The 57671-nt window shown below is 61.1% G+C and carries 49 protein-coding genes (2 of these 49 running past the window's edge); 33 read left to right on the forward strand and 16 right to left on the reverse strand.

The features are described from left to right. The 5 genes in view from mrdA to KUIN1_RS22935 are tightly spaced (at most 60 nt apart) and all read right to left on the reverse strand, a layout consistent with a single transcriptional unit that may run on beyond the window. Positions 1 to 1253, reverse strand: partial view of a penicillin-binding protein 2 gene (mrdA, locus tag KUIN1_RS22915; protein ID WP_003399770.1) — the 5' portion only. Its footprint begins 643 nt before the window's first position; the window shows 1253 of its 1896 coding nt (coding positions 1–1253); it begins with the start codon at positions 1251 to 1253; its stop codon lies off the left edge, out of view. Positions 1254 to 1281: 28 nt separating this feature from the next. Beyond that, on the reverse strand, positions 1282 to 1749 hold the full coding sequence (gene rlmH / locus KUIN1_RS22920; protein WP_002555336.1) for a 23S rRNA (pseudouridine(1915)-N(3))-methyltransferase RlmH: 468 nt from the start codon (positions 1747 to 1749) through the stop codon (positions 1282 to 1284). Positions 1750 to 1758: 9 nt separating this feature from the next. Further along, positions 1759 to 2145, reverse strand: coding sequence for a ribosome silencing factor (rsfS, locus tag KUIN1_RS22925; RefSeq protein ID WP_002555337.1), 387 nt, complete (start codon positions 2143 to 2145; stop codon positions 1759 to 1761). A gap of 60 nt (positions 2146 to 2205) precedes the next feature. Beyond that, positions 2206 to 2865 carry a nicotinate-nucleotide adenylyltransferase gene (gene nadD / locus KUIN1_RS22930; protein WP_161420682.1) on the reverse strand — a complete coding sequence of 220 codons (660 nt, stop codon included), beginning with the start codon at positions 2863 to 2865 and terminating at the stop codon, positions 2206 to 2208. 22 nt (positions 2866 to 2887) lie between these two features. Continuing rightward, positions 2888 to 4153, reverse strand: a complete 1266-nt coding sequence (locus KUIN1_RS22935; RefSeq protein ID WP_024651248.1) for a glutamate-5-semialdehyde dehydrogenase — start codon at positions 4151 to 4153, stop codon at positions 2888 to 2890. A 285-nt stretch (positions 4154 to 4438) separates the two neighbouring features. Here KUIN1_RS22935 and KUIN1_RS22940 point away from each other — a divergent pair, with 285 nt between their 5' ends. From KUIN1_RS22940 to KUIN1_RS22950, 3 genes are all read left to right on the forward strand, one after another. After that, positions 4439 to 5110 (forward strand): DNA-3-methyladenine glycosylase, encoded by a 672-nt coding sequence (locus tag KUIN1_RS22940; protein WP_058822763.1) that lies wholly within the window; start codon positions 4439 to 4441, stop codon positions 5108 to 5110. 3 nt (positions 5111 to 5113) lie between these two features. Next, complete coding sequence (locus KUIN1_RS22945; RefSeq protein ID WP_011268990.1) at positions 5114 to 6430, forward strand: bifunctional DedA family/phosphatase PAP2 family protein; 1317 nt, start codon at positions 5114 to 5116, stop codon at positions 6428 to 6430. 137 nt (positions 6431 to 6567) lie between these two features. Then, a complete protein-coding gene (locus KUIN1_RS22950; RefSeq protein WP_152092311.1) occupies positions 6568 to 8601 on the forward strand; it encodes a TadG family pilus assembly protein in 2034 nt (677 codons plus the stop codon). Here KUIN1_RS22950 and KUIN1_RS22955 read toward each other — a convergent pair. Together KUIN1_RS22955 and KUIN1_RS22960 are read right to left on the reverse strand one after the other, a co-directional pair. Beyond that, complete coding sequence (locus KUIN1_RS22955) at positions 8598 to 11378, reverse strand: PAS domain-containing sensor histidine kinase (RefSeq protein ID WP_172980074.1); 2781 nt, start codon at positions 11376 to 11378, stop codon at positions 8598 to 8600. The genes KUIN1_RS22950 and KUIN1_RS22955 overlap by 4 nt on opposite strands. Continuing rightward, complete coding sequence (locus KUIN1_RS22960) at positions 11368 to 11823, reverse strand: TadE/TadG family type IV pilus assembly protein (protein WP_011268993.1); 456 nt, start codon at positions 11821 to 11823, stop codon at positions 11368 to 11370. Before KUIN1_RS22960 ends, KUIN1_RS22955 begins: the two co-directional genes overlap by 11 nt. 74 nt (positions 11824 to 11897) lie before the next feature. Between KUIN1_RS22960 and KUIN1_RS22965 the strand changes: the two genes are divergently transcribed. Both KUIN1_RS22965 and KUIN1_RS22970 read left to right on the forward strand, forming a co-directional pair. Beyond that, positions 11898 to 12368: an A24 family peptidase gene (locus KUIN1_RS22965; RefSeq protein ID WP_024641016.1), complete on the forward strand. Its 471-nt coding sequence runs from the start codon at positions 11898 to 11900 to the stop codon at positions 12366 to 12368. Positions 12369 to 12534: 166 nt separating this feature from the next. Next, positions 12535 to 13344, forward strand: coding sequence for a response regulator transcription factor (locus KUIN1_RS22970; protein WP_161633366.1), 810 nt, complete (start codon positions 12535 to 12537; stop codon positions 13342 to 13344). Between the two features lie 7 nt (positions 13345 to 13351). On the opposite strand, the gene KUIN1_RS22975 is transcribed toward KUIN1_RS22970, so the two are convergent. Continuing rightward, positions 13352 to 15007, reverse strand: coding sequence for a response regulator (locus KUIN1_RS22975; RefSeq protein WP_152092312.1), 1656 nt, complete (start codon positions 15005 to 15007; stop codon positions 13352 to 13354). 264 nt (positions 15008 to 15271) lie between these two features. On the opposite strand from KUIN1_RS22975, the gene KUIN1_RS22980 reads away from it, so the two are divergent. The 6 genes from KUIN1_RS22980 (at position 15272) to KUIN1_RS23005 (ending at position 21806) form a co-directional block, all read left to right on the forward strand. Beyond that, a complete protein-coding gene (locus KUIN1_RS22980; RefSeq protein ID WP_011268997.1) occupies positions 15272 to 16351 on the forward strand; it encodes a DUF2333 family protein in 1080 nt (359 codons plus the stop codon). Continuing rightward, on the forward strand, positions 16351 to 16896 hold the full coding sequence (locus KUIN1_RS22985; RefSeq protein ID WP_003399749.1) for an NUDIX hydrolase: 546 nt from the start codon (positions 16351 to 16353) through the stop codon (positions 16894 to 16896). The genes KUIN1_RS22980 and KUIN1_RS22985 overlap by 1 nt, the downstream gene beginning before the upstream one ends. Positions 16897 to 17084: 188 nt before the next feature. Then, positions 17085 to 17456, forward strand: coding sequence for a translation initiation factor Sui1 (locus KUIN1_RS22990; RefSeq protein WP_003313912.1), 372 nt, complete (start codon positions 17085 to 17087; stop codon positions 17454 to 17456). Positions 17457 to 17544: 88 nt separating this feature from the next. After that, positions 17545 to 19458, forward strand: coding sequence for an arginine decarboxylase (speA, locus tag KUIN1_RS22995; RefSeq protein WP_003399746.1), 1914 nt, complete (start codon positions 17545 to 17547; stop codon positions 19456 to 19458). Between the two features lie 255 nt (positions 19459 to 19713). After that, complete coding sequence (locus tag KUIN1_RS23000; protein WP_032654240.1) at positions 19714 to 20823, forward strand: contractile injection system protein, VgrG/Pvc8 family; 1110 nt, start codon at positions 19714 to 19716, stop codon at positions 20821 to 20823. Between the two features lie 80 nt (positions 20824 to 20903). After that, positions 20904 to 21806 (forward strand): alpha/beta hydrolase, encoded by a 903-nt coding sequence (locus tag KUIN1_RS23005; RefSeq protein WP_032654243.1) that lies wholly within the window; start codon positions 20904 to 20906, stop codon positions 21804 to 21806. Here the strand turns inward: KUIN1_RS23005 and KUIN1_RS23010 are convergent. Then, positions 21800 to 23140, reverse strand: a complete 1341-nt coding sequence (locus KUIN1_RS23010; RefSeq protein ID WP_024639768.1) for an MATE family efflux transporter — start codon at positions 23138 to 23140, stop codon at positions 21800 to 21802. The genes KUIN1_RS23005 and KUIN1_RS23010 overlap by 7 nt on opposite strands. A 296-nt stretch (positions 23141 to 23436) precedes the next feature. On the opposite strand from KUIN1_RS23010, the gene KUIN1_RS23015 reads away from it, so the two are divergent. Continuing rightward, entirely contained in the window at positions 23437 to 28383 is a 4947-nt protein-coding gene (locus KUIN1_RS23015; protein ID WP_152092313.1) for an alpha-2-macroglobulin family protein, read from the forward strand. A 330-nt stretch (positions 28384 to 28713) separates the two neighbouring features. On the opposite strand, the gene KUIN1_RS23025 is transcribed toward KUIN1_RS23015, so the two are convergent. Continuing rightward, positions 28714 to 29007, reverse strand: a complete 294-nt coding sequence (locus KUIN1_RS23025; protein ID WP_003307908.1) for a hypothetical protein — start codon at positions 29005 to 29007, stop codon at positions 28714 to 28716. A gap of 95 nt (positions 29008 to 29102) precedes the next feature. Here KUIN1_RS23025 and pbpC point away from each other — a divergent pair, with 95 nt between their 5' ends. After that, positions 29103 to 31451, forward strand: a complete 2349-nt coding sequence (pbpC, locus tag KUIN1_RS23030) for a peptidoglycan glycosyltransferase PbpC (RefSeq protein WP_103713574.1) — start codon at positions 29103 to 29105, stop codon at positions 31449 to 31451. 124 nt (positions 31452 to 31575) lie between these two features. Here the strand turns inward: pbpC and KUIN1_RS23040 are convergent, their stop codons facing one another. Both KUIN1_RS23040 and KUIN1_RS23045 read right to left on the reverse strand, forming a co-directional pair. Continuing rightward, positions 31576 to 31983 (reverse strand): response regulator, encoded by a 408-nt coding sequence (locus KUIN1_RS23040; protein WP_010427292.1) that lies wholly within the window; start codon positions 31981 to 31983, stop codon positions 31576 to 31578. Positions 31984 to 32025: 42 nt separating this feature from the next. Beyond that, positions 32026 to 32232 carry a Flp family type IVb pilin gene (locus KUIN1_RS23045; RefSeq protein WP_057456739.1) on the reverse strand — a complete coding sequence of 69 codons (207 nt, stop codon included), beginning with the start codon at positions 32230 to 32232 and terminating at the stop codon, positions 32026 to 32028. A gap of 331 nt (positions 32233 to 32563) precedes the next feature. On the opposite strand from KUIN1_RS23045, the gene cpaB reads away from it, so the two are divergent. The 20 genes from cpaB (at position 32564) to KUIN1_RS23145 (ending at position 55152) form a co-directional block, all read left to right on the forward strand. Beyond that, a complete protein-coding gene (gene cpaB, locus KUIN1_RS23050; RefSeq protein ID WP_024642373.1) occupies positions 32564 to 33523 on the forward strand; it encodes a Flp pilus assembly protein CpaB in 960 nt (319 codons plus the stop codon). 20 nt (positions 33524 to 33543) lie between these two features. After that, a complete protein-coding gene (locus KUIN1_RS23055; protein ID WP_032654254.1) occupies positions 33544 to 34794 on the forward strand; it encodes a type II and III secretion system protein family protein in 1251 nt (416 codons plus the stop codon). After that, a complete protein-coding gene (locus tag KUIN1_RS23060; RefSeq protein ID WP_024639763.1) occupies positions 34791 to 35981 on the forward strand; it encodes an AAA family ATPase in 1191 nt (396 codons plus the stop codon). The genes KUIN1_RS23055 and KUIN1_RS23060 overlap by 4 nt, the downstream gene beginning before the upstream one ends. Then, positions 35981 to 37237 (forward strand): CpaF family protein, encoded by a 1257-nt coding sequence (locus tag KUIN1_RS23065; protein ID WP_003399726.1) that lies wholly within the window; start codon positions 35981 to 35983, stop codon positions 37235 to 37237. Before KUIN1_RS23060 ends, KUIN1_RS23065 begins: the two co-directional genes overlap by 1 nt. A gap of 18 nt (positions 37238 to 37255) precedes the next feature. Next, positions 37256 to 38140: a type II secretion system F family protein gene (locus KUIN1_RS23070; RefSeq protein WP_024642375.1), complete on the forward strand. Its 885-nt coding sequence runs from the start codon at positions 37256 to 37258 to the stop codon at positions 38138 to 38140. Between the two features lies 1 nt (position 38141). Then, positions 38142 to 39026 (forward strand): type II secretion system F family protein, encoded by an 885-nt coding sequence (locus KUIN1_RS23075; protein WP_057456743.1) that lies wholly within the window; start codon positions 38142 to 38144, stop codon positions 39024 to 39026. Between the two features lie 35 nt (positions 39027 to 39061). Further along, the gene (locus KUIN1_RS23080) at positions 39062 to 39799 is read left to right on the forward strand and encodes a hypothetical protein (RefSeq protein ID WP_103359821.1); all 738 of its coding nucleotides are present in this window, start codon (positions 39062 to 39064) and stop codon (positions 39797 to 39799) included. Further along, positions 39796 to 40068, forward strand: a complete 273-nt coding sequence (locus KUIN1_RS23085) for a DUF3613 domain-containing protein (protein ID WP_003399719.1) — start codon at positions 39796 to 39798, stop codon at positions 40066 to 40068. Before KUIN1_RS23080 ends, KUIN1_RS23085 begins: the two co-directional genes overlap by 4 nt. Positions 40069 to 40174: 106 nt before the next feature. Further along, positions 40175 to 41965 carry a protein-disulfide reductase DsbD gene (locus tag KUIN1_RS23090; RefSeq protein WP_258041219.1) on the forward strand — a complete coding sequence of 597 codons (1791 nt, stop codon included), beginning with the start codon at positions 40175 to 40177 and terminating at the stop codon, positions 41963 to 41965. Positions 41966 to 42094: 129 nt separating this feature from the next. Continuing rightward, on the forward strand, positions 42095 to 42547 hold the full coding sequence (gene aroQ, locus KUIN1_RS23095; RefSeq protein ID WP_002555369.1) for a type II 3-dehydroquinate dehydratase: 453 nt from the start codon (positions 42095 to 42097) through the stop codon (positions 42545 to 42547). A gap of 76 nt (positions 42548 to 42623) precedes the next feature. Continuing rightward, positions 42624 to 43085 carry an acetyl-CoA carboxylase biotin carboxyl carrier protein gene (gene accB, locus KUIN1_RS23100; protein WP_011269006.1) on the forward strand — a complete coding sequence of 154 codons (462 nt, stop codon included), beginning with the start codon at positions 42624 to 42626 and terminating at the stop codon, positions 43083 to 43085. 17 nt (positions 43086 to 43102) lie between these two features. After that, complete coding sequence (accC, locus tag KUIN1_RS23105) at positions 43103 to 44446, forward strand: acetyl-CoA carboxylase biotin carboxylase subunit (RefSeq protein WP_003399697.1); 1344 nt, start codon at positions 43103 to 43105, stop codon at positions 44444 to 44446. A gap of 137 nt (positions 44447 to 44583) precedes the next feature. Next, positions 44584 to 45462, forward strand: a complete 879-nt coding sequence (gene prmA, locus KUIN1_RS23110) for a 50S ribosomal protein L11 methyltransferase (RefSeq protein WP_003399696.1) — start codon at positions 44584 to 44586, stop codon at positions 45460 to 45462. A 24-nt stretch (positions 45463 to 45486) separates the two neighbouring features. Beyond that, positions 45487 to 46809 (forward strand): DUF3426 domain-containing protein, encoded by a 1323-nt coding sequence (locus tag KUIN1_RS23115; RefSeq protein WP_011269007.1) that lies wholly within the window; start codon positions 45487 to 45489, stop codon positions 46807 to 46809. A 316-nt stretch (positions 46810 to 47125) separates the two neighbouring features. Next, positions 47126 to 48139, forward strand: coding sequence for a tRNA dihydrouridine synthase DusB (dusB, locus tag KUIN1_RS23120; RefSeq protein ID WP_003399694.1), 1014 nt, complete (start codon positions 47126 to 47128; stop codon positions 48137 to 48139). Next, on the forward strand, positions 48136 to 48456 hold the full coding sequence (gene fis / locus KUIN1_RS23125; protein WP_002555375.1) for a DNA-binding transcriptional regulator Fis: 321 nt from the start codon (positions 48136 to 48138) through the stop codon (positions 48454 to 48456). The genes dusB and fis overlap by 4 nt, the downstream gene beginning before the upstream one ends. Positions 48457 to 48536: 80 nt before the next feature. Continuing rightward, positions 48537 to 50141 carry a bifunctional phosphoribosylaminoimidazolecarboxamide formyltransferase/IMP cyclohydrolase gene (gene purH, locus KUIN1_RS23130; RefSeq protein WP_003399693.1) on the forward strand — a complete coding sequence of 535 codons (1605 nt, stop codon included), beginning with the start codon at positions 48537 to 48539 and terminating at the stop codon, positions 50139 to 50141. 168 nt (positions 50142 to 50309) lie between these two features. Further along, positions 50310 to 51605: a phosphoribosylamine--glycine ligase gene (gene purD / locus KUIN1_RS23135; RefSeq protein WP_003399692.1), complete on the forward strand. Its 1296-nt coding sequence runs from the start codon at positions 50310 to 50312 to the stop codon at positions 51603 to 51605. A gap of 91 nt (positions 51606 to 51696) precedes the next feature. After that, a complete protein-coding gene (gene retS, locus KUIN1_RS23140) occupies positions 51697 to 54486 on the forward strand; it encodes a hybrid sensor histidine kinase/response regulator RetS (protein WP_003399691.1) in 2790 nt (929 codons plus the stop codon). A gap of 69 nt (positions 54487 to 54555) precedes the next feature. Continuing rightward, positions 54556 to 55152, forward strand: coding sequence for a MarC family protein (locus KUIN1_RS23145; RefSeq protein WP_003313945.1), 597 nt, complete (start codon positions 54556 to 54558; stop codon positions 55150 to 55152). A gap of 6 nt (positions 55153 to 55158) precedes the next feature. Here the strand turns inward: KUIN1_RS23145 and KUIN1_RS23150 are convergent, their stop codons facing one another. The 4 genes in view from KUIN1_RS23150 to KUIN1_RS23165 are tightly spaced (at most 58 nt apart) and all read right to left on the reverse strand, a layout consistent with a single transcriptional unit that may run on beyond the window. Next, on the reverse strand, positions 55159 to 55794 hold the full coding sequence (locus KUIN1_RS23150; RefSeq protein WP_024652315.1) for a hypothetical protein: 636 nt from the start codon (positions 55792 to 55794) through the stop codon (positions 55159 to 55161). Between the two features lie 35 nt (positions 55795 to 55829). Continuing rightward, positions 55830 to 56465: a hypothetical protein gene (locus KUIN1_RS23155; protein ID WP_103713572.1), complete on the reverse strand. Its 636-nt coding sequence runs from the start codon at positions 56463 to 56465 to the stop codon at positions 55830 to 55832. Beyond that, positions 56458 to 57156 (reverse strand): hypothetical protein, encoded by a 699-nt coding sequence (locus KUIN1_RS23160; protein WP_011269012.1) that lies wholly within the window; start codon positions 57154 to 57156, stop codon positions 56458 to 56460. Before KUIN1_RS23160 ends, KUIN1_RS23155 begins: the two co-directional genes overlap by 8 nt. 58 nt (positions 57157 to 57214) lie before the next feature. Continuing rightward, positions 57215 to 57671: the 3' portion of a hypothetical protein gene (locus tag KUIN1_RS23165; protein ID WP_011269013.1), read on the reverse strand. Its footprint extends 359 nt past the window's final position; only the last 457 of its 816 coding nucleotides appear in the window; its start codon lies off the right edge, out of view; its stop codon occupies positions 57215 to 57217.

Raw genomic sequence — 57671 nt, forward strand, 5'->3', positions numbered from 1 at the left:
ATGTCCAGCGAGACCTTCTGCCCGATACCGAACTTGTTCATGTAGGTAGCCAGTCGATCAATGCCCACCTTGTGTGCCAGATCGTAGAAGTACGTGTCATTTGAACGCATGATCGCCGTATCCAGATCGACCCAGCCATCGCCGGTGCGGTTCCAGTTGCGGTACTTGTGATCATAATTGGGCAGTTGGTAATAGCCCGGATCGAATACCCGCGAGCCAGGCGTCACCGCACCGGTATCCAGCCCGGCAATCGCCACTGCAGGCTTGATGGTCGAGCCCGGCGGGTACAGCCCTCGCAGGATGCGGTTGAACAGCGGCCGGTCGATGGAATCGCGCAGCTCGGCATAGGCCTTGAAGCTGATGCCGGTGACAAACAGATTCGGATCGAAGCTCGGCGCACTGACCATCGCCAGCACTTCCCCGGTGGCCGGGTCCAGCGCGACGACCGCACCACGACGACCGCCCAGTGCCGCTTCGGCGGCTTCCTGAAGCTTGATGTCCAGGCTCAGGACGATGTCCTTGCCGGGGATCGGGTCGGTGCGCTTGAGCACACGCAATACGCGACCACGGGCGTTGGTCTCGACCTCTTCGTAGCCGACCTGACCATGCAGCTCGGGCTCGTAAAAGCGCTCGATGCCGGTCTTGCCGATATGGTGCGTGCCGCTGTAATTGATCGGGTCGAGGCTCTTGAGCTCTTTCTCGTTGATGCGCCCCATGTAGCCGACCGAGTGGGCAAAGTGCGGCCCTTGCGGGTAATGCCTGACCAGTTGCGCAACCACTTCGACGCCCGGCAGGCGGAACTGGTTGACGGCGATCAGGGCGATCTGTTCCTCGCTCAGCTCGAACAGGATGGGCACCGGCTCGAATGGCCGACGCCCCTGCTTCATGCGCTTTTCGAAGATGATGCGGTCGTCGGGGGTGAGCTGCAGGATCTCGACAATGGTGTCGAGCACGCTGGACCACTCGCCGGCGCGCTCACGGGTCATGCTGAGACTGAAACTGGGCCGGTTATCGGCGACCACAACGCCGTTACGGTCGTAGATCAACCCGCGGCTGGGCGGAATCGGCTGAACGTGAACGCGGTTATTTTCCGAAAGCGTGGAGTGATACTCGTACTGGATGACCTGCAGGTAATACAACCGGGCAATCAGCACGCACACCAGCAACACCACCGCCACAGCACCGAACACGACCCTGCCGCGCACCAGGCGTGCGTCCTTTTCGTGGTCTTTGAGGCGGATCGGTTGAGACATTTAGGCCGTATTCACAGTAAAGACGATGCTACTTGTGATAAGGGTGCCCGGACAGGACCGTCCAGGCGCGATACATCTGCTCGCCGATCAGGATGCGCACCAGCGGGTGCGGCAGGGTCAGCGGCGACAGAGACCAGCGTTGTTCACTGCGGGCACAGACTTCAGGCGCCAGCCCCTCGGGGCCGCCGACCATCAGGTTGACCGTGCGCGCATCGAGACGCCAGCGATCGAGCTCGACCGCCAACTGTTCGGTGCTCCACGGTTTGCCATGCACTTCCAGCGTGACAATCCGCTCGCCCGGCTGCACTTTCGCCAGCATCGCCTCGCCTTCCTGACGGATAAAGCGCGCGACGTCGGCGTTTTTGCCTCGGGTATTGAGCGGGATTTCCACCAGTTCAAGCGCAAGCTCGGAGGGCATCCGCTTGGCATATTCGTGCCAACCTTCTTCCACCCACTTGGGCATGCGCGAACCCACAGCGATCAGACGCAGACGCACATCAAGACCTTATTCGTTGCCCGGTGTGTGGTGCGCAGCGCTGGCAGCACGGCTTTGTTCAGCCCCCTGCCACAAGCGCTCGAGGTCATAGAACTGGCGTGCCGCAGCGGTCATCACATGGACGATCACATCACCCAGGTCCAGCAGGACCCAGTCGCTGTCGCCCTTGCCTTCTTCGCTCAGGGACTTCAGGCCGGCAGCCTTGACCTTGTCACGGACGTTATCGACCAGTGCGTTCAACTGACGGTTGGACGTACCGGTGCAGATCAGCATGTAGTCAGCGATGCTGGTCTTGTCGCGCACGTCGATGGTCAGGATGTCGGCACCCTTGACCTCTTCGAGGGCTGCAATCGCAACATTGATGACTTCTTCACTGCTCATTTTTTGCTTGGTCATATAAAACTCATTCAGCTCGTATGTGTGGGACCGTCCAGACGCTTGTCGATCAAAGCAGTTTCAGGACGACCCATCAGTGTTCGGCGCGCGGTAAAGTCCGCGCGCATCGATATAGGCCAGTACCGCGTCTGGCACCAGAAAACGTACCGACTTACCGCTGGCCAGCAGTTGACGGATCTGGGTGGCAGATACCGATAAAGGCGTCTGCCAGACGAATGTAATCTGTCCACCCGGCCCTTTCAGGGCCTTGGGATCGCTGACTGCGCGGGCCGCCAGCAGATTGCGCATGGCATCCGGCGACTCGCTGTCCGCGTCCGGGCGTTGCAGCACCACGATATGGCAGTGCTCCAGCAGTTCTTCCCATCTATGCCAGGTCGGCAGCCCGCAAAAGGCATCCCAACCCAGCAACAGGAACAACTGGTCGCGAGGCGCCAGTTCGGCGCGCATCGATTCCAGTGTGTCGAGGGTGTACGACGGTTTGTCACGTTTCAGTTCACGGTCATCCACCGTCAGGGGCGACACACCCGCGACGGCGCTCTGAACCATCGCCAGACGATCCTCGGCGGTGACGCTCGGCATGTCACGATGCGGAGGCCTGGCGCTGGGCGTCAGGCGCAACTCATCGAGTTCCAGCAGTTCGGCCACTTCGAGCGCACCGCGCAAATGACCGATATGAACCGGGTCGAACGTGCCCCCAAGCATGCCGATACGTCTGGGCAGCGCGGTCATGGGGCTATTCAAGTCAGGCTTGTCCGCGCAATTGGCCGTCACCGATCACGATGTACTTCTCGCAGGTCAGCCCTTCAAGACCGACAGGACCGCGGGCGTGCAGCTTATCAGTAGAAATGCCGATCTCGGCACCCAGGCCGTATTCGAACCCGTCAGCGAAGCAGGTCGGCGCGTTGACCATGACTGAACTGGAATCGACCTCGGCCATGAACCGGCGCACCTGACTCTGGTGGTCCGAAACGATGGCATCGCTGTGATGCGAGCCGTAATGGTTGATGTGCTCGATGGCTTCATCCAGCCCGGACACGACGCGAATAGACAGAATCGCGTCCAGGTACTCGGTATGCCAGTCGTCCTCGGTGGCCGGGATCACGTCGATCAGCTCACGGGTACGCTCGCAACCGCGCAACTCGACGCCCTTCTCGCGAAACTGTGCGGCCATCGACGGCAAAAAGTCGGCGGCAATGGTCTGATCGACCAGCAGGGTTTCCATCGCGCCGCAGATCCCGTAACGGTAGGTCTTGGCGTTGAAGGCGATCTTCTGCGCCTTGGCCAGATCGGCGTGGGCACTGACATACACATGGCAGATGCCGTCCAGATGCTTGATGACCGGCACCCGCGCATCGCGGCTGACGCGCTCGATCAGGCCCTTGCCGCCACGCGGAACGATGACGTCCACGTACTCGGGCATGCTGATCAGCGCGCCAACCGCTGCACGGTCGGTGGTTTCAACCACTTGCACGACAGCAGCGGGCAGCCCGGCCTCGGCCAGACCGCGTTCAATGCAGGCCGCGATGGCGCGATTGGAATGAATGGCTTCGGAACCACCGCGCAGGATGGTTGCGTTTCCGGACTTCAGACACAGACTGGCCGCATCGATGGTCACGTTCGGACGTGACTCGTAGATGATTCCGACAACCCCCAGCGGCACGCGCATCTTGCCGACCTGAATACCCGACGGCCGATAGCTCATGTCGCGGATCGCACCGACCGGGTCTGCCAGCGCTGCAACCTGACGCAACCCGACGATCATGCCGTCGATCCGTGCGGGGGTCAGGGCCAGACGCTCGAGCATGGCCGGCTCAAGCCCGTTCGCCTGACCATTGGCCAGGTCAAGCGCATTGGCGGCAGACAGCTCGGCGCGGGCTTCGTCCAGAGCGGCGGCAGTGGCCTGCAGGGCGCGGTTCTTCTGCGCAGTGCTGGCACGGCCGATCACTCGCGAAGCTTCGCGGGCGGCGCGACCCAGGCGGGTCATGTAGTCAAGAACGGACTCAGTCATTGGTCTCAGAGGTCTTGGCAAAGAGGAAAGCGGCTGATTATAGCTGTCGTGCCGCCCGAACGACAGCGCAGACAGGCGGATGGTCGATATCAGTGCGCAGATTTTTCGTCACCGTGGCAGGCGTTGCCAGCGGCCATGCACAGGCAGGCATCACGCATGGGCTTAACGGCCTGTCATCATTCGGTCATGTTCAGAAACAACAAAGCGCCTAATCCGGACACATTCAGCTGCAATTAAACTTGCGCTTGTTATTATCGGGCTCTTTCTCAATGTACCCGTCCGATTATGCCCACAGCCCTCCCCGACCACTTCTTTCATCGCGATGCCCAGGTGCTGGCGCGCGACCTGCTGGGCAAAGTCATTCGCCACAAGTCAGGCGACCTGTGGCTGGCCGCGCGGATCATCGAAACCGAAGCGTACTACTGCGCCGAAAAGGGCAGCCATGCCTCGCTGGGCTACACCGAGAAACGCAAGGCGCTGTTTCTCGACGGCGGCCACATCTATATGTACTACGCGCGTGGCGGCGATTCGTTGAATTTCAGCGCCGAGGGGCCGGGCAATGCCGTGCTGATCAAATCGGCATTTCCCTGGACCGACGCGACCAGCGACGAAAACGCGCTGGCGCAGATGCAACTGAACAACCCCGACGCCAGCGGCGCAATGCGCCCGGCGCAACGGCTTTGCGCTGGCCAGACGCTGCTGTGCAAGGCGCTTGGCCTGAAAGTCCCGGTGTGGGACGCCAAGCGCTTCGACCCGCAGAAATTGCTGGTCGAGGACGTCGGCCAGACACCCGAACGTATTATCCAGACCACCCGACTGGGTATCCCTGCCGGGCGCGATGAGCACCTGATGTACCGCTTCGTGGATGCCGGGTACGCCCGTTTCTGCACACGGAACCCTCTCAGACGCGGTCAGGTCGAAGGCCGCGACTACTTATTTCTCGATCAAGGAAACTGACCGATGGGCGATCTGCTCAATGGAATGACTGGCTGGCTGACCGCAAACCCTTCCTGGGTGGCTGTCGCGATCTTTTTGGTGGCCTTCATTGAATGCGTCGCGATCGTCGGGATCGTCGTGCCGGGCACGGTCATCATGTTTGCCATCGCCGCCCTGGCGGGCAGCGGCATTCTGCCGTTGAGCGAAGTGCTGTTGCTGGGTTTTCTCGGTGGGCTGCTGGGTGACGCGGTGTCGTACTTCGTAGGCCGGCGCTTTCATCAGAATATCCGTCAATTGCCCGGCTTGCGCACGCACCCGGAGTGGATGGAAGGTGCGGAAAAATACTTCCACCGTTACGGCATTGCCAGTTTGCTGGTAGGACGCTTCATCGGTCCGTTGCGCCCGATGCTGCCGATGATCGCCGGGATGTGCGACATGCCGCTGCCGCGCTTCGTGGCAGTCAGCGTGCTGGCGGCGGCAGGCTGGTCGATTGCCTACCTGATGCCGGGCTGGGCGGCAGGTGCAGCGATTCGCCTGCCACTGCCGGAGGGCTTCTGGCCCGAGGCGGCCGTGGTCGGCGGCGGCCTGGCCGTCCTGTTCGGGCTGAGCATCCAGAGCAGTATTCGCCAGAAACGCTACGCAACCCGACTGATTTCCGCGCTCAGCCTGACGCTGGTCGCGGCGCTGTTCTTCGGCTTCCCCTTGTTGGCCGACTTCGACAACGGCCTGATGACGCTCATCCAGGAACACCGCAGCGAAGCCACGCAGCACATTGTGGTCTTCGTCACCAGCATCGGCGATTTCAGGGCGCAGTTGCTGGCCGCCAGTCTGCTGATCATCGTGCTGGCGGTTGCCAGGCAATGGCGCCACGCAGCCTTTGCCCTGACCGCCACACTGGGCACCGCGATCGCCAACGGCATCCTGAAAACGTTTTTCGCCCGCGCTCGCCCGGAGGTGCTGTTGGAGCCGCTGACAACGTACAGCATGCCCAGCGGGCATAGCTCGGCGGCCTTTGCGCTGTTCATGACCCTGGCAGTGCTGGCCGGACGTGGCCAGCCCGTGCGGCTGCGCCTGACCTGGATGCTGGTCGCCGGTATTCCGGCTCTGGCAATCGCGCTGTCGAGGGTTTACCTGGGCGTTCACTGGCCTACCGATATTCTCGCCGGCATGCTTCTGGCGTTCTGTGTCTGCGCCGCCAGCCTGGCGCTCATTCAACGCAAGGACCCTTTGCCGGCCATGTCGGTGCGCGTCTGGTGGCTCGTCGTGCCAGCCATGACCGCGTTGCTGGGTATCTTTGCCGTTCGTGCCCTGTCGCACGGGGTGCTGCGTTACCAGTATTGATCGGCAGAACTGATCGCACCCGCGCGCAACGGGTGCGACACTTCTCAAATCTGGCACCTTGCCAGTGCTCTTTCGAGGCGTTGACTACACTCTCCAGCGACAAATGAGTGTGCGATGGCGTGATCGAAGGAGTGTTGATGTCTGCACTGGATGGTTACACGGCGATGCCTTCCCGGCAGCGCGGCGCAATCGGCCTGATGGCGGCGCTGACCATGGGCCTGGCGCTGCTGTGCACGCTGACCGTCATCGACAGCGGCAGGCTGTACCTGGAAAAGCGCTCGTTGCAGCGGGTTGCGGACATTGCCGCACTGGAAGCGGCAGGCCGTAGAGGAACGTGCAGCGGCACGGCGGCCTCGGCGCCCGATTTCGCCAGTCAGAGTGCTACGCGCAACGGTTTCACCCCGAATACCGATGGCCGCACTCTGGTGACTCGCTGCGGAACACTTGCGGTGGACGTCGCGGGACCTCGCGTATTTGTCGCCGACTCGACGCAAGCGCTGGCTATTCAGGTGGTTGCGGCGCATCCGGTGCCGCGCAGCATTGCAGCCGGCATTGGCGCCCTGTTCGAAAAAACGCCCTCCCCACCGAATGTGACGATCAGCGCCACCGCCGTGGCCGCCAGCGCCGCGCCGCTGGCGGCACTGACCATCCGCAGTGCGGCAGTCACTGTGGACAGCACCGGCGCCGCCCTCCTCAACCCGGTGGTCGGCAGCCTGCTGGGCGGTACGCTGAACCTGAGTGTTGCCAACTGGCAAGGCATCGCAGACACCAACCTGAGCCTGCTGAGCTACCTGAACAGGCTGAAAACCGACCTCAGCCTTACGGCGATTGGCTACAACGATGTACTCAACACCTCGGTCTCGGTCAGTCAGTTGCTGCAGAGCGCAATCAACGTCATCAGCCCCAACGCGACGCTGGGCGGTGCCGCCGCCATTCAGGGCCTGCAAGCCTTGAAGCTGGCGGCTGGAACGACCACCGTGCTGCTGGGTGATCTACTCTCAGTGCAGAGCGGCACGGACCTCGCCGCGCTGAACACCAATCTGCGCCTGATGGATCTGGTCCAGGGCCTCGCGCAACTGGCCAACGAAAAGACCGGCGTTCTGACCGCCACCCAGATCAATGTCGCCGGGCTGGCGCAGGTCACCACACGCATTCAGGTGATCGAGCCGCCTCAGCTGTCGGCGATCGGCGACCCGAGCAAAATCGACCCGCTCAACCCGCGAGACGGTGCCAACCGGATTTACGTACGCACGGCACAGATGCGCGCGCTGGTGTCGATCAACCTGCCGGTGCTCGGCACAATCACTTCGCTGGCCAATACCGCAGGTTCGGTGATCGGCAGCCTCACGCCGATCCTCAACAGCGCATTGGGCCTGAACCTCGCCGGGCTGGGGACCTCGGCCTCCTGCGCGCTGGGACTGAGCAGTTGCATGGTGACCGACTTCAAGTTTCTGACCGACAGCTCATCAAGCGCAGGCCCGAGAATCGACATGAGCCTGTCAATGGCCAGCGCCGACAGCTACGTCACCGGTTTTACCTGTACCAGCAACGCCAGCAAAACCCTCAACGTCAAGACCGACGCAGCACTGCTCAGCGCCAGGATCGGCTCGATCGACAGCTCGTCGGCCTTCCCCGCCAGCACTGATCCGGCGGCCATCACCGCCCTGCCGGTGCCGGTCATCGATATCGGCACCATGACCTGTCAGAAAATCGCCGGGCTGCTGGGTAACTGCACCGCCCGCAAGCCTTTCGGGGGTGGCGGTATCGGCCTTACCTTCGACAACGTCAGCCAGTCGGCACTGGGCAGCTCGACGGTGACCAGCACGACGTTCAGCTCGCCCAACCTGCCGGAGATCAACAGTGCCCCGTTTTACCTGACACGCGTTGCACACACCAAACCGAGCACCTTGCTCAACGGCACGGCTTCAAGCGTGAAAGTGAATGTGTATAAACCGGCGACCAGCAATGTGCTGGGCAACGTCATCACCGGTGCGGCCACCACACTGAACAGCCTGACCCTGGCGCTGGATGCGATTGTCGACGACACCCTGACACGCTTGCTGACGTCGGTCGTCGACCCGTTGTTCGAATCACTGGGTGTGAGCATGGGGGCTACCGATGTCGGCACCAACCTGAGCTGCAACCTGGGTCAGGCGACGCTGGTGATTTAGCTGCCGGGCTGATCGGCGTTGAATATCGGCAGCTCGATCTGGAAGCGAGCGCCCTCGCCGATGTTGGCGACGCTGAGCTGGCCGCCCATCTGGTCGACGATGCCGTAACTGACGGACAAGCCCAGCCCGGTGCCGACACCTACCGGTTTAGTGGTGAAAAACGGCTCGAAAATGCGCTCCAGCAACCGCGGATCAATGCCTCCACCGTTGTCCTGGACCGCCAGGCGGATGATATTTTCATCGCGCTCGGCCTCGACACTGATCCATGGCTCGAAATCCCGGTCCTTTTCCCGGCGCGACAACAAGGCATCCCGGGCGTTGACCATCAGGTTGATCAGCACCTGCTCAAGCTGATCGACATGGCCACGCACCCGCACCGCGTCGATCATCCCGCCGACCCGCAGCTGCACGCCCTTGCCTTTCATGCCTTCAGCCAGCATCGAGATCGTGCCTTCGACCGCCTGGGCCGGATCGAACAGCTGCTCTTCTACTTCAGAGCGGCGACCGAATACCCGCATATGATCGACCACCCGGGCGGCGCGCTGCACCTGGGTGTCGATGCGATTGAGCTTTTCCGTGAGGTATTCGATGTCCACATCACCCCGACCCAGACGCTTGAGGACGTTGACCACGGCCATGCGCATGACGTTGAGCGGCTGATTGATCTCGTGGGCCAGACCGGTGGACATCTCGCCAAGCGTTGCCATCTTCGCGCTCTGATTCAACTGCATGCGCGAGCGGCGTACATCGGTGTTGTCACGGCCCACCGCCTGCACTTCGACCAGTTTGCCGTGTTCATCGAATACCCCCCGGTCGGCCCATATCCACCAGGCATACTCGCGTCCCGGCAGCTCGATACAGATTTCTTCGGTACTCACCGGCGCTTCCGGAGTCAGCTGGCCGATACGCTTGATGAATGCCTCGCGCTGCTCGTCCGACAGCCAGTCTCCCAGGTTGATCCCGGTCAGTTGCTCGGGTGTGCACTCCATATACTTGGCCAGCGGCCGGTTGCCGAAACTCAACACCAGGTCCGGCGTGTAGCGGCAGATCATGGCCGGCGAATCCTCGACCAGAATGCGGTAACGCTCCTCGCTACGCCGTATATGCTCGGCGGCCAGGGTGGCCTCGGTCACATCCAGCCACAGACCCACCGCCTCCACCGGCATGCCGAGGTCGTCACGCAGCAGTCGCGCCTCGTCCAGCAGCCAGTGGTATTGGCCGTTCCTGTTGCGCAACCTGAAACGGCGGCTGACGAATCCTTCGCGCAGCAGTTGGCGATTACGCTCGAACCAGATGTCGTGGTCGTCGGGATGGATGTACCCCGCCAGTTGCCCGTCGACGCAATCGGCCAGCGTCCAGCCCAGCAAAGGCGTGAGGCTGTCACTGAAAAAGGTGGGTTCCAGATTGCCGTGATCATAACGCTGCACGTAAATCACGGCGGGCGAACTGGCAATCAGGTTATCCAGCCGGGCATGGGCGGCGGCGGCCTCGGTTTCCTGATTCTTGATATCGCTGACGTCCAGCATGAACCCCAATACCCGCTGCACCTGCCCCCTGTGCAACGCTTGCCCCTGAATACGAAACCAGAGGGTTTCCTGAGCGGGGTCGTTTTGTGCCAGACGTACACAGAGCAACAGCGGCGTGCCCTTGTCGCGCAACTGGGCGAGGCGACTGGACAGCTCCTGTCGATCGGCGGGATGAATCAGTGCCAGCCAGTCCTGACGCGACAGGCTCTCGACCCGGTCGCCCAGACGCAGACTGCGAGCCAGCTGCGGTGCCAGCAGAACCTCGTCACGATCCGGCAGCAATTCCCACCACCCGGTGCCCAGCAGGTCCTGAAGCACCGCCAGGCGTTCGACATGGTGACGGTTATGTTGCTCGGACATTCGAAAAAGCACCGGCCCGGCCAGCGCCGAGCACAGGTTGAGCCACTCGCGCTCGCCCAGGTCCGGCGCCTGCTGCTGCGCGTTATAAAAACCGAACATCAGCCAGGCCTTGGCAACGTTATCGCGGCTGTGGGGGATGAGAAAACCGTCAGCGTTGCCGAAAACACTTTGCAGCGCTCCCGCATCGACACTGCCGCCAAACCTCAACTGCTGCGTGGCATCGACGTTGAATCGATCCAGCGCAGTGCCCAGCCGCTGCCCGACCTGCCACAACTCGGGCGCCGTATGAGCGCTGTACTGACAATAAACACGCCAGCCGACACCGCCAACCTCCGGCAACACCAGCGCCACACAGGGAATGCGCCACAGCTGCGCGAGTTCCTCCAGTTGCTCGCTCACCACGGCAGTCAGGCGGTCGACATTGCACCCTCGCACACGCTCGGCCATCTGCCCGGCAAACCGCAGGCACTGCTGGCGGCTGCGCGCGGCACTGGCTTCCTCCATCAGGTCGCTGATATCCAGCAATTGCAAGAGCCAGCCCTTGCCATGCGCCTGCACCCAGCCTCGGGCGTGCAAGGTGTGTGCATCGTCGCCCTTGAAGTCCAGGTCGAGCATGTGCCCCAGCCAGTCACGCGGCACACCTTCGATAACCAGCGCGCTGTTGGGCAGCAGCAGGCTCATCAGTCGCTGGGCAGCCGGCACTGGCGCAGCGATGTCCAGACGAGAGAGCAAGTGCGGGCTGATACTTTGTATACGGCCTTCGTCATCCAGCAGCAGATAGAGGTCCGCCCCGATCGGACCGGGCTCGCTCGATACCGGCAAGGGCTGCGGCACCTGCGTTGCTTCACCACGGCCCAGCCAACGGCTCAAACGATTCTTTTCAAGGGACAAGTTGCAGACTCGCTTGTGCAGTCAGGTTGCTCGGCAAGCGCGGAACCTCGCCAATGCCAGGGAGGGTCAACAAGGGCAGTACCTGAGCCAGTCGCGTCTTGGGGTATTGAATGGTCACTGTCAGAATGCCCGCGCTATAGGTCACACTGGTATGGTTGACATTGAATCCCAGCGCAGGGGGTATCCACGACAACTGGTTCATGACCACACTCTGAGCCTGACTCTTTAACAAATCGTTATAGCCGGTAACTGTTGGACTGAGGGCCACACTTCTGCGCACCGCTTCACTGGCGGCGGCATTGAATGACTGAACCATGAGCAACGGCAGGCTATAACTCACCATGCCGTAGAACACCGCAAAGAAAATAACGAACACCGCAGAGAATTCAATAGCGGCGGCCCCCTGTTGACGACGGGGCAAGGTGTGGTGCAGAACAGTTTTCATATCGACGTCTACCCTGACATGTAATGCATCAACACAGCATAGATCTTTCCCGATAACAGGATGTCTTCGGCGTGATGAAATTATTTTTCCTGCTGATCTGGTTTGCAATTTGCGCCGAACAGGATGCGCGTTGCAAGCAGATTTCCAACGGACTGACACTCGGCGCAGCAGCGCTGGCGATTATCTACCTGGCTTTGACCGGTATGACCTGGCTCGGCTCGCCTGCGCTGGAGGCCCTGCTGGCCGTGACCCTGGCATTGGCGCTGACATTGCCCGGTTACGCACTCGGCAAGTTGGGCGCCGCAGACGTCAAACTGATGACGGCGTTGGCGCTGGCCTCGAACAGTGCCTATCTGCTGTGTACGTTTATTGGCGCGGGTGTTGCCATGGCGACCTGGCTTATCGTCGCAAAGAGTGCCTGGCCCCCGACACAGCAATGGGTTGCGCAACGCTATCGGTATATGAACCCTGCGGCGCCAGACAAACATCCTTTTTCACCTTTTTTATTCGCCGGTTTACTCCTGAGCACGGCACTGCTCCACTAGTCGAATAACAGCGCGGGAAATTTTAATGCTATGTACATAGTCAGAAAGTACGACTACGGTTAAGTCATGGCCATGACGTACTGTCACCAATACCCACACTGATCGAATAACGCCGAGTCATGTTTTGCTGAATGGACCGGGGCGCCGTCGACGGTCCCCTAACAGCATGGAGTTGCCTGTGGATAACTACCCGCTCACGAAAGTTCTGGTGGTCGATGACCAGCCCCCTATCGTTGAAGAACTCTGCGAGTTTCTGGAGAGCAGCGGCTATGAGTGTGTGCGTTGCCATTCAAGCCTTGAGGCCATCGAGCATTTCAGCGCCGACAGCACCATCGGCATCGTACTCTGCGATCTGGAAATGCCCGGCATGAACGGCATCGAGATGGTCGAAGCGATGAAGATGGCTGGCGGCAAGACGCACCTGTTCGAGGCCATCATGCTGACCGGCCAGGCCGAGAAAAAAGACGTCATCAAGGCGCTTCGGGCCGGCATCGCCGATTACTATCAGAAGCCGGTCGATCTGGAAGAATTGCTCGAGGCTGTGCAGTTGCAAGTCCAGGCGCTGCACGAGCGGCAGAAAACCCGCCAGCAACTGGGCCTGCTCAACGAAAAGCTCCAGTTTCTGGCCGCCTCCATCGACGATCTTTATCAGAACCTGGACAGCGTCCAGAACAGGCCTCAAACCGAGCGCAAAATGCGTAACCGCCAAGAACGTGATGGGCAGCAACGTGACGGGCAGATGCCGGTGGCACTGGCCAAGTTGTCACCCCGCCAGCTGGATGTGGCGCGCCTGGTCAGCACCGGACTGACCAATTACCAGATCGCCTGCGAACTGGGCATTACTGAAAACACTGTAAAACTCTATGTGTCGCAAGTGCTGCGCCTGACTCACATGCATAACCGCACACAATTGGCATTGGCATTTTCACCGGGCAAATCGGCAGAGCGGCAAAGGCAGAGCGAAAGCCAGGGCTGAACGGGAGTCAGGCTTCGATCTCGTTCAATACGACGTGATAAGGCACATCGACCAGCACCGAATGCACCCGATTGCGGCCCGCGTGCTTGGCGCAGTACAACGCCGTATCCGCCTGGGAGGCAAGGCTCAGGCTGTCGTCATGGGCACCGAGAGAAACCACCCCGGCACTGAAGGTGCAGAACAGATCGGCGGGCTGCGCCGGGTAATGGATCTCTGCAAAGCGATGGCGGATGTCATCCAGCACCCTGTGGGCGCTCTGGATGTCGGTGTCCGGCATGACAATGGCAAATTCCTCACCGCCGTAACGCCCGATGAAGTCGGTTTTGCGCAGGCGTTGCTTGAGAAACAGCGCAAGGCTCTTGATGACGCGGTCCCCCATCGGGTGGCCGTGGCTGTCGTTGACCTTCTTGAAGTGGTCGATATCGAGCATGGCAAAGCACAGCGGCTTGTCTTCACGTCGCGAACGAAAGCTGCAATCTTCCAGCAGTTGCAAAATATGCGTGTGATTGTAAAGCCCGGTCAGGCTGTCGCGGACCATGCGCGCCTTGAGGCTTCGCGCCCTGGCAGCACGGTTGCGCACCGTGGTGATCAGATGACGGGGTTTGATCGGTTTGGTCAGAAAATCGTCGCCGCCTTCGCTCATGGCATCGAGTTGCTTGTCCTGATCGTCTTCGGCCGACAGATAAATGATCGGCACGCTGACATAACGGTCGTTATGGCGAATGACCTTGGCCAGCTCCGTACCGGTACACCCCGGCATGTACATGTCGAGAATGATCAGGTCGGGCTGAAACTCGGCCAGTTCGGACATCGCCTGAATCGGGTCGAGCAACACCCGCGTGACGATTCCGGCGGCGTTGAGAACACGCTCGGTGTGCAGCGCCTGCGCGCGGGAATCGTCGATGATCAGCACTTTATAAGGCTCGTATTGAGCCACGCAGGTCAGCACTTCGATTTTTTCCAGCAGACTCGACGCTTCCAGCGCGCCGGTCAGAAACTCTTCGCCACCGGCCCTGACGGCGGCCAGGCGGGTGGGTGTATCGGTTTCATTGAGGCTGAAAAACAACAGCGGGAGCTTCTGTTCCAGCCCTTCCTGAGCCTGAGAGGCCAGTTCAAGACCCTTGCCCGGCCCGCTGAAATCGACATCCATGACAATCGCTGCCGGGTGCCGCTGTGCCATCGCCCGCTGAAACTCGGCGACATTGTGCAGCGACAGCGCCGCCAGCCCGAAAAACTCCAGCTGCTTGGCCAGGCGCTCGGCCCGCTCGTGATCCTGAAGCACTATATAGACGGGCTTGCGCAACGGTGGCAGCGTCGTCTGCTCGAAACGATCGCCGTGCCGCAGTCCGGTTCGGGAAAGGCGCTGCATCAGACGATTGAGATCCGTGATGACACGGCTGTTGAGACGACCGCGATTGGCTTCCACCGCATCGAGGGCCTGGCTGATCTCCTGCGCCAGAGCGCTGTGTTCTGCCTGCTCGAAACGCTCGGCGAAGCGCGAAAGACGCTGCGTGGACTCCTTGAGCTCGGCCATATCGCCGACCGACCATTCGGCCTTTTGCAGACGCTGCCACGTCTCCAGAATCTGGCGCGCCTGGTGAATGACCCGTTGGGCAAAGTGATGCTTCAGGCGATCTCGGCTAGGGTCTTCGTGGTCGGTCATGGTCAGACTACTGTGGTTTTGCTGAGCGATACGGCTGATGGCGCTATGCTAGCACCTCCGTTACAACAGAACAGCGTCGTAAGTCACTTATTTGACAACAATTTGATGGCGCATAGCCAGTATGCAAAATCAATCGATGCATAGACTGCGCCTATGATCGTTACAGTTCAAATATCAAGATAATGTCTGTCAGCCGCACCTTGAGGTAAGGTTGCGGTCGAACGCCTCGTGAAGCATTCAACTCAAGATCGAAAGGACCCTACCATGCTGGATTGGAAGAACCGCGCAGGCAGCGCGGGTGCGCGCAGCGCTGACACTTCATCGACCAAACGCCGCGGTTACCTGGGTAACCTGTTCTATAGCCGTGCGCTGGGCGCCCTGATCTTGATCTACCTGCTCGTCGCACTGGCAGTCGGCTGGTACTGGAGCAAGGAACCTGCGCTGTTCCCGGTACAACAGAATGCGCAAGCCGCCGCCGAGCGCGAAGGCAAACAGATGGTCATCGGCTACACGACGGTTGAAACGCTCAAGACCGTGGCGGGCACGTTGCTTAACAAGCCCGGTGGATACCTGTCCAACGACCGCATGCCACCTGGCCTGTGGCTGGACAACATCCCGAGCTGGGAATACGGCGTGCTGGTGCAGGTGCGTGATCTGAGTCGTGCGCTGCGCAAGGATTTCGCCCGCTCCCAGTCGCAATCGGCTGAAGATGGCGATCTGGCCCGCGCCGAGCCGTTGTTCAACTTCAACAATCGCAGCTGGTTGCTGCCTTCCAGCGAGTCGCAGTACGCCGAGGGGATCAACTCCCTGAGCCGCTACCAGGCACGCCTGTCCGATCCCAACCAGAAAGGCGCGCTGTTTTATGCCCGCGCCGACAACCTGAACAACTGGCTGGGCGATGTCGGCACCCGCCTGGGTTCGCTGTCGCAACGCCTGTCGGCCAGCGTTGGCCGGGTCAAACTCAACAGCACGCTGAAAACCGAAGCCGCTGTGTCGGTCAAACCCGGTGAAGTACCGCAGGTCGACGAGGAAATCGTCGAAACGCCATGGCTGGAAATCGACAACGTGTTCTACGAAGCACGCGGTCAGGCTTGGGCGCTGTCGCACCTGCTGCGCGCCATCGAGGTTGATTTTGCCGATGTACTGGCGAAGAAGAACGCGACGGTCAGCGTGCGCCAGATCATTCGTGAGCTGGAAGCCTCGCAAGAGCCGATGTGGAGCCCGATGATTCTCAACGGCAGCCCGTTTGGCGTGTTCGCCAACCACTCGCTGGTCATGGCCAACTACATCTCGCGTGCCAACGCTGCGGTCATCGACCTGCGCCAATTGCTGAATCAGGGCTGATGTCCATACCTGCCAACGAGGCCGCGCACCGCGCCGCCTCGGATGCCGAGCAGATCGCCTGGGTCGACGAACAGGATCGACTGCTCGGTTCGCTGGTCCGCGCTGACCTGCGTGAACGCGGACTGATCGGACGCGGCACTTATATCCTGCTGTTCAACAGTCTCGGTGAGCTGTGCGTGCATCGGCGCACCTTGAGCAAGGCGATCTATCCCGGCTATTGGGACGTAGCCGCAGGCGGGATGGTCCAGGCCGATGAAAGCTACGCAGCCTCTGCCGCGCGCGAGCTGGAAGAAGAGCTGGGGGTCAGTGGCGTACCGCTGCAGGCCCACGAACAGTTTTTCTTCGATCAGCCGGGCAACCGGCTCTGGTGTGCAGTGTTTTCAGCCGTATGGGACGGACCTTTGAAACTGCAACCTGAAGAGGTCCTGGAGGCGCGCTTCATGCCCATCGCCGAAGTTCTGCAACAGGCTGAGCATAATCCCTGGTGCCCCGACTCCCTGGCGGCACTGAAACGCTACCTTAAGCAGATAGAGAACGAGCAGTAAGCGAGTGTTCAGCAATTGGCACATCCAGCCCCTTAGCAACCGGCCGGTTTGCCGTTACACTGCGCGACCTTTTCAAACTGGATCGGTCCTGCCGTTTCAGTAGCGCTGCCCCTGCCAGAGTGGGGCTTCGCGGTCGATAACTCGTACGAGTCCGACCCATCTTCAGTCCTCAACAAGAGGATGTTTGCGTGGCTAAAAAAGCCGCTTCTCTCGCCGCCCTGGGTGGCCTGGTATTTTCAACCGACGCTGGGCGCCACTGCCCCGATTGTCGTCAACCCGTTGCCGAGTGCACCTGCAAACAGACGGCCATCCCCGAAGGTGACGGCATTGCCCGTGTACGTCGTGAAAGCAAGGGCCGGGGCGGCAAGACCGTCACCACCATTAGCGGCGTCCCGCTGGCCGAAGAACCGCTCAAAGAGTTGGCCAAGGCTCTCAAGCAACGCTGCGGCACAGGCGGATCGCTCAAGGAAGGCGTGATCGAGATTCAGGGCGATCACGTCGAACTGCTGTTGGCAGAGCTGATCAAAAAAGGCTTCAAGGCTAAAAAGTCCGGCGGCTGAACCCGCGAATCAAATCGTCATTTCCACCCATTACAATGCGCGCAGTCAGCTTCAGGCTGGCGCAACGACTTATTTATAGGGGACTTCGATGTCCGTAAGACGCACACGTAAAGACGATGGCAGCCAATGGACCGTTGCGGACAGCCGCAGCGTTTACGGCATTCGCCATTGGGGCGCGGGTTATTTTGCTATCAACGAAGCGGGACGCGTTGAAGTCCGTCCCAACGGGCCGGACAGCTCGCCCATCGATCTTTACGAACAGGTCGACAATTTGCGCAAGAGCGGCCTGTCGCTGCCCTTGCTGGTGCGCTTCCCCGACATTCTGCAGGACCGTGTGCGTCAGCTGACCGGCGCGTTCGACAGCAACATCGCGCGCCTGGAATACCAGAGCAAGTACACCGCGCTGTACCCGATCAAGGTCAACCAGCAGGAAGCGGTGGTGGAAAACATCATCGCCACGCAGAACGTCTCCATCGGCCTGGAAGCGGGCTCCAAGCCTGAGCTGATGGCGGTGCTGGCACTGGCGCCCAAAGGCGGCACCATCGTCTGCAACGGTTACAAGGACCGTGAGTTCATCCGTCTGGCGCTGATGGGCCAGAAGCTGGGCCACAACGTGTTCATCGTCATCGAGAAAGAGTCCGAAGTCGAACTGGTGATCGAAGAAGCCGCCGAACTGAAGGTCGCTCCCCAGGTTGGCCTGCGCGTACGCCTCTCCTCCCTGGCGTCGAGCAAATGGGCGGATACCGGTGGCGAGAAATCCAAGTTCGGTCTGTCGGCTGCGCAGTTGCTGTCGGTGGTCGAGCGTTTCCGCAAGGCCGGCCTGGATCAGGGCATTCGCCTGCTGCACTTCCACATGGGCTCGCAGATCGCCAACCTGGCCGACTATCAGCACGGTTTCAAGGAGGCGATCCGTTACTACGGCGAACTGCGCAAGCTCGGCCTGCCGGTGGATTACATCGATGTCGGGGGTGGTCTGGGGGTCGATTACGACGGTACGCACTCGCGCAACGCCAGCTCGATCAACTACGACATGGACGACTATGCAGGCGTCGTGGTCGGCATGCTCAAGGAATTCTGCGACGCGCAAAGCCTGCCGCACCCGCATATCTTCTCGGAAAGCGGCCGCTCGCTGACCGCCCACCACGCCATGCTGGTGGTGCAGGTGACCGACGTCGAAAAACACAACGACGAAGTCCCGGAAATCGCCGACAAGGCCAGCCTGCCGGAAACCGTGCAATGGCTGGTCGACCTGCTGGGCCCGACTGACATCGAGATGGTCACCGAAACCTACTGGCGCGCCACGCACTACATGAGCGACATCGCGGCCCAGTACGCCGATGGCAAGATCAGCCTGTCGGAAAAAGCGCTGGGCGAGCAATGCTACTTCGCCGTCTGCCGTCGCCTGTACAACTCGCTGAAAGCCCGTCAACGCTCGCATCGTCAGGTGCTGGACGAGCTCAACGACAAGCTGGCCGACAAGTACATCTGCAACTTCTCGGTGTTCCAGAGCCTGCCGGACACCTGGGCCATTGGCCAGGTGCTGCCGATTCTGCCCCTGCACCGCCTGAATGAAGAGCCGGTGCGCCGCGCCGTGCTGCAGGACCTGACCTGCGATTCGGACGGCAAGATCAAGCAGTACGTCGACGAGCAGAGCATCGAGACCAGCATGCCGGTGCATTCGCTGAACGAAGGCGAAGACTATCTGCTGGGGATCTTCCTGGTGGGTGCCTACCAGGAAATTCTCGGCGACATGCACAACCTGTTCGGTGATACCGATTCGGTGAACATCTACCAGAACCCGGACGGCAGCGTTTACCACGCAGGCATCGAAACCCACGACACCATCGAAGACATGCTGCGCTACGTGCACCTGTCGCCGGAAGAACTGATGACCCATTACCGGGACAAGGTCGCCAGCGCCAAGATCACCCCACGCGAGCGCACCTACTTCCTCGATGCCTTGCGCCTGGGGCTGACCCGCTCGTCGTACCTGTCGTCCTGATCGTTGCGCGGAGCCAGATCTAACTGCTTATCGTGCCAATGCTGCGCATTGGCATGCAGTTCGTGACGCGGAGCGTGAGGAACGAGAGGTGCCCGTAACCACCGCCCCCCATGCTCCGCACTCATACAGCCCCCACTCGATGTAATCCCCCGCCAACACTTGCTGTAGGCAACGTCCTGTTCTACCTGCAGACCTCTACCCTGCCCGGCTTCTGCGCGAGAATCCGCGGTCGCATTCCCGGTAGAGAAGCCCTCCATGCCCGACCCCGCCAGCGCGCCATTCCTTCATCTGGAGATTGCCCGCCTGCAGCGCCGTTTCAGCGTCGTATCGTTCAGCGCAACCGAAGCGATCAGCCAGCCGTATGCCATCGAGCTGGAAATCCTCGGCGACGGCTTCGATCTGGACCTGACCAGCCTGATGTACAAACCTGCCTGGCTGAGCTGCGGTAGCGAGCCCGGATTTCATGGGCAAGGCTTTCACGGTCAGATTCACGGCGCGACCCGCAAGCATTACCACCCCGGCCCGGCCTGCTACACGCTGCTGATGGGACCTCGACTGGCCTGCCTCGGGCTACGCCACCACTCACGTATCTTTCAGCACATGACCGCCACGCGGATCATCGCCCAGGTGCTGGAAGAACATGGTTTGCAGCACTGCTTCCGCTTTGCCCCGCAGACGCAATGCAGCGAGCGCGAAAGCTGCGTGCAGTACCAGGAATCCGACCTGCAACTGGTCCAGCGGCTGTGTGCAGAAGAAGGCATTCACTACCATTTCGTCCACTCCCGTCGCCGCCACGAGTTGGTCTTTGGTGCCATCCACCGGGAAGCCGGATTCAAAACACCTGTCCCGGCACCGCGCCCCGCCATTGCGCCACTGCAGCGTGGCTGGATCAGCGGGCGCGACGGCGAACCGGCCAGGACCGATGCGTCAGGCCGGGTGCATGTTCGCCTCGAATGGGAGTGGCAACGCCCCGAGGGCCCCGACGCCGGCTGTTGGCTGCATCTGGCTGCGGGGCTGGACATCGAATGTCGGGGTGGCATGGCAGTGATTGTGAGCTTTTGCGCAGACGATACCCGCCCGCCGCAGATTACCGGCTGTTTGTCAGCGCTGGCAGACAAAGATGGTCGCAGGAATGATCAAGCACGTGCCGATAACGTTGAGATGCACCTCGACTGGCAGGTGATCACCGGGCCAGACCGACAACTGCAACTGGCGGACGGGACCCGCCTGGAACTGGCTGAAGGCAGCACACTGACAGTCGATGCCGGAGCGAGCACGGTACAGATCGACGACAGTGGCCTCACGTTGAGCAGCCCGCGCGTCAGCTTTGCCAGCCCATCGAGTGATCCGCGCAGCAGTGAATGACGTAGCAGCAACTGTGCGGCACTGGGACGAAGCGTGACGGTCTCAGGCATATCCGACTTACCTTCCAGAGCCCCTCCGCTATGATCCGAGTGATTTTCCTGACACTGATGACCGGTGCCGTACTGGCAGCGCTGTCCGGTTGCTCGCCTTTGAAGCTGCTCAATACGTTGAACCCAAGCGGCCCTGTCGATCATGTCTACAACCTGGCGTACGGGCCGGATCCACGTAATACGCTGGATGTCTACACGCCCAAGGCGAAACCGGCCAAGGCACCGGTCGTAGTGTTTTTCTACGGCGGCAGCTGGAACAGCGGTTCGAAGGCTGATTACGCGTTCGTCGGCGAAGCGCTGGCCGCACGAGGCATGGTGGTGATTATCGCCGACTACAGACTGTATCCACAGGTACGTTACCCAAGCTTTCTGGAAGACTCGGCCAAGGCCCTGGCCTGGGCACACAAACATGCAAACACCTACGGGGGCGACCCGAGCCGCCTGTACGTGATGGGCCACAGCGCCGGGGCCTACAACGCCGCAATGCTCGCGCTCGACCCGCGCTGGCTGGCGCGCGAAGGCTTGTCGCCCTCCATCCTCAGCGGCTGGATCGGGCTGGCCGGGCCTTATGACTTCCTGCCCATCGAGAACCCGGACGTGAAGCCAGTGTTCTTCTTCCCCAATTCCCCGCTGGATTCGCAACCCATCAACCACGTCACGTCCGGCGCGCCACCGGCACTGCTGATGGCCTCGCACACCGACTCGCTGGTCAACCCCAAGCGCAACACCGGCGGCCTGGCCAGGGCGTTGCGTGAAGCCGGCGTGCCGGTGCGCGACCTGTATTTCTCACGCACCAATCACGGCACGCTGGTCGGCGCATTCGCCAGATTACTGAGCGGTCTGGCCCCAGTGGTCGACGAGGTGGACATGTTCGTCAGGCACACGCCGCAAACGGCATCCGAAAAGAACGCAACCGGGCCAAAGGCTCAGTGAACGAACCAGCCGTCCCTGCGTGTCAGCCGCCAGGCAATGGTCCCCAGGCTCAGGCCGCGCAACAGGGTAAAAGCCAGGAACGTCAGCCATAGGGCGTGGTTGCCGTGGCTGGAAGCCAGATAAGCCAATGGCGCGATGCCCGCTGCGCTGAACAGCATCGCGTTACGCATTTCCCGCGCACGGGTGGCACCGATGAACAGGCCGTCCAGCAGGTAGCTCCACACGGCCAACAATGGCATCAGCGCCAGATACGGCAGATACATCATCGCGGTGGCGCGCACTTCCGGTATATCGGTCTGCAGGCTGACGAAGCCCTGCCCAGCCACCAGAAAGAACAGCGCAAACACTACGCTGGAAATCAGTGACCAGCCCCCAGCGACCACCAGAGAGCGGCGCAACGTATCCCGGTCCCGCGCGCCGATGGCATGCCCGCACAGCGCTTCGACCGCATGCGCCAGCCCATCCAGGGCATGGGCAGTCAACAGCAGGCCATTGAGCAGCAAGGCATTGGCGGCAACCGTCGCATCCCCCAGGCGAGCGCCCTGCACGGTGATCAGGAACATCACCGATTGCAGCGCCAGCGTGCGCAGAAAGATGTCCCGGTTGACGGCCAGCAAGGGCCGCCAGTTGCTCCACAGCCGCAAGGCCGACCAGACAATCCGGCCCGGCCAGGCGCGCAAGGTGTTGCGTGCCAGCAGCAGACCGAGCACCACGCCGGTCCACTCCGCGAGTACCGAAGCACGCGCCGAGCCGACCACGCCCCAGTCCAGCCCCATGACGAACCACAGATTGAGCACGATGTTGACGGCATTGGTCACCAGCAGAATCGCCAGTGGCGCCCGAGCGTTCTGCGCACCCAGAAACCAGCCGACCAGCGCATAACTGGCCAGCGCCGCAGGCAGGCCGAACAGTCGGGTATGGAAGAAATCCAGGGTCATTTGCTGCAGATCGGCAGACGGCTGCATCATCGTCAGCGCCAGATGGCTGAACGGCAAGGCGATCACACCCAGCAACAACGCCAGCCCGACAGCCAGCAGCAGCCCCTGCAACAGAATCCGCCGCAACGCAGCGCTGTCACTGCGCCCTGCCGCCTGCGCGGCAAACCCGGTGGTGCCCATGCGCAGAAAGCCCATGGCCCAGGCGAGAAAGGTATACAGCGTCGCGCCCACCGCCACGGCGCCCAGCTGATGGGCGTGGGGCAAATGACCGATCACCGCACTGTCGACCAGCGCCACCAGCGGCACGGAAATATTCGACAGAATCATCGGCGTCGCCAGCGCCCAGACACGACGATGGGTTGAGCGATGACGCCAGTCAGTGAGCAACGTAGACATGAGAACTCCCGGCAAGGTGGGCATTGTAGCCAGATCAAACGCGGGGTGTCCCAGCGTTTCGATACGTCCGGAAAGGGTACTCATGCCTCGAAAGCTGCGGCGTTATCGTTGCGCACGCTCCAGCCTGGGAATGCATTTCGTGACGCTCTGCGTCACCCACTGCATGCCAACGCGGAGCATAGGCACGATAGTCAGTCCGTTCGATAGATGACCTTACTGGTCAATCTGACAGTAATACTTGTCATCACGACTGTTATATAGTCGCCCCCTCTCTACCGTTGCCGATGAGTGCCCCCATGCTAAACAAAGGATTGTTTCTGGCTTGCGCGCTTGCGCTGCTGAGCGCCTGTGATTCTTCTTCCACGGATAAACCCGCGCCCGCCGCGGCACCCACGACCCAGGCAACGGTCACCGACACAAAGCCCAAACCCGCAGTCGACCTCGCCGCGCTGAGCAAGCGCTACACAGGCCGTGAACTGACGGTCATCGATGTCTCGGAAATCCAGGTCGACGGCGCAAGCACGCTGTCGGTAAGCTTCTCGGTACCGCTCGACCCCGAGCAGAAATTCGACGAAAAACTTCACCTGGTGGACGGCAAGAGCGGCAAGGTCGACGGTGCCTGGGAGCTCTCGGACAACCTCATGGAATTGCGCCTGCGCCACCTGGAGCCGCAGCGCAAACTGGTCCTGACCGTCGATGCCGGGTTGCTGGCCGTCAACAAGGCCAAACTCGCCGCCGAATACATCAGCCGCCTGGAAACCCGCGACCTGCAGCCCTCTGTCGGTTTCGCCAGCCGTGGCAGCCTGCTGCCGACCCGTCTGGCCGAGGGCCTGCCGGTGATCGCGCTGAACGTCGACAAGGTGGATGTCGAGTTCTTCCGCATCAAACCCGATTCGATGCCGAACTTCCTCGCCCAGTGGGACGGCGCGTCGAGCCTGTCCAGCTACAGTTCCGAAGAACTGCTGCCCATGGCCGATCTGATCTACAGCGGCCGCTTCGACCTCAAGCCCGCGCGCAACACCCGCGAAACCCTGTTGCTGCCGATTGCCGGTATCAAGCCCCTGCAACAGCCAGGCGTTTATCTGGCGGTGATGCGCGCCTCGGGCACCTACAGCTACTCGCAGCCAGCCACCCTGTTGACGCTCAGTGACATCGGCCTGTCGGTGCACCGTTACAGCAACCGTCTGGACGTCTTCACGCAAGCGCTCGAGGGTGGCAAGGCGCTGAGTGATATCAGCGTCGATGTGTATGACGACAACGGCAAGGTCGTCACCCAGGGCAAGACCGACAGCGACGGCCACGCGCAACTGCCATTGCCGGCCAAGGCTGCCGTGGTACTGGCGCACAAGGACGAACAGACCAGCATGCTGCGCCTCAACAGCTCGGCGCTGGACCTGGCCGAATTCGATATCTCCGGCCCGCAGGCTCACCCCCTGCAATTCTTCATCTTCGGCCCGCGCGACCTGTATCGCCCCGGCGAAACCGTGCTGCTCAACGGCCTGCTGCGCGACAGCGACGGCAACACCGTCAAGCCGCAACCCATTACCGTCGAAGTGCGCCGTCCCGATGATCAGGTCAGCCGCAAATTCGTCTGGGAAGCCGACAGCAACGGTTTCTACCAGTATCAATTACCGCTTGCCGACGAAGCGCCCACCGGACGCTGGCAACTGGTGTTCGACCTGGGCGACGGCAAACCGCAGCTCTACGAGTTCAAGGTCGAGGACTTCCTGCCCGAGCGTCTGGCGCTGGAGCTTAAGGGCAGCGACACGCCGGTGGCGCCTGCTGACAACCCGCAATTCGATATCACTGGCCGCTACCTGTATGGCGCCCCGGCTTCGGGCAATACGCTGACCGGTCAGGTCTATGTCCGCCCGCTGCGCGAGGCGGTGCCGAAGCTGCCGGGCTATCAGTTCGGCTCGATCACCGAGGAAGACCTCAAGCATGATCTGGAGCTTGAACCCGTCACCCTCGATGCCGAAGGTCATTCAACGCTCGCCGTACAGAGCGAGTGGGCGCAGGCCAAATCGCCGCTGCAACTGATTCTGCAAGCCAGCCTGCAAGAGTCCGGCGGGCGGCCGATCACCCGTCGTCTGGTGCAGCCCATCTGGCCGGCCGAACAGCTGCCCGGCGTGCGTGCCCTGTTCGGCAGCAGCGCAGGCAATGACGACTACGACGACGAAGCCAAGGGCGAAGCGCAGACCAATGGCGACGGCCCGGCCGATTTTGAAATCGTCATGGCCGACGCGGCGGGCAACAAGCTGGCGGCTGACAACGTGAAAGTCCGGCTGATCCGCGAGCGTCGCGATTACTACTGGAACTACTCGGCCGACGACGGCTGGAGTTACCACTTCAATGAGAAATTCCTCAACCTGAACGAAGAGACCGTCAGCATCACCAAGGACGCCACCGCCAGGGTCAGCTTCCCGGTCGAATGGGGTCCTTACCGTGTCGAGGTGGAAGACCCGTCCACCGGAATGGTCAGCAGCCTGCGCTTCTGGGCCGGTTATCGCTGGCAGGACAACACTGACGGCGGCGCGGTCAGGCCGGATCAGGTCAAGCTGGCGCTGGACAAGCCGGCCTACAACGATGGCGACACCGCGAAAGTCACTGTCACCCCGCCGGCTGCGGGCAAGGGTTATCTGCTGATCGAGTCCAGTGAAGGCCCGCTGTGGTGGCAGGAAATCGACGTGCCTGCCGAAGGCAAATCGTATGACATCCCGCTGGACAAAAAATGGGCGCGCCACGACCTGTACGTCACCGCTCTGGTGATACGCCCCGGTGAACGCAAGGCCAATGTCACACCCAAGCGCGCCGTGGGTGTGCTGCACCTGCCGCTGGACCGGGCGCAGCGCAAGCTGGCGCTGACGCTCACCGCGCCGGAGAAAATGCGCCCCAGGCAACCCCTGACGCTCAAGGTCGCCGCCAGGAATGCTGACGGCAGCGTACCCAAACAGGTCCATGTGCTGGTGTCGGCGGTGGACGTCGGCATCCTCAATATCACCAGCTACGCGACGCCCGATCCGTTTGCCAGCCTGTTTGGCCGCAAGCAGTACGGCGCAGACCAGTTGGACATCTACGGTCAGTTGATTGAAGCCGGTCAGGGGCGCCTGGCAAGCATGGCGTTCGGTGGCGATGCACTGGCGAAGGGCGGCAAACGTCCGGACACCAGCGTCACCATCGTGGCGCTGCAAAGTGCGCCGGTGACGCTCAATGACGCCGGTGAAGGTGAAGTCAGCGTCGATATCCCGGACTTCAACGGCGAGCTGCGCGTCATGGCTCAAGCCTGGACCGAAGACCGCTATGGTATGGCCGAGGCGAAAACCGTGGTTGCCGCGCCGATCATCGCCGAACTGTCGACGCCGCGCTTTCTCGCCGGTGGTGACCAGACCAGCGTGGCGCTGGACGTCTCCAACCTGTCGGGCAAGGCGCAGAAGCTGGACGTGAACATCAGCGCTGAGGGCCAGTTGAGCCTTCCGGGCGGCGAGCAGAGCAAGCCCTTGCAGCTCAAGGACGGCCAGCGCGTCACCCTGAAGATTCCGGTGCTGGCGCAGGGCGGCCTGGGTCAGGGCAAGATCAAGGTACTGGTCGAAGGTCTGGAACTGCCGGGCGAAAACCTGCCGGCCTTCACCCGCGAATGGACCGTCGGCGTACGCCCTGCCTACCCGGCAATGCTCAAGCATTACCGCGCGACCCTCAATGATCAGCCCTGGAGCCTGCCGGAGGGCGCGCTGGAAGCATTCGAACCGGCCGGTCGTGAGGCGCTGCTGTCGTTGTCGAGCCGTCCGCCCTTGAACCTCGGCGAACAGATTCGCGCATTGAAAGCCTACCCTTACGGCTGCCTGGAACAGACCGCCAGCGGCCTGTACCCGTCGCTGTATGCCGATGCCGCAACCCTCAAGCGCCTGGGCCTGACCGGTGAAACGGATGCCGAACGCAAGCGCAAGGTCGAGATTGGCATCGAGCGACTGCTGGGCATGCAACGTTACAACGGCAGTTTTGGCCTGTGGGGCTCGGACAGCGACGAGGAATACTGGCTGACGGCCTATGTCACCGACTTCCTGCTGCGCGCCCGCGATCAGGGCTTTGCCGTGCCGCCGGATGCGCTGAAGAAAGCCAGCGAGCGCCTGCTGCGTTATCTGCAGGATGCCGGCCAGATTCAGGTCAATTACAGCCAGAACGCCGAACATACGCGCCTCGCTGTGCAAGCCTATGCCGGGCTGGTGCTGTCACGCAGTCAGCAGGCACCGCTCGCGGCCTTGCGCAGCCTGTTCGACCGCCGCAGTGATGCGCGCTCCGGCCTGCCGCTGGTGCAACTGGCAGTCGCGCTGGAGAAAATGGGCGACAAACCCCGCGCCGACCAGGCCCTGCTGGCGGGTCTGGCCGCCAGCCGTAAGAATGAATGGCTGGCCGACTACGGCAGCTCGCTGCGTGATCAGGCGCTGATACTGGCATTGCTGGAAGAAAACGACCTCGGCAAAGACAAGCGTGATGAGCGCCTGTTTGCCTTGGCCGATGAGGTGGCCGCCAATCGTTACCTGTCCACGCAGGAAAGCAATTCACTGTTCATGGCTGGCCGCAACCTGCTGGGCAAAGCGGAAAAGGACTGGACCGCCAGCATCGCCAGCGGCACTCAAACCCGCGAGCTGAGCAACAAACAGCCGGGCCTCAAGCTGGACGGTTCGCTGCTGGCCTCGCCGCTTTCGGTACACAACCAGAGCAGTGATGCGCTTTACCAGCAACTGACCGTCTCCGGTTACCCCGCCCAGGCGCCCACAGCGGGTGGCGAAAACCTGAGCATTCGCCGTGAGTACCTGAACCTGAGCGGCGCACCACTGAACATCGGCGCCTTGAAAACCGGGCAACTGGTGCTGGTGCACCTGGAGATCGGTGCCAAACAGCGCGTGCCGGATGCGTTGGTGGTAGACCTGCTGCCTGCGGGCCTGGAGCTGGAAAACCAGAACCTGGCGCAAAGCGCGGCGAGCCTGGAAGACGCCAGCGAGGAGGTGAAAACCATCCGTGAGTCGATGGAAAACGCCGGGATCAAGCATCAGGAATATCGCGGCGATCGTTACGTGGCAGCCTTGGACATCGACGGCAGCAGCACCGTGCACCTGCTCTACCTGGCGCGAGCCGTCACCCCGGGCACCTACCGCGTACCGCCGCCGCAGGTCGAATCCATGTACCGCCCGAACTGGCAAGCCCTGGGCGAAGCGCCAGCGCAGATGGTGGTGAAGGGGAAATGATCGATTACTGACTGGAATGCGTGACAGTTAGGGCAAGCTCGCTCGCAAATGGCCCGACACACCACAGCTCCAGTAGGAGCGACCGGGGCGGCGATCCGCATTGTTCGCGAAAGGGCCGGTACATCCGCTGAAGATGTATCGCCCGTACCAGAGCTTTCGCGAACAAGTTCGCTCCTACAAAAGTAAAAAGTGTCTCAGATGTGCGCCACAGAAACGATCGAGGCACCATACACAAGTGCCCCGACACACCGCAGATCCAGTGGGAGCGAGCTTGCTCGCGAAGGCGTCGCCCCGGTCACCCACCATGGCGGCGGGTTAGCCCTCAACGCATCAATGAATGATCCAGCTCAGCAGCCAGAGGCCCAGCGCCAGCCAGATGATGCCAAGGATGATCGAAGCGCGCATGAAGGCGCGAACCGCCGAGTACAGCAGCATCAGGCCGATGACCAGTGCGATGATGCTGATCAGCGAGGTGTCCATGCCCAGCGTGCGAGACAAGCCATCGACAAAATTTCCCCCGGCATGGGTAAACCCGTTGAACAACCACGCCAGACCGTCGACAAAGAAGCGAATGATCGCGCCGATGGCCTGCCCGAGCCATTCAAAAAAGCCTTCTACCTGCATATGTACGTCCTGATTGGGGTCGTGAAGAAAATGGTCTGTCCGCTTTGGCTGTCGCAATGCGTGTCAGGTTCCGTGGATCATAAAGGCTCTTTGCGTTGAAACCTGAATTTCTTCTGCGCCTGCCGCGAACGTTCAAGTGGCTGGCGGGCGCGATCATGCTGCTGATCGCCCTCCTCTGGCTGGCTGACCGACTCTGGCCGCTGCCACTGCCCAGGGACGATCTGGCTCGCGTTGTGCTGGCCGAGGACGGTACACCACTGTGGCGCTTCGCCGATGCCAATGGCGTATGGCGCTATCCGGTCAGCAACGCGCAGGTCTCGCCCTACTACCTCGAAGCCCTGCTGACCTACGAAGACCGCTGGTTCTACAGCCATCCCGGGGTCAACCCGCTGGCGCTGTTGCGCGCCACCTGGCAAAACCTCAGCGGTGCCCGTGTAGTCTCAGGCGGCAGCACACTGTCGATGCAAGTGGCGCGGTTGCTCGATCCGCATTCACGTACGTTATCCGGCAAGTTTCGCCAGCTGTGGCGCACGCTGCAGCTGGAGTGGCACCTGTCCAAGGATCAGATCCTCAGTCTGTACCTCAATCGCGCCCCGTTCGGCGGCACACTGCAAGGGGCCGCAGCCGCCAGTTGGGCCTACCTGGGCAAGTCGCCGCAAAACCTGACCCGCGCCGAGGCGGCATTGCTGGCGGTGCTACCACAGGCGCCTAGCCGCCTGCGTCCTGATCGTCACCCGCAGCGCGCGCAACAGGCCCGCGACAAGGTGCTGAGACGTCTGGCCGAGTTTCAGGTGTGGCCGCAAGCAAGCGTGAACGAAGCACTGGAAGAGCCTTTATGGCTGGCGCCGCGACAGGAGCCGAGCCTGGCGCCGCTGCTGGCCCGACGCCTGAATCGACCCAACAGCCCGCCACTGATCCGCACCACGCTGGACGCCTCACTGCAACGACGCATGGAGGACCTGCTGATGGGCTGGCGCGCACGCCTTCCGGAGCGAACGTCGGCAGCGATTCTGGTGGTCGAGGCTGAGAACATGGCCGTACGCGCGTACGTCGGCTCGGTGGACATCAACGACGCCAAGCGTTTCGGCCATGTGGACATGGTCACCGCCTTGCGTTCGCCGGGCTCGACGCTCAAGCCGTTCCTGTACGGCATGGCCATGGACGCCGGGCTGATCCACTCCGAATCGCTGATGCAGGATGTGCCGCGGCGCTATGGCGACTATCGACCGGGCAACTTTTCGAGCGGCTTCGGCGGACCGGTGGCAGCCAGTTCGGCGCTGTCGATGTCCCTCAACCTGCCTGCCGTGCAATTGCTGGAGGTCTACGGGCCGAAGCGCTTCGCCGCCGAACTGCGCAATGGCGGCGTGCCCCTGACCCTGCCGCCGCTGGCCGAGCCCAGCTTGGCACTGATTCTTGGCGGCGCAGGCAGTCGGTTGGAGGATCTGCTGACAGGCTACAGCGCCTTCGCGCGCGGCGGGCGCAGTGCCGATGTTCGACTGCAACCGCAGGACCGACTGCGTGAACGGCGGATGATGTCACCGGGCGCTGCGTGGATCATTCGCCGCATTCTCAGTGGTCAGTCGCGCCCGGACATCGACCCGCGCGCCGAGCTGGTACAGCGCCCGCAACTGGCCTGGAAAACCGGCACCAGCTATGGCTTCCGCGATGCCTGGGCGATTGGCGTCGGACCGCGCTTTCTGGTCGGTGTGTGGATCGGTCGGCCGGATGGCACACCGGTGCCGGGGCAGTTCGGGCTGGCTTCGGCAGCGCCGCTGATGCTTCAGGTGCACGATGTGCTGGTCAATCGCGACAGTCAGCGCGGGATCGCCGCACCGCTGCAACCCGTGCCGCAGAACGTCGGTGTGGCCGCCATCTGCTGGCCACTGGGTCAACCGATGAGCAAAAGCGCCCCCAATTGCCGGCGCCAACGCTTCGCCTGGACGCTGGACGGCACCACGCCGCCCACCCTGCAAGCGGCCGACCAACCGCTCGGGCTGGGTTTGCAGGAGCGTGTCTGGGTCAATGCCAAGGGGCTGCGCGTCGCGGCCAATTGCCCGGACGCCCGAGCGCAGGACATCGCGCTGTGGCCTGCGCCTCTGGAGCCCTGGCTGCCCAGAGCAGAGCGACGCGATGCTCGCCTGCCGCCCGCGGACCCGGATTGCCCGCCACAGAACCTCAACCTCGCGCCCCCGCTGAGCATTGTCGGTGTGCGCGAAGGCGACAACCTGCGCCTGCCTGCTACCAGCCGTCAGGCTTTACGCCTCACGCTTTCGGCACTCGGAGGCAGTGGCCATCGCTGGTGGTTTATCGATGGCAAACCTCTGGCAGACACCGACACCCGGCAAGACTTCACCCCCACCCTGAGCAAACCGGGGCGTTATCAGTTAAGCGTGCTGGACGAAAGCGGTCAGACGGCGCGGGTTGAATTCAGCGTGGTGGAGTGAGCGCAGACGGGTATGACGCAGAGCGTCAAGAAAGGCATTCCCACGCTGAAGCGTGAGGAAAGATAGGCCTTTGACTTCGTGCCCATACTCCAGCGTGAGCATGCTGCAGGGCGCGAGTCTGTCGTCACTGAACCTGAAAGATCTTCGGCTCGGGAAACAGGTTGTTGAGGGTTTCCAGCAAACGCACGTGATAGATCGGCTTGCGAAACAGGTCGAGCACGTGCAGGCGCAGCAGGTCGCTGACGTCATCCATGTCGGCATGGCCGGAAGTGACGATAACGGGCAAATGCTGGCGTGAGGTGTGATCGCGCAGGTGACGGATCAGCTGGATGCCGCTTTCCTCCGGCATCCGCAGGTCAGTGATCACCAGCGCGATATCCGGATGGAGGGTCAACTGGTGCAAGGCCATCTTGACGGAAGACGCCGTGAAACAGCAGAACCCCTCACCTTCGAGCAGTTCTGCCAATTCCTCGTTTGCGTCCTCTTCGTCATCAACCAGAAGCAGTTGTTGGCGGATGGGGTGGACAGCCATGTGGTTATCTCAACAGGAATGAACTCAAAGCATATTAATCAACTAACTTACCTTAGTACCACCCAATCCAGTGACAATATCATTGAATTTTCCTTTGATAGCGTCCCCCAAGGGGGTCACGAACGCAAACAGTACCAGCGCCACCATGGCTACAATCACTGCGTACTCGATCGCCGATGCCGCCTCCTTGTCCTTGAAAAAAGACTGAATACGCGTGTAGATGCTGACGTACAACTGGGTAAGGAACATCTCATTTCTCCTTGCGCCTTCAGTGGCGCCAATAAACCTTCTTGCGCATATATCTCCTCGCAATATCAGCATTGCCCTCAATCAAAAAACCCACAATCTCAACAAAGCATTAACCGGAAAGTGATAGGTCTGCCCAGACCTTTGCGCAAACTGCAGAAACGGCTATGCCATTCATCCGAAAGCATTTTTATACCAAAGCAGAATGGCGCTTTGATTGCCATGAGCTACCTTCACATAACGGACATTTGACCTTGTCCTCTATTACCTGCTGGTGAAATTGCCGCACCGCGTGTGTTGAAGTTGTCCTGCGATGACAAAGGGAAAAGTTGCCATGAGCAGTCGCATTACCCTGGTGCTTGCTGTCCTGTTTTTGTTGGGGGCGTTGATTGCCGCGTATCTGGGGATCGCCGTCAGCAAACCAGCCGAGGCACCTGCAGCTGTCATTCCGCCCAGCGAACCTGTCACCACCGAAACAGCGATCCAGACGCCTCCGACGCCTCCCGTCGAGGACGCTTTGCGTCACAACGTCGTGGTGTTGGCCCGGGATATCCCTGCCTACACCGCAATCACGGCCGATGACCTGACCATCGAGCGCCTCAAGGTCGCCCCACCCGGGAGCTTTGAAGCCATCGACAAGATCGTCGGGCGCAGCAGTTGGCGCACGCTGACCGCCGGAAGCTGGCTTGCGGAGAGCAACTTCGAAGCAGGCGGCACCCTGGCGCGGATGATTCGTCCTCACGAACGGGCCCTGGCGTTGCAGGTCGATGAAGTGACGGGCGCCTCTGGACAACTCAGCCCCGGCGACTACGTGGATGTACTGCTTTACCTGCCTGAGGACGTGAGCAATCCGAATCGGTCGAGCCAGGTTGTGGTGCCTGCCCTGCGCATTCTCGGCGTTGGCGCGCTGCTCGGTCCGGACCGCAACGGCAAGCCGGTGCAGGACATCAACGCTGACGAACGCCTCAAACAGGAGCAGCAGCGGATCAACGCGCGAACCGTCACGGTCGCGGTGCCGCAAGCCCTGGTGGCGCGCCTGATGCTGGCGTCGCAAACCGGTGTGCTGCGTCTGGCCGTGCGCAGCGCCGACGAGGGCAACCTGCAGGATTACTGGGCCAACGAAGCCGGCGGCCCTGACGCTGCCGAGCGACTCGATTCAGCCAACCGCCAACTGGTCAGCTTCAGACAACTGAGCCTGGGCCCGGCCAGCGCGCCAACATCAGGCGCAACCCCGCGTACGTCTCGCGCTGTCGAGGTCATACGCGGTAACCAGATCACGCAACAAACTCCCTGATTGAGCAAGGATTGCATTTGATGAGCTGTTGTTCCGTGCCAGTTATAAAACCCCGTTTGCTGGCGTTAGTCATCGCAACATTGTGCGCGCCAGGCGCGTGGGCCGCTTCGGGCAGTTGTGCCGGCCTTGCCGCGATGCCGGCTGCCGTGGAAATTGACCAGGGCATTCAACAGGAGGTGCGCTCTGCGGTGCCCATCACCCGCATCGCCGTGGGTGATCCGAAAATCGCCGATGTACATGTCAACGGCAGCGACGGTTTTCTGTTGACCGGCGTCGCACAGGGGACGACCAGCCTGATGGTCTGGACCGCCTGCGCAAGCGCGCCACGCCAGAGCATGGTCTTCGTGCGTGGCCGGGCGACGACCGCCATGGTCGAGAGTGTCACCGCGCCGTCTGCCGATGCGCAGTTACCCAGCCAGGTGCAGACCGACATCCGTTTTATCGAAGTCAGCCGCACCAAACTCAAGGAGGCCAGCACCTCGATCTTCGGCAAAGGCTCGAGCAACTTTCTGTTCGGCGCGCCCGGCACGGTACCGGGCGTCAACGTCACACCTGGCGCTGTGGGCGGCATAACGCCGAGCATTCCGCTGAACAACAGCAATTTCAATATCGTCTGGGGCGGTGGCAGCAGCAAGGTGCTGGGCATGATCAACGCCATGGAAAACAGCGGCTACGCCTACACCCTGGCACGCCCCAGCCTGGTCGCCCTCAACGGGCAAAGCGCGAGCTTTCTGGCCGGCGGCGAATTCCCGGTGCCGGTGCCCAATGGTGAAGGCAACGGTATCTCCATCGAGTACAAGGAGTTTGGCGTGCGCCTGACCCTGACCCCGACTGTCGTGGGCCGGGATCGGATTCTGCTGAAGGTCGCGCCGGAAGTCAGCGAGCTGGATTTCTCGGCCGGCATCACCATCGCCGGGACCACCGTGCCAGCACTCAACATCCGCCGTACCGATACCAGCATTGCGCTTGCCGACGGCGAGAGCTTCGTGGTCAGCGGGCTGATCAGTTCCAGCAACAGCGGTTCGGTGGACAAGTTTCCCGGTCTTGGCGACATCCCGATTCTCGGTGCATTTTTTCGCAGCTCGCAAATCCAGCGCGACGAGCGCGAACTGCTGATGATCGTCACCCCGCATCTGGTCCAGCCACTGGCCGCCAACGCCCGGCTGCCGTCGCTGCCAGGTGAGGCACTGCGCACCTACGACCCGAGCTTCCCGCGTCTGTATTTTCTGGAAAACGGCGATTTCGACCGCCGCGACGGATTATCCAAATGAGCCAGAGCCTGAGCCAGACCTTTCTGGCAATCACCCGTAACAACACCGACCTGGAGTGGCTGCAAAGTGCTCTGGGTTCGCTGGGCCAGGTGGTCAGTGCCGGTACCGGCAGCCTCGACGACCTGCTCGCGCTGGTGGACGTGACGTTCGCCAGCGTGGTGTTCGTCGGGCTCGACCGTGAGCATTTGATGACCCAGAGCGCCCTGATCGAAAGTGCGCTGGAAGCAAAGCCGATGCTGGCCATCGTTGCGCTCGGCGATGGCATGGATAACCAGCTGGTGCTCAATGCCATGCGCGCCGGAGCCAGGGACTTCGTTGCCTATGGCTCTCGCTCCAGTGAGGTCGCCGGTCTGGTCAGACGCCTGAGCAAGCGCCTGCCCGCCGTGACGCCCAACCCGAACATGAGCGGCCTGTCGGTGCTGTACGGCGTACAAAGCGATGACGACGGGGCCTTGATCGCGACGCACCTGGCGATGGTCGTGCACAAGACCGGGCAGCGCACGCTGCTGCTGGACCTCGGCCTGCCACGCGGCGACAGCCTGTTGATGCTCGGTCTTGAATCGACTTTCAGCTTCGGTGACGCCCTGCGCCACTTGCGCAGGCTCGATGCAACGCTGATCGACAGTGCTTTCACCACCAGCGAAAGCGGCCTGCGCATTCTGGCTTACAGCGAAGCCGACGATCATCTGGAACAGTCCAGTGCCGCCGAGCTTTATATGCTGCTCAGCGCGCTGCGCCAGCATTTTCAGCATGTGGTGGTGAACCTTGTAGGTCAGCCGGACAGCGAGGCCTTGCGCTCTCTGGTCAGCCATTGCGATCAGTTGTTGTGGTACACCGACCAGAGCGTACTGGGCTGTCGACGCAGCCTGACGGTGCTCAACAACTGGCGCGAAAAAGGCATGAAAATGCAGCACGCCGGCCTGCTGGTCGATCGTTATCAGCGCTCGGTCGCGCCCAATTCCGAAACCGTGAGCAAAACCTTCGGCCTGCCGGTGCTGGCGGTACTGCCGCTTGCGCCGGAGCTGCGCCTCAACGCCAAGAATCAAGGCGTGACACTGTTCGAACTGGCGTCACGCGACGCGCTGTGCTCCGGGCTGCGGCGGCTTGGCGAGCATCTGGCACGGCATACCGAGGCTCGCGAGAAAGCCGATCAGGGCTGGCTCGCTCGACTGTGGGGGAACCGGTAATGGCGGAGAAACTGTTTGGCGTCTCATCGCGTACGCAAGGCAAGCCTGACGACGGGCAAGGCCTGAAACTGGTGCTGCACCGTTACATCATCGACGGCATGGAAGAAAGCGGCAAAAGCCTGCTCGAAGGCTCACGACCGGCCCTGGCGCAGTTCGTCATCGACAAGGTGGCCGAATACGTCGCACGGCTGCGGCTGGCCATCTCGCGTTACGAAATGGAGCGCCTCGCTGAAGAACTGGTCGACGAACTGACCGGCTTCGGCCCGCTGGAAGTGCTGCTGCGCGACACCTCGGTGACGGAAATTCTGGTCAACGGGCCAGGCAAGGTCTTTGTCGAGCGCGATGGCGTGCTGCACCACACCGACCTGCGCTTTATCGATTCGCACCACGTCGAGCGCGTGATGCAACGCATCCTGGCACCCCTTGGGCGGCGTCTGGACGAGTCTTCACCGATGGTCGACGCACGTCTGCCCGATGGCAGCCGGGTCAACGCCATCATTCCGCCCATTGCGCTGGACGGCCCTTGCCTGTCGATCCGGAAATTCCGCAAGGACATGCTCAAGAGCGCCGACCTGGTGGCCATGCAGACCATCGATCAGTCGATTTTCGAGTTCTTCCAGGAGGCCGTCGGCAAACGCTGCAACATTCTGGTCAGCGGCGGCACCGGCACGGGCAAGACCACCATGCTCAACGTGCTGAGCCAGTTGATCGACAGCCATCAGCGTCTGGTGACCATCGAGGACGTCGCCGAGCTGCAGCTCAGCCACCCGCATGTGGTGCGCCTGGAAACCCGCCCGCCCAACGCCGAAGGGCATGGCGAGGTGCGCGCCAGCGACCTGATCCGCAACTCGCTGCGGATGCGCCCGGACCGCATCATCCTCGGCGAGATTCGCGGCGTCGAAGTGCTGGACGTATTGACGGCGATGAACACCGGCCACGATGGCTCGATGAGTACCGTGCACGCCAACAATGCACAGGATGCCCTGCTGCGTCTGGAAACGCTGGTGGGCCTGACCGGGCGGCTGATCCCGGAAAAGACCCTGCGCCAGATGGTCTGCGCGGCACTGGATGTGATTATCCAGCTGACGCGTCTGCCTGACGGGCGCCGCTGTGTCAGTGAAGTGGTGGAAGTGGTCGGCATCCGCGATGACATCTATGTCACCAATACCCTGTTTCGCGTTGATCGCCGCACCGGGGTCGGCTTCATGCGCGAAGCGGCCCACGCCGCTGGCGACAAGCTGCGGCCTGGCTACTGACATGCTCAAGGAGTCGGCATGAGTGCGTCTCTGGTACTGGGCCTGATCTCCTTGCTGCTGTTTATTGCGTCCATTCGCATGTTCTACCTGGCGCTCAATCAGGGAGCCAGTGAACGGGTCCGGCAGCGGCTGATGGCCGGACAAGTGCAGCCCGTGGCTGAAAAGACCGGTTGGAGCTACCTGGATCGGGCCTTTTTGCGCGCCGGGCTGGGACAGCCGACCAAACGCATGGGCCTGACCTTGTCGCTGTATGCGCTGCTGATACTGATCGGCTACGCAACGGCCGGCGTCGTCGGTGCGCTCAGCGTGCTGCTGGCGGTACCTCTGACACTGCGAGTGTTCGTGTCGTGGCGCTATGAGGTGCGCGTGCGCCGCATGATCCAGCAACTGCCGCAATTGCTCGACCATACCGTGCGCAGCCTCAAGTCCGGCAGAACCCTGGCCGACGCAGTGCTGCACGGCATCGACGCCACCGACCAGCCGCTCAAGGACGGCATGAGCCGGATCGAGCGTAACGTACAACTGGGGGTCAGCCTGCCGGATGCGGCAAGGGACTTTGCCGAACTGTATGAGCGCGATGAGTTTCACCTGTTCGCCATCGGCTTGCGGGTCAATCACCGCTACGGCGGCAATGCCAGCGAGCTGATGGAAAACCTGATCAAGCTGATTCGTGATCGGGAACAGGCCGGTCGCCAATTGCGCGCCATGACCGGCGAAACCCGAATGACTGCCGTGGTGCTGGCGCTGCTGCCGATCAGCATGGCTGGTTACTTTCTGGCGGTGAATCCCAGCTATCTGCTGCATATGTGGGATGACGAAAGCGGCAAGATCATGCTGAGCGCGGCCTTCGCCCTGCAGGTCACGGGGTGCGTGGTGTTGTGGCGCATGTTGAGGAGCATTTGAGATGGAACTGTTATTCGCCGCCATGATGCTTGCCGCTGCCGCATTTTTGCTGTTGTCAGGCATAGCCCGTCAACGTAGCAATGAACGCCTGGTGGCCAGACGCTTGAGGGGCCAGGTGATCCGCGAGAGCCGCATCGGCAGCCTGTTGCGGTTGCTCGGTGACACCCGCATAGGTCAACGCAGCATCAGCCTGGATTCGGAAACCCAGATACTGCTCAACCGCATCGGCTGGCGGCGCGCCAGCAAACGCTCGTTGTTCGCAGCCTGCCAGGTCGGCGTTCCGGTCGGCCTGATGGTCGTGGCCATCCTCGGCCAGATGCTGTTTTTCAAAGGCGTCCAGCAACCGCTCATCGCGCCTATCTTTGCCCTGGGCGCCGGCTATCTGCTGCCCAAGCGGATTCTGGCGAGCGCGGCTCGGCGCCGTCAGAAACAAGTGGTGGTGGAAATCTCTACCTTTATCCCGTTGCTGCGCATCCTGTTCGAGTCCGGCATGGCGGTCGAGCAGGCGCTTCGGGTGCTCAGCAACGAAGGTAAAGACCTGTTGCCGGTACTGTCCGAGGAAATCCGCGTGGTGCTGATGCGCGTCGATTCCGGTCTGGAACTGGGTGAAGAACTGAGAAAAACCGCCGCTGTGCTGGACGTCGACGAGCTGAGCGACACCTGTGTGATCCTCAATCAACTGATTCATCAGGGCGGTGGCGCATTGAAGTCCCTGCTCACGCTCAAGCAACTGATCGACGACCGACGCCTGACCCGCCTGCAGGAATACATTTCCAAACTCTCGGCAAAAATGTCGGTGGTCATGATGGTGTTTCTGTTCCCCGCCCTGCTGATTGTGCTGGCCGGGCCCGGATTTATGGCAATAAGCCGCGCACTGGGCAGTTGACCCGGTATTACCTGTGCACGAAAGGACGCATTGCAATGAAACCAGTGATCGTACTACTCGGGCTGCTGTTGCTGGGCGGATGCGCCAGTGATGGTCGCCCCCTCTGGACGCAGACCACGGCTCAGGCGGGCCAGTGCCCCAAGCTGACCTCGGATCAGGAGTTCTCCCTGAATCTGGCTCAGAACATGGCCGATGAAGGCCGGCTGCATGCCAGCCTTGCCAACCTGGAAGGCTTGCCCGACAGCCTGGGCGAAGTCCGCTTGCGCAAGGCCCGGGTGTTGCGGCTATTAGGCAGCAACGAGGCAGAGCCTCTGTACCGCAGCCTGCTGGGCACCTGCCGGGCAGCCGAGGGTGAGCATGGCCTCGGGCAACTGGCTGCGGCGCGCGGTGACAACGCGCTGGCACAACAACACCTGCTGATGGCCAGCAAACTGCAACCGACCGATGAAAAGATCCGTAATGACCTGGGCGTCGTCTACCTCAATCAGCTGAAACTGGAACAGGCACGCTTTCAGTTCCTGACGGCCATGGAGCTCAAACAATCGGACTCGCTGGCAGCGGTGAACCTGGCCACGCTGCTGATCTATCAGAACAACTGGACGCAGGCCGCCGAACTGGCGTCGCGGGCCGGGCTGACGCCTGAACAGGTGACCGATGCCCAGGCGCGCGCCGAGCAATTGAGAAAGCCCCTTGCCGCTCCGCGAGCATCTGCACGGCCCATTGCGAGCCTGACAGGGGAAAATGATCGTCAGCCCCAGGAGGTACGACCATGAAGCGCATGATACTCACCGGGTGTGTACTGCTGTTGAGCGCAGGAGATGCCTGGGCGGACAACCATGAAACTTCGCCTTCTGAAACCCGGCAGACCGAGACCTGGCTGCAGCTTCAGGCCAGCGGCAAGGCGGCTTCGCCGACGCCGCAGGTCAATACCGCTGCAGAACGCGACCTCAGTCTGCAACGCTGGCTGGACACCTATAAGTACAAGATCCCGGATTTTTACGATCAGGAGGCTGGCGGCAGCTTTTCCTCGGGCAAGAAATAATTCCGAACCGATAGTGGGCCTGCTGACACCCACTCTTACAACCTGCGCTCGGCAGGCCGCCGGGCACTCCGTTATCATGCGCGGACTTTCGATCTTCGAGACTGCCATGCGCCTTTTGTTATGCCTGCTGCTATTGATCCTGGCCCTGCCCGCCTCCGGCGCCGGTCTGCTGGACAGCCGTCCCTCATCCACCCTGGGCGGTGGCTCGCTGGATAACAGCAAGGACTTCCTGCCTGTGCGTCAGGCCTTTCAGTTGAGCCTGATCGAGACGACGCCGGAGTCGATCAAACTGAGGCTGGTCGCTACCGACGGCTACTACCTGTATCGCCACCGCTTCCAGTTCCGCACCGAGCCTGCCGACATCGGCCTTGGCCAAGCGCAACTGCCCAAGGGCGAGCAGAAACACGACGAGTACTTTGGCGATGTCGAGGTCTATCACGGCATTCTCGATATCGACCTGCCACGCAAACCCGGCGAACAGCGCCCCTTTACCCTCGCCGTCACGTACCAGGGCTGCGCCGACAAGGGCTTGTGCTATCCACCTGAAACCGAGCGCTTGAGCATTGGTGATGTGGCCGCCAGCCCGGCCGAGCAAGCCTCTGCCACCCTACCCGCCGCCACAGCAGCCTGGAGCTGGAAAGAACTGGCGCTGTTTTTTCTCGCCGGCGTAGGCCTGACCTTTACCCCGTGCGTACTGCCGATGCTGCCGATTCTGTCCGGCGTGGTACTGCGCGGTCAGGTAGGCGGATTGCGCGGGCTGAGCCTGTCTCTCGCTTACGTACTGCCGATGGCGGCGTGCTTTGCCCTGCTGGGCGCGCTGATGGGCGTGTTCGGTGCAGGCCTTAACCTGCAGGCGCGCTTGCAATCGGCCTGGGTACTGGTGCCGTTCTCGGCATTCTTCGTGATCTTCGCCATTGCCATGTTCGGCGCTTTCGAACTGCGCCTGCCGCAGTCCATCAGCTCTCGCCTGGACCGTATCGCCGGCAAGACCCAGGGCGGTTCCTTGTGGGGGGCAGCGGTGCTGGGCGTGGTCTCCAGCCTGTTGGTGTCACCTTGCGTATCGGCGCCTCTGGCCGGTGCGCTGTTGTACATCAGCGCCAGCGGCGATGCGCTCGGCGGCGCTCTGAAACTGTTTGCGCTGGGGCTGGGCATGGGCGCGCCGCTGTTGCTGATCGCAACCGGTGGTGCCACATGGCTGCCGAAAAGCGGCCCTTGGCTGGTGACGGTCAAAAATGCCATCGGTGTGCTGCTGCTGGGACTGGCAATCGGCCTGCTGAGCCGCGTGCTGCCAGGGCAGGTCACGCTATTGCTGGTGGGTCTGCTGTCGGCCGGTGTCGCGCTGTTTCTCGGTGCGCTGGAATTCAACATCAAAACCACACGGCAAAAACTCGCCCAGTTGCTGGGGCTGGCGCTGCTGGTCTATGCGCTGGCGTGCTGGTACGGCGCGCTGTCCGGGCAGACCGACCCCATGCGCCCGCTGGGTCGCGAATACGTCACGGCAAATAACGGGGCAGCAGCTCCGGTCGCGTCACAGTGGCAGACGATCACCACCTCCGCCGAACTGGACCGTGTGATGCAGGAAGCCCAGCGCGAGGGCAAACCGCTGGTGCTGGACTGGTATGCCGACTGGTGCATCAGTTGCAAGGTCATCGAACACGAAGTCCTGCCTGACCCGGGTGTGGTCGCCCGCTTGTCGGGTTACAAACAGGTGCGTTTCGACATGACCGACAGCAACGCAGAGCAACGCGCTCTGCTCGACCGGTACAAGCTGTTTGGCCCGCCAGCGCTGCTTTTCTTCGATAAAAACGGCGAAGAACGGCAAACTGTGCGGGTTATCGGCGAAATCGACGCAGCAGGCCTGATTGAGCGTCTGAACAGCGCCAATGACCAAAACTGACACCTGAGTCACAAACTTTGCGCGAATATCGCTCATTGTGCTGGCTACTGTTGTTAACTGGACAGTCCATTGCCCTTCCGGCATAGTCGCCGGGCGTAAACCGCTCGCAGACAATAAAAGGAACACGCAATGGCGACCATCCTGGTCCTTCACGGACCCAACCTGAACCTGCTGGGCACTCGGGAACCCGGGGTCTACGGCACTATCACCCTGCCTCAGATCAATCAGGACCTGGAGCAGCGCGCTCGCGATGCCGGTCACCATCTGATGTATCTGCAAAGCAACGCCGAGTACGAACTGATCGACCGCATTCACGCTGCCCGCGGCGAGGGTGTGGATTTTATTTTGATCAATCCGGCCGCTTTTACGCACACCAGCGTTGCAATACGTGACGCGCTGATGGGAGTGAGCATCCCATTCATCGAAGTGCATTTATCAAACGTGCACAAACGCGAACCTTTCCGCCATCACTCCTACTTTTCAGATGTCGCTGTAGGAGTGATCTGTGGCCTGGGTGCCAGTGGATACCGACTGGCCCTGGAAGCCGCCCTGGAACAACTGGCCGCCAGTGCCAAGCCATGACGAGTCCAGCCTGAAGCTGACCATATGGCTTGAGCCGGCCGACACATTGCCCTTACAGAACCTTGGGAGTTGATTAATGGATATTCGCAAAGTCAAGAAACTGATCGAATTGCTGGAAGAGTCCGGCATCGACGAGCTGGAAATCCGTGAAGGCGAAGAATCCGTACGGATCAGCCGTCACAGCAAGACGCCGGCACAGCCTTACTACGCACCGGCTCCGGTTGCTGCGCCTGCAGCGGCTCCGGCTCCTGCAGCAGCACCGGTTGCGGCCGCTCCAGAAGCGCCATCGGCTCCGAAACTGAACGGCTTTGTGGTCCAGTCGCCAATGGTCGGTACGTTCTACCGTACCCCGGCGCCTACTTCGCCTGCATTCGTCGAAGTCGGCCAGACCGTCAAGCAAGGCGACACCATCTGCATCGTCGAAGCGATGAAAATGATGAACCACATCACGGCAGAAACCAGCGGTGTGATCGAATCCATCCTGGTAGAAAACGGTCAGCCGGTTGAGTTTGACCAGCCGCTGTTCACAATCGTTTGACCCGGGGAGAGCCTGCGATGTTGGAAAAAGTTCTGATCGCCAACCGCGGCGAAATTGCCTTGCGCATCTTGCGTGCCTGTAAAGAACTGGGCATCAAGACCGTCGCTGTACACTCCACCGCAGATCGCGAGCTGATGCACCTGGGCCTGGCAGACGAAACCGTCTGCATCGGTCCGGCACCGGCCAATCTGTCCTACCTGAACATTCCGGCGATCATTTCGGCTGCCGAAGTGACCGGCGCCACCGCGATCCATCCGGGTTACGGGTTTCTCGCCGAGAACGCCGACTTCGCCGAACAGGTCGAAAAATCCGGCTTTGCCTTCATCGGCCCAAAAGCAGACACCATTCGCTTGATGGGTGACAAGGTTTCCGCCAAGGACGCCATGAAGCTGGCCAACGTGCCGACCGTTCCCGGTTCCGACGGCCCGCTGCCGGAAGACGAAGCCACCGCTCTGCGCATTGGTCGTGAAGTCGGTTACCCGGTGATCATCAAGGCCGCCGGTGGCGGTGGTGGTCGCGGCATGCGTGTGGTTCATCGCGAAGAAGACCTGATCGAAGCCGCTTCCCAGACCCGCGCCGAAGCAGCCGCCTGGTTCAGCAACCCGATGGTCTACCTGGAAAAATACCTGACCAACCCACGTCACGTGGAAGTTCAGGTGATTTCCGACGGTCAGGGCCAGGCCATCCACCTGGGCGATCGTGACTGCTCGCTGCAGCGCCGCCATCAGAAGGTTCTGGAAGAAGCGCCGGCACCGTTCATCGATGAAAAGGCGCGCGAGGATGTTCTGGCTGCCTGCGTCAAGGCGTGTATCGATATCGGCTATCGCGGTGCGGGTACGTTCGAGTTCCTGTACGAGAACGGTCGTTTCTACTTCATCGAAATGAACACCCGTGTTCAGGTGGAGCACCCGGTTTCGGAAATGGTCACCGGCATCGACATCGTCAAGGAGATGCTCAGCATCGCCGCCGGCAACAAACTGTCGTATACCCAGGATGACGTGGTCATCAAGGGCCATGCGCTGGAATGCCGGATCAACGCCGAAGACCCGAAGACCTTCGTGCCAAGCCCGGGTCTGGTCAAGCACTTCCATGCACCGGGCGGCAACGGCGTACGGGTCGATTCGCACCTGTACAGCGGCTACAAGGTACCGTCCAACTATGACTCGCTGATCGGCAAAGTGATCACCTGGGGCGCGACCCGCGAAGAAGCCATGGCACGCATGCGCAATGCCCTGGACGAAATCGTGGTCGACGGGATCAAGACCAACATCCCGCTGCACCGCGACCTGACCCGCGATGAAGGCTTCTGCGAAGGCGGAGTCAACATCCACTACCTGGAGCACAAACTGGCCAATCAATAAGCCAGTCTGCTTCACGACGACAAAGCCGCAGTGATGCGGCTTTGTTGTTTGCAGCGCATAGCAGTAAACTTGCCCGCTTCCTGCGGCCGCACTGGCCTTACTAGCCACACTTATTTCCAAATCGAAGGTAATCCGCCATGCCTTGGCTGCAAGTCCGTCTCGCCATCAGCCCGGAACAAGCCGAAACCTACGAAGACGCTCTTCTTGAAGTCGGCGCCGTGTCCGTGACATTCATGGACGCCGAAGACCAGCCGATTTTCGAGCCCGAACTCAATACCACGCCGCTGTGGGCACACACCCACCTGCTGGCGCTGTTCGAAGCCGACACCAATGCCGAGATGGCCCTGGCGCACCTGAGCCTGCTGACCGGCGAAGAATTGCCCGAGCACAGCGCTGAAGTCATCGAAGATCAGGACTGGGAACGCAGCTGGATGGATAACTTCCAGCCGATGTGTTTTGGCAAGCGCCTGTGGATCGTGCCGAGCTGGCATGCCGCACCGCAACCGGACGCCGTGAACCTGCTGCTCGATCCGGGTCTGGCGTTCGGCACCGGGACCCACCCGACCACCGCGCTGTGCCTCGAGTGGCTGGATGGCCAGGACCTCGACGGCTGCAACGTGCTGGATTTCGGCTGCGGCTCGGGCATTCTGGCCATCGCCGCACTGCTGCTGGGTGCCGAACAGGCTGTCGGCACCGATATCGACGTACAGGCACTGGAAGCGTCTCGTGACAATGCCGGACGCAACGATATCGCGGCCGAACGCTTCCCGCTGTACCTGCCCGAGGATCTGCCACACCAGCAGGCCGACGTGCTGGTCGCCAACATTCTGGCTGGCCCGCTGGTCTCATTGGCGCCGCAACTGGCAACCCTGATCAGGACCGGCGGACGCCTGGCGCTGTCAGGCATCCTTGCCGAACAGGGTGAGGAAGTCGCGGCAGCCTACGCTGACAGTTTTGAGCTGGACCCGATCGCAAACCGAGATGGCTGGGTACGCATCACGGGTCGCCGCCGTTAACCGCCGCTTCAACCGGACAGCCGCATGACCGACAGTTTCGTCACCCAGTGCCCGCACTGCCAGACCAGTTTCAGAGTCAGTCACGCTCAACTGAGCGTGGCCCGTGGCGTGGTGCGTTGCGGAGCCTGCCTGCAGGTGTTCAACGCAGCACGGCAGTTGCTCGAGCAACGCGCCAGCGATGACGCCGAGAAAGAGGCCCTGCCCGCCTCGCCGGTGGTCGCAGCCCTGCCCGAACCGGAGTTTCTGCCGACGCCAGTTCCCGAGCCCGAGCTGAAGCCTCAGCCGGAGCCGGAAAAGTTGCCCGAAGAGGACGACCCCTGGCAGGTCAGCGAACTGGATCTGGACAATCTCAATCTGGACGAAGAACTGGCTCGCCTCGAACAACGCGAGACCCGCAGGCCTGACACCTTTGCCCGCCCCGTCAGCGATATCGGCAACGACGATGTGAGCCTGACTGCGAAGCGTGACAGTCGTCAGAGCGACGAAGCGGCATGGGTCGATACACTGCATAACGATGATGTCGAGCAACTGCCCGAGCTGCATGCCGAGGTTATCGCGGATACCGACCCTGCAGAAGCTGCGGAGCCGCCGGAGGACGACAAACGCACCGAGCCGTCGCTTTCACTGGACAACGATCTGGACGATGACGAGCCGCCGATGCCGGTCATCATTCAGCGCAAAGCCCCGCCTGCCGAGAAGGTCGAGCGCTGGTCAGCGGTGGATGACGATGATGAAGACCACGACCATGAGCCGGAGCCTGAAACCCGGGGCAAGCGCAGCCGCAACGAACCGGCAGTGCGCGACCAGACACTTCTTGATCTGACCGACGATCCTTTACAGCTGGACTGGCAACGGCCCAAACCACGCTGGGGCAGACGCCTGGCCTGGGGCCTGTTGATCGTACTGGCGCTGACGGGCCTGGCAGGACAGTACGTCTGGTACCACTTCGATCAGTTGGCACGCCAGGATCAATATCGCCCGTTGTTTCAGCAGATTTGCCCGCAGGTTGGCTGCAAGGTGCCGAGCAAGGTCGACATTTCCCAGCTCAAGAGCAGCAACCTGGTCGTGCGCAGCCACCCGGAGTTTCAGGGGGCGCTGGTGGTCGATGCGATCATCTACAACCGCGCCTCGTTTTCCCAGCCGTTTCCGCTGCTGGAGCTGCGCTTTTCCGATACCGGCGGTCAGTTGATTGCCAGTCGTCGGTTCAAGCCCAGCGAATACCTGAGCGGCGAAATGGCCGGCAAGGAAGAGATGCCACCCCAGACGCCGATCCATATTGCGCTGGATATCCTTGATCCTGGCGCCAAGGCCGTGAACTACAGCCTGAACTTCCGCTCGCCGGAATGACACACCCGACGCCCAGGCGTCGGTCAAGACTGCATCTTTACACGCTGTTTTCAGCAAATAACACTGCACGATCGCAGAAATTTCGCTACAAAACACCCTCTGACCAGCCTTGTCGAGCACGGGTACGAGCTGTTCAGATTTTATCCAATTCAGCCTTTATCCAGTCATCGAGAGCGGGTATCATGCCAACCCTTTTTCAAACTCTCGGTTCGTTCTGACGGTGGCGCATGCGGCTGGCGGGATGAGCCGTTGCAGACCGGGTGAAACGGTTTTTACACGGCCTGCGGATGATTTGGCCTCCACAACAGGTAAGGCTATGTCGGCAGTACGCATCGGCCCATATACAGTGCAAAACGGCTTGATTCTCGCCCCGATGGCGGGCGTCACCGACCAGCCTTTCCGTCAGCTGTGCCGAAGACTCGGTGCCGGCCTGGTGGTTTCGGAGATGGTCACCAGTGACATGAGCCTGTGGAACAGCCGCAAATCGCGTCTGCGCATGATCCACGAAGGTGATCCCGAGCCGCGCTCGGTACAGATCGCCGGTGGTGATCCGCAGATGCTGGCAGACGCAGCACGTGCCAATGTCGAACTGGGCGCCCAGATCATCGACATCAACATGGGTTGCCCGGCCAAGAAAGTCTGTAACAAGGCGGCTGGCTCGGCGCTGTTGAAGGACGAGCAACTGGTCAACGACATCCTGCAGGCCGTCGTGGCTGCAGTCGATGTACCGGTCACGCTGAAGATCCGCACCGGATGGGATCGCGACAACCGAAATGGCCTGACAGTGGCGAAAATCGCCGAGCAGGCGGGCATCACGGCACTGGCGGTACACGGGCGAACCCGTGCCGACCTGTACACCGGCGAGGCCGAGTACGACACCATTGCCCTGATCAAACAGGCCGTGTCGATACCGGTCTTTGCCAATGGCGACATCGATTCACCGGAAAAGGCCCGGCACGTGCTGAAGGCTACCGGTGCAGACGGATTACTGATTGGCAGGGCCGCACAGGGGCGTCCCTGGATTTTTCGCGAGATAGAACACTTCCTGCGTACCGGAGAAACACTCCCGGCGCCGCAGTCGAGTGAAGTGGAACGCATTCTGCTTGAGCATCTGGCAGCGCTCCACGTTTTCTATGGAGACGTGATGGGCGTGCGCATTGCACGCAAACACGTCAGTTGGTATCTCGCAACGCTGCCGGGCGCCAGAGAGTTTCGCGCCCACTTCAATCGTTTGGAAGATACGGAAGCACAGTGCGCCAACGTCCGGGAGTTCTTCAGCCAAGGCTGCAAGGGCCCGGATAACGAGAATGATAAAGAGGTGGCCGCATGACGATGATGACCGAGACTTTAGTGAGTGGAACAACACCCGTGAGCGACAACGTCAATTTGAAACAGCACCTCAACACGCCGAGCGAAGAGGGTCAGACCCTGCGCGGAAGTGTCGAGAAGGCGCTGCACAATTATTTCGCCCACCTCGAAGGCGCATCCGTCACTGACGTCTACAACCTGGTGTTGTCGGAAGTCGAGGCTCCGCTTCTGGAAAGCGTGATGAACTACGTCAAGGGCAACCAGACGAAGGCCTCCGAGCTGCTGGGGCTCAATCGCGGCACGCTGCGCAAGAAACTCAAACAGTACGATCTGCTTTAAAGCATTCAAAACAGAAAAGGCGACCTTGCACCGCGGTCGCTTTTTTTTGCTGACTTCTTTTGCTTTTGATGGAAATCGAGATGACCGACCAGACTACCCGCCTGCCGATCCGCCGCGCTCTGATCAGCGTATCCGACAAGACAGGAATCCTTGAGTTTGCCCGCGAGCTTGAAGCGCTGGGCGTCGAGATTCTTTCCACTGGCGGTACGTTCAAGCTGCTCAAGGACAACGGTGTCGCGGCAGTCGAAGTGGCCGACTATACCGGCTTCGCTGAAATGATGGACGGCCGGGTCAAGACCCTGCACCCCATGATCCATGGCGGGATTCTGGGTCGTCGCGGCATAGACGACGCCATCATGACCGAGCACGGCATCAAGCCGATCGATCTGGTTGCGGTCAATCTGTACCCGTTTGAAGCCACTGTCTCCAAGCCGGGCTGCGACCTGCCCACCGCTATCGAAAACATCGACATCGGCGGCCCGACCATGGTCCGCTCCGCGGCGAAGAACCACAAGGACGTCGCCATCGTGGTCAATGCCAGCGATTACGGCCAGGTCCTGGAAAGCCTCAAGGCCGGTGGCCTGACCTACGCCCAGCGCTTCGACCTGATGCTCAAGGCGTTCGAGCACACCGCCGCCTACGACGGCATGATCGCCAACTACCTGGGCGGCGTCGACCAGACCGCCGAAACCCTGAGTACCGAAGGCCGCAGCCAGTTCCCGCGCACCTTCAACACCCAGTTCGTCAAGGCTCAGGAAATGCGCTACGGCGAGAACCCGCACCAGAGTGCCGCGTTCTACGTCGAAGCCAAACCTGCCGAGGTCGGCATTGCCACCGCCACCCAGTTGCAAGGCAAGGAGCTGTCGTTCAACAACGTGGCCGATACCGATGCCGCACTGGAATGCGTCAAGAGCTTCGTCAAACCGGCCTGCGTGATCGTCAAGCACGCCAACCCCTGCGGTGTGGCGGTCTGCCCGGATGATGAAGGCGGCATTCGTCAGGCTTACGAACTGGCCTACGCCACCGACTCCGAGTCGGCATTTGGCGGCATCATCGCCTTCAACCGCGAGCTGGACGCTGCAACCGCCAAGGCCATCGTCGAGCGTCAGTTCGTCGAAGTGATCATCGCACCGAGCGTCAGCGCCGAAGCCCGCGCCATCGTCGCCAGCAAAGCCAACGTACGCCTGCTGACCAGCGGCCAGTGGAGCGAGCGCCTGCCTGCGTGGGACTACAAGCGTGTCAATGGCGGCCTGCTGGTACAGAGCCGTGACATCGGCATGATCACCGAAGCCGACCTCAAGGTCGTCACCCGGCGTGCGCCGACCGAACAGGAAATGCATGACCTGATCTTCGCCTGGAAAGTCGCCAAGTACGTCAAGTCCAACGCCATCGTCTACGCCCGCAACCGCCAGACCGTCGGCGTCGGTGCAGGCCAGATGAGCCGCGTGAACTCGGCACGTATCGCTGCCATCAAGGCTGAACACGCCGGGCTGCAGGTTCAGGGCGCCGTCATGGCCTCCGATGCCTTCTTCCCGTTCCGTGACGGCATCGACAACGCGGCCAAGGTCGGCATCACCGCTGTCATACAGCCAGGCGGCTCGATGCGTGACAATGAAGTGATCGCTGCGGCCGACGAAGCCGGCATCGCGATGGTGTTTACCGGCATGCGCCATTTCAGGCACTAAAGGCAGCTTCAAGCTTCAAGCTTCAAGCTTCAAGCTTCAAGCTTCAAGCTTCAAGCTAAAGCCTAGCGTATTAACCATTCAAAGCCATGAGCTGCAAGCAAGCTGATCACCCGCGTTTACTTGCAGCTTGTAGCTAACAGCTTGTAGCTACTCCAAAGGAGTCTGTTTTTGAATATTTTGATCATTGGCAGCGGCGGTCGTGAACACGCCCTGGCATGGAAAGTCGCCCAGGACCCGCGCGTGCAGAAGGTGTTTGTCGCACCGGGCAATGCGGGCACGGCGATCGAGGCCAAATGCGAGAACGTGGCCATCGACGTTCTGGCACTGGAGCAACTGGCGGATTTCGCTGAAAAGAACGTTGCGCTGACCATCGTCGGCCCTGAAGTACCGCTGGTTGCAGGCGTCGTCGACCTGTTCCGCAGCCGTGGCCTGGACTGTTTCGGCCCGACTGCCGGTGCTGCGCAGCTCGAAGGTTCCAAGGCGTTTACCAAGGACTTCCTGGCGCGCCACAAGATTCCTACTGCCGACTATCAGAACTTCACCGAGATCGAGCCTGCTCTGGCCTATCTGCGTGAAAAGGGCGCGCCGATTGTCATCAAGGCCGACGGCCTGGCCGCAGGCAAGGGCGTGATCGTCGCCATGACCCTGGCAGAAGCCGAAGACGCCGTACGTGACATGCTGGCTGGCAACGCCTTTGGCGACGCCGGTTCGCGCGTTGTCATCGAAGAGTTTCTCGATGGCGAAGAAGCCAGTTTCATTGTCATGGTCGACGGCAAGAATGTATTGCCCATGGCCACCAGCCAGGACCACAAGCGCGTCGGCGACGGCGACAGCGGGCCGAACACCGGCGGCATGGGTGCCTACTCCCCTGCCCCGGTGGTCACCGCCGAGGTTCATCAACGTGTCATGGACCTGGTTATCTGGCCGACCGTCAGGGGCATGGCCGATGAAGGCAACGTTTACACCGGCTTCCTCTATGCTGGTCTGATGATCGATAAAGCGGGTAACCCGAAAGTCATCGAGTTCAATTGCCGCTTCGGCGACCCGGAAACCCAGCCGGTCATGCTGCGTCTGCAATCGAGCCTGGTACTGCTGGTCGAAGCTGCACTGGCGCAGGCGCTGGACAAGATCGAAGCACAGTGGGACCCGCGCCCGAGTCTGGGTATCGTGCTGGCCGCCGGGGGTTATCCTGGCGACTACGCCAAAGGCGCGGTCATCGAAGGTCTGGACGCAGCGGCACAGCTCGAAGGCAAGATCTTCCATGCAGGCACAGCCTTGCAGGATGAGCGTGTCGTGACCAGCGGTGGTCGTGTACTGTGTGCCACAGCACTGGGTGACAGCGTGGGCAACGCGCAGGAAAATGCCTACGCGCTGGCCGCAAAAGTCGACTGGCAAGGGTGTTTCTACCGCAAGGACATTGGCTACCGAGCCATTGCCCGTGAGCGTGGCGAAGACCAGGAATAATCGATCGGACCAGCCTCTTCAAACAGAGGCTGGCCGGTTGCTCCGGTATTCGCGGTTTTTACCAGGCATTCACTCACGAAGGGATTTCATTGTGCGCTGGCTCAGGATTGCCATAGCCTCAACCGTCGGACTGCTGACTCTGCTGTTCATGCTTTCGGCACAGGCCGAGCATGGTGCAGGCTGGTCGACGCTGCTCGACGAAAAGGCCCACCTGACGCTGGATGAAATCCGCTCGGCGCGCTATCAGAACCAATTCAGCCCCATCGAGCTGGAACGTGTCACGGCTGCGGATCGCGACAGCGCATTATGGCTGCACTACCGCCTGCAACCGACCCAGCACGAGCAATTGCTGCGCATCTTCGCCCCGGACCTTTCCAGCGCCGACATGTATGTCATGGACGGCGATCGACAGATTGATCATGTACGCACGGGCAATGACGTACCGATTGAAGATCAGCGACTGCCGTCCAACGACTTCCTGCTGCCGGTTCCGCAAAGCTCGGCCCCGCTGGATATCTACCTGAGGCTGGTATCCGCGCAGAAAATGCGCCCCAGCATTACCCTTGAACCGGCCATCGCAAGCGCCGCCAATGAGACTCAGCCATTGCTGTTCGGGCTGCTGTTTGGCGCACTGTCCATGCTGATCGTGCAGAACCTGACGCGTTACGGGCACACCCGGTCGCGCAGCAATCTGTGGCTGGCCGCCTGCGAATCATTACTCGGGCTCAGTGCCCTGTTGCTCCTCAACCTGCTGCGCCCGATCGACCCGTGGAATATCGCGCAAACCCCGAGCGCGCACCTGGCACTGTTGCTGGCCGCTGTCGCAGGCCTGATCTACACCTACTGTTTCTTCGTCCACCGCAATGCCCGCAAGCTCGATCGCCTGTTGCTGGGCAACGCGGTGCTCATGGGGATCGGCGCCCTGCTGGTGCTGTTCGACGAAAAGCTGCCGATCAATTTCCTGACGTTCGGCCTGGTCTCGTTGACGACATTGAGCATTCTGGCGGTGTCGATGTGGCACTGGCAGAAGGGCTATCGCTCGGCACGCCTGTTTGTCCTGGGGATGATCACCTTCAATATCGGCTACATGGTGGTCCTGCCCGGCCTGCTGTGGCTGAGCCTGGTGCCGCCGCAATGGCTCATACTGGCGCTGCTCAGCGTGTTCTGCATCAGCGGTGTGCTGATGAGCCTGGCGCTCAGCGAACGCCATCGCAGCATCACCGAAGACCGTTTCAGCATCAGCCGCGATCAGGCGGCCAGCACCGCCGAAATCAACGCCAAAGCCGAGTTTCTGGCCAAGATCAGCCACGAGATTCGCACCCCGATGAATGGCGTGCTGGGCATGACCGAGCTGCTGCTCGGCACCCCGCTGTCGGTCAAGCAGCGCGATTACGTGCAGACCATCCACAGTGCCGGTAACGAACTGCTGACGCTGATCAACGAGATTCTCGACATCACCAAGCTCGAGTCAGGGCAGATCGAACTGGACGACGTGCAGTTCGACATCGGCGCGCTGGTCGAGGACTGCCTGAATATCTTCCGCGCCAAGGCCGAGCAGCAACAGGTCGAACTGATCAGCCAGATCCAGCCGCAGGTGCCACGTGTCATCAATGGTGATCCGACTCGCCTGCGCCAGACATTGCTGAGCCTGCTGGAAAATGCCCTGAAGAAGACCGACGAAGGGGAAATTCTGCTGGCCGTATCCCTTGAGTCATCGAAAAGCGGCAATACGCGGCTGCGTATTTCGGTGCAGGACAGCGGCGAATCGCTTTCCGACGAAGAGCGTGAAGAGCTGCTGCACGCCGAACTGCACAGCCGTAACTTCCTGGCCAGCAGCCGGCTCGGCGGCCACCTCGGGCTGGTGATCGCTCGTCAGTTGATCGTACTGATGGATGGCGAGTTCGGCATTCAGAACACGGGTGCGCAAGGTAATACGCTGTGGCTGAACCTGCCGCTGGACGCAAAGCTGCTTGAACAGCCGACCATCGATCTGGACAGCCCGCTCAAAGACGCCAGGGTGCTGGTGGTCGACGACAACGACACGTGCCGCAAAGTGCTGGTCCAGCAATGCAGCGCCTGGGGCCTGAATGTCAGCGCAGTGGCGTCCGGCAAGGAGGCACTGGCCCTGCTCAGAACCAAGGCGCACCTGCGCGACTATTTCGATGTGGTCCTGCTCGATCAGAACATGCCAGGCATGACCGGCATGCAACTGGCCGCCAAGATCAAGGAAGATCCAAGCCTGAATCACGACATTCTGTTGATCATGCTGACCGGCATCAGCAATGCGCCCAGCAAGATCATCGCGCGCAACTCCGGCATCAAGCGCATTCTGGCCAAACCGGTGGCAGGCTACACGCTCAAGACCACGCTGGCCGATGAACTGACTCAGTTGAACAAGGGTGTCGTGTCGAACAAGCCTGGCCCGGTCGTGACTCCGCCGGTCAACGTCCCTGGCGACTTCCGGATTCTGGTGGCCGAAGACAACAGCATTTCGACCAAGGTCATCCGCGGTATGCTCGGCAAGCTCAACCTCAACCCCGATACCGCGAGTAATGGCGAAGAAGCGTTACGTGCCATGAAGGCGCAGCGTTATGACCTGGTGTTGATGGACTGCGAGATGCCGATACTCGACGGCTTCTCGGCCACCGAGCAATTGCGCGCCTGGGAAGTCGGCAATCAGCGTGTACGTACCCCGGTCGTTGCACTGACCGCGCATATTCTCACCGAGCACAAGGACCGCGCGCGCCAGGCCGGCATGGACGGCCACATGGCCAAGCCCATCGAATTGTCCCAGTTGCGCGAACTGGTCGAGCACTGGGTGGCGCACCGTGACAAGGCCCGCGGGCTGACCTCGGACGGCGAGCACTATCGGCAAAACTGACAGCGACGGGAAAGGCCTGTGGCCTGATAGACTGGCGATGCCATCCACCTGCTGCTGTGAGTCGAAGCCATGCTTCACGTGTTGTTCAGCGTCTATCTGAAAATGCTGGTGCTTTACAGCCCGTTTTTCGTTCTTTCCTGCTTCATCAGCCTCACGCGTGGTCACTCGCGCAAGGAACAGCGACGCCTGGCCTGGAAGGTGGCACTGGCGACACTGGTTTCCAGCGTATTGCTCTATCTGTTCGGACGCGTGATTTTCGATGTATTCGGCATCACCGTGGATGCGTTCCGGATTGGTGCCGGCAGCGTGCTGTTCATATCGGCACTGGGCATGGCCCAGGGCAAGTCGGCGGTGCAGACCGACAATATCCAGCAGGATGTGACCATCGTTCCTTTGACCATCCCGCTTACCGTCGGCCCCGGCACGATCGGTGCGCTGCTGGTCATGGGCGTCAGTCAGCCCCACTGGGACGACAAACTCACCGCCATCCTGAGTATTGCGCTGGCCAGCCTGACCGTAGGCGTCGTGCTTTACCTCTCCAACCGTATCGAACGAATCCTCGGCGATCAGGGTTTGCAGATTGTCAGCCGCTTGATGGGGTTGTTCGTCTGTGCGCTGGCCGCGCAAATCATCTTCACCGGCATCCGGGGCTACCTGCTGCCCTGACCGGATTCAGATACTTGCAGCGCGCACCAGCCCCTGCGCCCTGCCGTCCAGATAATCCATCACCTCGTCACGGTGTGCTGCATACGCCTTACTGTCAAACGTGTAACTGCCACCTTTGAAGTGAAACAGCAGCCGTCGGCTACCTGCCGCATACTCGTCCACGCTGAGATGCAGACTGCACAACAACAGAAGGACTCGATCAGGTTCATACTTTTCGCAGGGCACGACCTGAAAACTGCCCAGACGTCCCTGATCGAAGCCGTTTTGAAAGTACGACTCTGCTGCCTGATTCACTCCCAACGCTGCGACAGCGCGCTGCACCAGGCCGCCAAGACGTTTGCGGTCCGCAGGATGGCTGACCTTGAACGTCGCGTCCAACAAATCGTCGGCACTGCTCACCACCAGTGAGTCACCCAGGACCACACCCTTTTGCTGTATACCGCGCGCCTTGAGGCGGCTGCGGTAGTAATGCATCCAGCTGCCCCATTGGGCCTTGAAATCAAACTGCCTGTCTGCGAACAACTGGGCGTCCAGAAGCACGTTCTGAATATCCGTGCGCTCCTCGCTCGCAAGCCCGGGCAGGAACGCTACCATACTGGGGATAGTGCCCAGATAGGCCGCATTGCCTGTGTCTGCACTCATTTGCGTTACTCCCTTCCATGGGCTTGTCCAGATTGCTAAAGACTGATGATTTCGGCTGCGGCACGATCAGCCAGGGTGTCCTGCACAACCTGGCGAAAAGGCTCGAAGCTCTGGCGACTGAAGCGGAATGCAGTACCAACGACATGCACCTGCATTTCTCCGCCAAGAACCTGCCAAAAATAAAGCGCGGGTCTCAACGCTATGGTCGTCATCTGCAGGCTGCACAACAGGATCGTTACCTCGTCTTCGCTGTGCATTGAACACGGTATGAGTTGAACGCTTTCAGAACGTCCGGACGTAAACCAACTGCTGAAAAACGTCTTCGCATGATCACTGCTCAGTAGCCTGTCGAGCGAACTGCGATATAGCTGGCGAAGCTCGCCAGCATTATCGAACACTGGAAGCTGCAAGCTGCCAATGTCACTGAAACTGTGAATCTTCAAACGCGCATCGTTGATCCCGGCGCCATGCGAACCGCCCGTGGCGGCAATCGAGCGCTGGTAAACATCCAGCCATGCACGCCAGTTTCCCCTGAAAGAATGGCGATCATCTGCGACCAGTTTGGCATGGTGCAGACAATCGATTATGTCCTGGCGCAAATCAGGTTCGACATTGTCGGCGAAGGACAGCAGGCTGGCACCGGTCAACAGGGCTTCATTCGGATCAGACATCAGGACTGCCCCCAAGCGACATGATCAGACCAGCGCGCTTGCTCGACAGCGCGGTATCGATGCCATCGCGAAACTGTGAATAGACCTGTTCGAACAGTTGCATCGCATAGACGGTCACAGCGATGTTGCCGTAGATATTCTTTGGCTCGATGACCTCGAAAAGAAAAGCGGATGGCAACGGCTGACGCGTGGCGAACTGAAACTGCGCCAGCTTCAGGTTCTGCCGGGTGTCGACGAACGCCATTTGCAGAACCACGCTGACCTGCAATCTTCCTGCGTGATTCAAACCGCTCTGTACGCTCTGACTGCGCAGCAGATCAAGCGCTTCGCTGCCGACGGACTGATTGCCCACCCTGCGCATGAACGACTCTGCCTGCAGCAGAGTGTCGGCTGACACGAAGGGTGCAAGCGCGCGCGCCATGCAACTCCATACCGTTTCGGCAGACTCTGCCGGCAAAGGCTGGCTGACATGTTCGTTGGCACTCGGCAACCAGCCGAAACGCTGCGCTGCGGCGAGACGGGTTTCATTCCATTTTTCGGGTTCGGCAAACTTTGAGTGTTGCTTCGATGCGGCCAACTGCACGTACAGCATCGAGTCCAGCACATCGTTTTTCAGGGAGACCGGCTGCGGCTCGGGGAAAAACATCAAACAACCCGCATTGACGACTACGGCATCCAATTCCTGCTTCATGGGAAAATTCCTTTTATCCCGGAAGCGGAGGTAGCACGTACCTCCGCCAACACTCCGATCAGATGTCGAACTCTGCGATCGCACGACTGGCGTTATCATCCAGCCGTTGCTGGATCAGGTCGCGATGGCGCGCATACAGAGCCGTGTTGAGCAACAGGCTGTCCTCGCCTTTCCAGGTCTGGACACTGGTGTCCTGCCACTCCCAGAACAGCACGTTGGTGACGTCGCTGTCAGCCTGAAAACTGACTGCTGCCATAGCCAGACTCACAATGTTGTCCTCGGATTCGATACAGGAGGCGATACGGAAGCTGCCGCCACGGTGTGACTTGGTCTGGTTCTCGAACAGGCGCAGGGGTTCTTTTTTGGCTTTCAACGCGGCGATGGCATCTGCAGCCACCTTGAGCATCAGCAGCGATGCAGGTCCGGGCAACGCGGCAGCTGTAATGGCCGAACCGAGGATTTCCAGACCGACTTCGTCCATGGTGAAACGCTGCTGGGTAGCACGATAGCGCGCA

The sequence above is a fragment of the Pseudomonas sp. KUIN-1 genome (genome assembly GCF_009176725.1).
Taxonomy (GTDB): Bacteria; Pseudomonadota; Gammaproteobacteria; order Pseudomonadales; family Pseudomonadaceae; genus Aquipseudomonas; species Aquipseudomonas fragariae.

Excerpts from the sequence above, each read along its gene's own strand:
- rsfS (WP_002555337.1), bottom strand. The coding sequence starts at position 2,145 with ATGACCAAGCAAAAAATGAGCAGTGAAGAAGTCATCAATGTTGCGATT.
- KUIN1_RS22935 (WP_024651248.1), bottom strand. The coding sequence starts at position 4,153 with ATGACTGAGTCCGTTCTTGACTACATGACCCGCCTGGGTCGCGCCGCC.
- KUIN1_RS22940 (WP_058822763.1), top strand. The coding sequence starts at position 4,439 with ATGCCCACAGCCCTCCCCGACCACTTCTTTCATCGCGATGCCCAGGTG.
- KUIN1_RS22945 (WP_011268990.1), top strand. The coding sequence starts at position 5,114 with ATGGGCGATCTGCTCAATGGAATGACTGGCTGGCTGACCGCAAACCCT.
- KUIN1_RS22950 (WP_152092311.1), top strand. The coding sequence starts at position 6,568 with ATGTCTGCACTGGATGGTTACACGGCGATGCCTTCCCGGCAGCGCGGC.
- KUIN1_RS22960 (WP_011268993.1), bottom strand. The coding sequence starts at position 11,823 with ATGAAAACTGTTCTGCACCACACCTTGCCCCGTCGTCAACAGGGGGCC.
- KUIN1_RS22965 (WP_024641016.1), top strand. The coding sequence starts at position 11,898 with ATGAAATTATTTTTCCTGCTGATCTGGTTTGCAATTTGCGCCGAACAG.
- KUIN1_RS22970 (WP_161633366.1), top strand. The coding sequence starts at position 12,535 with ATGGAGTTGCCTGTGGATAACTACCCGCTCACGAAAGTTCTGGTGGTC.
- KUIN1_RS22975 (WP_152092312.1), bottom strand. The coding sequence starts at position 15,007 with ATGACCGACCACGAAGACCCTAGCCGAGATCGCCTGAAGCATCACTTT.
- KUIN1_RS22980 (WP_011268997.1), top strand. The coding sequence starts at position 15,272 with ATGCTGGATTGGAAGAACCGCGCAGGCAGCGCGGGTGCGCGCAGCGCT.
- KUIN1_RS22985 (WP_003399749.1), top strand. The coding sequence starts at position 16,351 with ATGTCCATACCTGCCAACGAGGCCGCGCACCGCGCCGCCTCGGATGCC.
- speA (WP_003399746.1), top strand. The coding sequence starts at position 17,545 with ATGTCCGTAAGACGCACACGTAAAGACGATGGCAGCCAATGGACCGTT.
- KUIN1_RS23000 (WP_032654240.1), top strand. The coding sequence starts at position 19,714 with ATGCCCGACCCCGCCAGCGCGCCATTCCTTCATCTGGAGATTGCCCGC.
- KUIN1_RS23005 (WP_032654243.1), top strand. The coding sequence starts at position 20,904 with ATGATCCGAGTGATTTTCCTGACACTGATGACCGGTGCCGTACTGGCA.
- KUIN1_RS23010 (WP_024639768.1), bottom strand. The coding sequence starts at position 23,140 with ATGTCTACGTTGCTCACTGACTGGCGTCATCGCTCAACCCATCGTCGT.
- KUIN1_RS23015 (WP_152092313.1), top strand. The coding sequence starts at position 23,437 with ATGCTAAACAAAGGATTGTTTCTGGCTTGCGCGCTTGCGCTGCTGAGC.
- KUIN1_RS23025 (WP_003307908.1), bottom strand. The coding sequence starts at position 29,007 with ATGCAGGTAGAAGGCTTTTTTGAATGGCTCGGGCAGGCCATCGGCGCG.
- KUIN1_RS23040 (WP_010427292.1), bottom strand. The coding sequence starts at position 31,983 with ATGGCTGTCCACCCCATCCGCCAACAACTGCTTCTGGTTGATGACGAA.
- KUIN1_RS23045 (WP_057456739.1), bottom strand. The coding sequence starts at position 32,232 with ATGTTCCTTACCCAGTTGTACGTCAGCATCTACACGCGTATTCAGTCT.
- cpaB (WP_024642373.1), top strand. The coding sequence starts at position 32,564 with ATGAGCAGTCGCATTACCCTGGTGCTTGCTGTCCTGTTTTTGTTGGGG.
- KUIN1_RS23055 (WP_032654254.1), top strand. The coding sequence starts at position 33,544 with ATGAGCTGTTGTTCCGTGCCAGTTATAAAACCCCGTTTGCTGGCGTTA.
- KUIN1_RS23060 (WP_024639763.1), top strand. The coding sequence starts at position 34,791 with ATGAGCCAGAGCCTGAGCCAGACCTTTCTGGCAATCACCCGTAACAAC.
- KUIN1_RS23065 (WP_003399726.1), top strand. The coding sequence starts at position 35,981 with ATGGCGGAGAAACTGTTTGGCGTCTCATCGCGTACGCAAGGCAAGCCT.
- KUIN1_RS23070 (WP_024642375.1), top strand. The coding sequence starts at position 37,256 with ATGAGTGCGTCTCTGGTACTGGGCCTGATCTCCTTGCTGCTGTTTATT.
- KUIN1_RS23075 (WP_057456743.1), top strand. The coding sequence starts at position 38,142 with ATGGAACTGTTATTCGCCGCCATGATGCTTGCCGCTGCCGCATTTTTG.
- KUIN1_RS23080 (WP_103359821.1), top strand. The coding sequence starts at position 39,062 with ATGAAACCAGTGATCGTACTACTCGGGCTGCTGTTGCTGGGCGGATGC.
- KUIN1_RS23085 (WP_003399719.1), top strand. The coding sequence starts at position 39,796 with ATGAAGCGCATGATACTCACCGGGTGTGTACTGCTGTTGAGCGCAGGA.
- KUIN1_RS23090 (WP_258041219.1), top strand. The coding sequence starts at position 40,175 with ATGCGCCTTTTGTTATGCCTGCTGCTATTGATCCTGGCCCTGCCCGCC.
- aroQ (WP_002555369.1), top strand. The coding sequence starts at position 42,095 with ATGGCGACCATCCTGGTCCTTCACGGACCCAACCTGAACCTGCTGGGC.
- accB (WP_011269006.1), top strand. The coding sequence starts at position 42,624 with ATGGATATTCGCAAAGTCAAGAAACTGATCGAATTGCTGGAAGAGTCC.
- accC (WP_003399697.1), top strand. The coding sequence starts at position 43,103 with ATGTTGGAAAAAGTTCTGATCGCCAACCGCGGCGAAATTGCCTTGCGC.
- prmA (WP_003399696.1), top strand. The coding sequence starts at position 44,584 with ATGCCTTGGCTGCAAGTCCGTCTCGCCATCAGCCCGGAACAAGCCGAA.
- KUIN1_RS23115 (WP_011269007.1), top strand. The coding sequence starts at position 45,487 with ATGACCGACAGTTTCGTCACCCAGTGCCCGCACTGCCAGACCAGTTTC.
- dusB (WP_003399694.1), top strand. The coding sequence starts at position 47,126 with ATGTCGGCAGTACGCATCGGCCCATATACAGTGCAAAACGGCTTGATT.
- fis (WP_002555375.1), top strand. The coding sequence starts at position 48,136 with ATGACGATGATGACCGAGACTTTAGTGAGTGGAACAACACCCGTGAGC.
- purH (WP_003399693.1), top strand. The coding sequence starts at position 48,537 with ATGACCGACCAGACTACCCGCCTGCCGATCCGCCGCGCTCTGATCAGC.
- KUIN1_RS23145 (WP_003313945.1), top strand. The coding sequence starts at position 54,556 with ATGCTTCACGTGTTGTTCAGCGTCTATCTGAAAATGCTGGTGCTTTAC.
- KUIN1_RS23150 (WP_024652315.1), bottom strand. The coding sequence starts at position 55,794 with ATGAGTGCAGACACAGGCAATGCGGCCTATCTGGGCACTATCCCCAGT.
- KUIN1_RS23155 (WP_103713572.1), bottom strand. The coding sequence starts at position 56,465 with ATGTCTGATCCGAATGAAGCCCTGTTGACCGGTGCCAGCCTGCTGTCC.
- KUIN1_RS23160 (WP_011269012.1), bottom strand. The coding sequence starts at position 57,156 with ATGAAGCAGGAATTGGATGCCGTAGTCGTCAATGCGGGTTGTTTGATG.